Raw genomic sequence first — 56,660 nt, 5'->3', positions numbered from 1 at the left:
TACATGGTGGACCAGGCGTTGCGCCACCTCCTGGATCACCTCGTCGCCGACGCCGTGCCCGAAGTAGTCGTTGATGCGCTTGAAGTGGTCCAGGTCCACGAACAGCACCGCGCCGAAGCCCCCCGCGCGCTGCGCCTGCGCGAGCGCCTGGCTCAGACGGTCTTCGAGCAGGAAGCGGTTGGGCAGCCCGGTCAATTGATCGTGATAGGCCAGGTGCTCAATCTCCGCCTCGGCACGCTTGCGCTCCGTGATGTCGCGCGAAATACCGAAGGTGCCGATGATGCGCCCCGACGCGTCCCGCAGCGGCCCCTTGGTGGCGATGAAGGTCGCCTCGCCGCGCGTGGTCTGTACCGTTTCCTCGATGTTCTCGATCCGCCCCGTCTCGATCAGGCGGCAGTTGGTCTGCATCAGCCTCTGCGCCTGCTCGGGCGGGAAGATCGCGCGGTCGTCGCGGCCGATCACCTGATGGGCGGGCCGGCCGACGAACTCGCTGGCGGCGCGGTTGAACAGCAGGTAGCGCCCGTCCAGATCCTTGGCGAAGATGGCGTCGTTGGAGCTGTCGGCGATGTTCTTCAGCAGCAGCAGGGTCTCCAGCTGCTCGTTGATCGCGGCGCTGTATTTCTTCCAGTGCCGGTCGAGCAGGAATAGCAGCAGCAGCGAGGTCACCAGCACAAAGGCCCAGCCCTTGTACTGGCTGATCTGCACGATGCGCTGCGGGTTGCGGGTGAACAACAGGACCGCCTCGTCCGACAGCAGGATCCACAGCGCGGCGAAGCCCGCATAGGACAGCACGATGCGGAATACGCTGCTCCACTTGGTGCGCTGCAATTTCGCCAGTCCCACGGCCCTGCCCTGTCTCCTGCTGTTCGGCCCTGCGGGCCGGTTCTGCCTCCACCGGATCCCCGGAGTGTCGTTCATCGGCGTGCGCTAAGCGCCGGAATCCCGGCGCGCCCAGGGACAAATCCGTGATGCAACTGGCGCCCGCCCCCTGGCTTGAGGGGGGGCGTGCCTGCGGGCAGGGCCGCATGGCCGGCCGGCGGCCGGGCTGCTAGCCTTGCCGCCGATGAATGCCGCCGGCCCACTCTCTCCCGCCCCACCGTCCGCCGCCCCGCTACCGCGCACCGGCACGGCCAGCGTCGCCTATGTGCTGAGCCTGATCGACGTCGGCCAGCAGGCCGGGCTCGCACGCGAGCGCTGGCTGGCCGACGCGGGCCTGTCCGGCGCGGACCTGCGCGATCCGCTGGGCCGCCTGCCCATCCCGTCCCTGGAGCGGCTGCTGGAGGTCGCCCAGCGGCTCAGCGGCGACGCCTACTTCGGGCTGCGCTTCGGCATGGCGGTGCGGCCGTCCAGCTTCAGCGGGCTGGGCTATGTGGCCATGACCTGCGAGCGGCTGCGCGACGCCATCGAGCTGACCACCCGCTTCGGCCGCCTGGTGCTGGACCACGAGTACAGCCAGAGCCGCTTCGAGGAGGACGGCCGGCAGGCCCGCCTGATCGACGCGCCGCTGGGCGGCACGCCAGGCGCCGGCGTCGCGCTGACCGAGGCCATCCTGGCCGGCTGGCTGGCCTTCGGGCGCTGGATCACCTGCACCCGCTGCGCGCCGGCCGAGGTGCATCTGCGCCATGCCGAACGGCCCGGCGACCGCGCCGCGTACGAAGCCTTCTTCGAATGCCCGGCCCGCTTCGGCATGCCGGTGCACGGGCTGGTGTTCCCGCGCGACTACCTGGAACTGCCGGTGCGCGACGCCGACCCGGCGCTGCACCACACCCTGCTGCAGGAGGCCCAGCGCCAGCTGGACCGTAGCTTCGCCGGCCTGTCACTGCCGCACCGCGTGCGCGCGCTGATGCTGGAACTGTTGCCCTCGGGCCAGCTGACGCTGGAGGCGGTGGCGCAGCGGCTGCATCTGTCGCCGCGCGCGCTGCAGCGCCAGCTCGCCGATGCCGGCTGCGGCTTCAAGCCCCTGCTGGAACAGCTGCGCCGCGAGCGCAGCCTGCTGCTGGTGCGCCAGGGCGGGCTGAGCCTGACCGAGATCGCGCTGCTGCTGGGCTACCGCGAGTCCAGCAGCTTCAGCCACGCCTTCCGAGCCTGGCATGGCGAGGCGCCGCAGCGCCTGCGCGCTGGCGTCGGCGCACAAACGCCTGGCGTGGCGGAACAAGCGGCCGCCGGCCTCTAGGCCTACAGTCGAGCCACCGCCCCCCGTACCGATCCCGTCCATGCTCAATCCCATCGTCCTGGCCGTCCCCGTCTTCCTGCTGATGATCGTGCTCGAATGGATGCTGGGCCGCGCGCGCGGGCAGACGCTGTACCGCGCCGCGGACACCGTGTCCAGCCTGGGCAATGGCATCGCCAGCCAGCTCACCGGCATGTTCACCAAGCTGTTCATGCTGGGCATCTACACCTGGATCTGGCAGCGCGCGGCGCTGTTCGAGCTGAGCGCGTCCAGTCCCTGGGTCTGGCTGGCGGCACTGCTGATCTACGACTTTTGCTACTACTGGAACCACCGGCTGGGCCACACGGTCGCGGTGCTGTGGGCGGCGCACGCGGTGCACCACAGCAGCGAGGAGTACAACCTCTCCACCGCGCTGCGCCAGACCAGCACCGGCTTCCTCTTCAGCTGGATCTTCTACCTGCCGATGGCGCTGCTGGGCTTCCCGCCGCTGGTCTATGTGGTGGTGGGGCTGATTGACCTGCTCTACCAGTTCTGGGTGCACACGCGCGCGGTCGGGCGGCTGGGCTGGTTCGACCGCTGGTTCTGTTCGCCGTCCAACCATCGCGTGCACCATGGCCAGAACGATTACTGCCTGGACCGCAACTACGGCGGCATCCTGATGGTCTGGGACCGCCTGTTCGGCACCTTCGTCGAGGAGCGCGAGGGCGAACCCATCGTCTACGGCGTGCTGGGCCAGCTCAAGAGCTGGAGCCCCTGGCAGGCCAATCTGCGCGGCTACCAGCAGATCTGGTCCGACCTGCGGCTGGCCGACAACTGGGGGGACCGGCTGAGCATCTGGTTCCGCCACCCGAGTTGGCGGCCCGCCGCCGCGCAGCGGCTGGCGCCCAAGCCCGCGGTGGATCTGACCCGTTTCCAGCCCTATGCGCCGCCGCTGCGGCCAGGGCTGGAGCGCCATGGCCTGGAACAGCTGGCCGTGCTGCTGAGCCTGGGCGTGGCGCTGCTGGCGCTGCAGCCCTTCCTGGCGGGCGCCGCGCTGGTGCTGGGGGCGGTCGCGGTGCTGGCCGCGCTGGTCGTGCTGTCGCGCCTGCTGGAGGGGCGCGCCGGCGACGATGGCGGCGAGGAACAGCTGCGCCTGGCGCTGGGCCTGCTCGCCGGCCTCGCGCTGGCGGCGCTGGAAACCCTGCCCGGCCTGGCGGCGGACGCGCCCGGCTGGGCGGCGCCGCTGGCACGCGCGATGGGCGTGCTGCTGGCGCTGGGTTCGCTGTGGGGATGGCTGAGGCTGGCCGGCGCGCTGCGCCGGCCCGGCGCCCTTACTTGATGGGCTTGAAGCGCACGCGCTTGGGACGCGCGCCTTCCTCGCCCAGGCGCTTCTTCTTGTCGGCTTCGTACTCGTGGAAGTTGCCGTCGAAGAAGTGCCACTGCGAATCGCCCTCGCAGGCGAGGATGTGGGTGCAGATGCGGTCCAGGAACCAGCGGTCGTGCGAGATCACCATCGCGCTGCCGCCGAACTCCAGCAGCGCCTCTTCCAGCGCGCGCAGGGTTTCGACGTCCAGATCGTTGGACGGTTCGTCCAGCATCAGCACGTTGCCGCCCTGAGCCAGGGTCTTGGCCAGGTGCAGACGGCCGCGTTCGCCGCCGGAGAGCTGGCCCACCATCTTCTGCTGGTCGTTGCCCTTGAAGTTGAAGCGGCCGATGTAGGCGCGACTGGGCATCACGAACTTGCCGACGACGATGTTGTCCAGGCCGCCCGAGACGTCTTCCCACACCGTCTTGTTGGCGTCCAGGCTCTGGCGGCTCTGGTCGACGAAGGCCAGCTTGGCCGTCTTGCCGATCTTGACCGTGCCCGAGTCCGGCTGCTCCACGCCCTGGATCATGCGGAACAGCGTCGACTTGCCGGCGCCGTTGGGGCCGATGATGCCGACGATGGCGCCCGGGGGCACCTTGAACGACAGGTTGTCGATCAGCACGCGATCGCCGAAGGACTTGGTGACGTTCTCGAACTCGATCACCTCATTGCCCAGCCGCTCGGCCACGGGAATGAAGATCTCGTTCGTCTCGTTGCGCTTCTGGTATTCGACGTCAGACAGTTCCTCGAAGCGGGCCAGACGCGCCTTGCTCTTGGCCTGGCGGCCCTTGGCGTTGGAACGCACCCACTTCAGCTCTTCCTTCATGGCCTTGGCGCGGGCGTCCTCGGACTTCTGCTCCTGCTCCAGGCGGCGCTCCTTCTGATCCAGCCAGTCGGAGTAGTTGCCCTTCCAGGGAATGCCGTGGCCGCGGTCCAGTTCCAGAATCCACTCGGCGGCGTTGTCCAGGAAGTAGCGGTCGTGGGTGATTGCCACCACGGTGCCGGGGAAGCGCTGCAGGAACTGCTCCAGCCACTCGACCGACTCGGCGTCCAGGTGGTTGGTGGGTTCGTCCAGCAGCAGCATGTCGGGCTTGGACAGCAGCAGGCGGCACAGCGCCACACGGCGCTTCTCGCCGCCGGACAGCACGCCGATGTTGGCGTCCCAGGGCGGCAGGTTCAGCGCGTCGGCGGCCAGCTCCAGTTGCAGGTCGGTGTTCTCGGAGCCGGCCGCGGCGATGATGGCTTCCAGCTCGCCCTGCTCGGCGGCCAACGCGTCGAAGTCCGCGTCCGGCTCGGCATAGGCGGCATAGACCTCGTCCAGGCGCTTCTTCGCTGCCAGCACGCCGCCGATGCCCTCCTCCACCGCCTCGCGCACGGTCTGGTTGGGATCCAGCTTGGGCTCCTGCTCCAGATAGCCGATCTTGATGCCCGGCATCGGGATCGCTTCGCCCTCGATCTCCTTGTCCACGCCGGCCATGATCTTCAGCAGCGTCGACTTGCCCGAGCCGTTCAGGCCCAGCACGCCGATCTTGGCCCCGGGGAAGAAGGACAGCGAGATGTCCTTCAGGATGTGCCGTTTGGGAGGAACCGTCTTGTTCACACGGTTCATCGAAAAGACGTATTGCGCCATGAGGTCGTCCGCTTGGGGGTTTGTTCGAAAAGGGCTGCCACGGAGGCGGGCCAGACGGCCGCCGCCAGACCGGATCACGAAACCTGCGGGTTCCGCCGCGGATCCGGCACCGGGCAAAGGCGCTATTGTCGCAGCTTGTCGCGTCGCCGGCTCAAGGCCCGTGCGGGCGACGGCCAGATCTCCGTCACGGCCCGCCACGCCACGTGGGCACCGCGCCACCCCTACACTGGCGCGGGAACATCATTGGAGGGTGCATGAACCGCAAGTACTTCGGGGCTCTGAGCCAGGCCCTGGCCGGCGCCGGCCTGCTCGCCCTGGCGCTGAGCCTGGCCACCACCGCGTCGGCCCAGACCCTGCGCTGGTCCAGCCAGGGCGATATGCAGACGGCCGATCCGCATTCGCAGAACGAGACCCTGACCAACAACCTCAATGCCCAGGTCTACGAGCGACTGGTCGGCCGCGACAAGCAGCTCAACCTCGTGCCGGCGCTGGCCACCGAATGGACCCAGGTGCGCCCGCTGCTGTGGCGGCTCAAGCTGCGCCCCGGCGTGAAGTTCCACGACGGCACGCCCTTCACCGCCGACGACGTGGTGTTCTCCATCCAGCGCGCCAAGGAGCCGAGCTCGCAGATCGCGGTCTATGCCGCTGCCGTCGGCACGCCGCGCAAGGTCGACGATCTGACCGTGGAATTCCAGCTCGAGAAGGTCAACCCGATCTTCCTGCAGCATCTGGACACGATTTACATCATGAGCCGCAAGTGGGCCGAGCAGCACAAGGTGAGCCGGCCACAGAACTTCAAGGACAAGGAAGAGACCTACGCCGCCACCCATGCCAACGGCACCGGCCCCTACCTGCTGGCCAGCCGCGAGCCGGGCATACGCACGGTGTTCAAGCGCAACCCGAACTGGTGGGGCAAGTTCGAGGGCAATGTCCAGGAGTCGGTGTTCACCCCCATCGGCAATGACGCGACGCGGCTGGCCGCGCTGGTTTCGGGCGAGCTGGACTTCGTCCTCGACCCCGCGCCGCGCGACGTGCCCCGGCTGCGCAACACCGCCGGCATCAAGGTGATCGAAGGGCCGGAAAACCGGCTCGTCTTCATCGGCATGGACCAGGCACGCGACAAGCTGCTCTACGGCAAGGTGGCCGGCGACCGCAATCCCTTCAAGGACCTGCGCGTGCGCAAGGCGCTCTACCAGGCCATCGACATCCAGGCCATCAAGGCCAAGCTGATGAACGGCCTGTCCGTGCCCACCGGCGGCCTGACCTCCAACCCCGCCGCCGTGTTCAACGACGCGCAGATCGAGGCGCGCTTCCCGCACGACCTCGCCGCCGCGCGCAAGCTGATGGCCGAGGCCGGCTATGCCGATGGCTTCGAGGTCACGCTGGACTGCCCCAACAACCGCTACATCAACGACGAGGAAATCTGCCTGGCGCTGGCCTCGATGTGGGCGCAGCTGAAGGTCAAGGTGCGCGTCAATGCGATGCCGCGCGTGCTGCTCTTCCCCAAGCTGGAGAAGCTGGACACCAGCCTCTACATGTACGGCTGGGGCGGCTCCATCATCGACGCCGAGACCATCATGACCCCGGTCTTCCGCAATCGCGGCGACAAGGGCGTGGGCTACTACAACTACGGCAACTGGAAGAACGACAAGTTTGACCAGCTCGCCGCGGCGTCGAGCGTGGAGCCCGACCCCAAGAAGCGCGAGGAGCTGATCCTCGCCGCGATGCGCGAATTCAAGGCCGGTATCCACGTGCTGCCGCTGCACCGCCAGATGATTCCCTGGGCGGCGCGGCAGAACGTGACCGTGGTGCACCGGCCCGACAACTGGCTCTATCTGCCCTGGGCCAGCGTGCAGGGCAAGTGATCGCGCCCCCCCGGCGGGGGCTTTCAGTCCACCGAGGCGATCAACGCGACGCGGCGGTTCTGCGCGCGCCCGGCCTCGGTCTCGTTGTCCGCGATCGGCTTGGCTGGCCCATGGCCGACCACGGCGAGCCGCTCGCGCGGCCAGCCAGCGGCCAGCAGCACCTGCGCCACCGAGGTGGCTCGGCGCAGCGACAACTGGCGGTTGTAGGCGGCGTCGCCGGTCGAATCGGTGTGGCCTTCCACGCGCAGCGAGCTCACGCCCACCTCGCGCAGCTTGAGCGCCACGCCCACCAGGCGGCTCTGCTGGGCGCGCTGCAGGCGGTCGGAGTCGAACTCGAAGGTCAGCCGGTCGGCCAGATTCAGTTCCCAATCCTCGCCGCGGGCGACAAAGCCCAGCGCCTGCAGCTCGCGCACCTGGACCTCGGACCAGCGCGCCGGTGGTGACACCGGCGGCGGCACGCCCGGCCCGGCGCAGCCGGCCAGGCTCAGGGCCAGCGCCAGGCCCACCCCCAGAAGGCCATGGCGGCGCACTGCGTCGGGTGGCGCGCTTTGCGGGGACGATGGGGAGGAGGTCGTACTCACAAGAAACTCCTGGATGGGGCGTTGGCCGCCCGCTTCTGCCGGTACATGGCCTGGTCCGCGCTGCGCAGCAGTGCCTCGGCGCTGGCGGCCTGGTCCGGATAAACGGCCACGCCCACGCTGATGCCCGGGGTCACGGTGACGCCCTGGCGCAGTTGCAGCGGCTGCGCCACAGCGTCGCGCAACTGCTGGGCCAGGCGCAGCGCGTCGCCGGTCTGGCGCAGCGAGCGCATCAGCACGACGAACTCGTCGCCGCCCAGCCGCGCGACCAGATCCTGCTCGCGCACCGCGGCGCGCAGGCGCTGGGCCAGCGCCACCAGCACCTGATCGCCGGCCTCGTGGCCGTACTGGTCGTTGATGGCCTTGAAGCGGTCGGCGTCGACGAACAGCAGCGCCACGCGGCTGCCGTCGTGCTGGGCCTGCTGGACGGCCAACTCCAGGCAGTCCTCGAAATAGGCCCGCGTGGCCGCGCCGGTCAGCCCGTCCTCGCGGATGCGCGTGGACAGGCGCTCATGCGCGGTTTTCAGCTCGTCGTGTTGCTGCAGCAGCTCCGACTGGTGGGCCTGCACCTCGTCCAGCAGCGCGTCGAAGTCGGCGCTGAGCTGGTCCAGCTCATGCAGCCCGGCCCGTGGCGCGCGCCGGCCCAGTGCGCGCAGCTCGCGGACGCGGCGCGTGTGGGCGGCCAGCGCCTGCAGCGGTGCCACCAGCTGTCGGGACAGTCGGCGCGAGGCCTGCAGCACCGCCAGGCCGGTCAGCGCCATGCCGGTGAGCACGCCGGCCAGCGACCAGCCGATCAGCTGCAGCACCTCGCTGGCGTCGGCGCGCAGCCGCAGCTCGCCCAGCTGCCGCCCCTGGGCGACCACCGGGACCGCGGCCGACACCGGCCACCAGCGGGTCAGCCGGCGCTCCAGCAGGCTCATCGAAACGTCGCGGCTGTACCGGGCGAAGGGCCGCATCGCCGTCGCGCCGGACGCGTCGCTGCCCAGCAGGCTGACGCTGGCCTCGGCCACCGGCTCCTGCGCCAGAAAGTCCTTGAGCAGCTGCTGCGTGGCCGGCGCGTCCTGGAAGACGACCGCCGCCTCCATCGAGTAAGCCAGCGAGCGCGCCTGCAGCTCCAGGCTGCGCTGCGCCGACACCCGCAGCAGCAGCGCCGCCCCCAGCGTCATGACCAGGCCGGCCGAGGCCACGGCCAGCAGCGCGATGCGCAGCTGCGTCTTGCGCAGCAGGCCCAGCACGCCCTGCGCGGGCGCCTGCTCCGGCGGCAGGGCCGCCACCATGCGCGGCCTCATGAACGCCGCTCCTGCGCCGGGCGCGCCAGGCGCAGCACCTGTGGATGGACGCGCAGCCCGCTGCGCGAGACCGAATCCAGGTTGACCTCGAAGCGCGTGCCTTCGGCCGTGGTCCGCAGGCAGAACATGCCACCATCGGAACAGAACTCCGGCCCGCGGCCCAGCGTCAGCACCGGGTGCGCGCCGAGCCGGCGCAGCGCCAGCCGCTGCGCCTCGACGCTCCAGCCCTCGAAATACACGGCGTCGCATTCGGCCGGTGGCATCGCGTCGGGTTCAATCAACTGCACGGAGAGCGCACGGCCGTCGCGCGCCGGCGCCTGCAGCAGCTGGCGCTGGATGTCCGTCGCCTCCGCCGCGCCGCGGCTGACGCAGACCCTGAGGCCCCGGCTCGCGCCAGGCCAGGCCGTGTAGCCCAGAATGCCCTGCAGGATGGCGCCGGTGCCCAGTGGCGACTGCACCAGCATCAGCCCGCCCGCCCGCACCGCGGGCTGCAGCGCCAGGGCCAGAAACGCCAGCAGCAGGCCACGGCACAGCCGGGCCGCGCGCATGCGCCCGGTCCTGCGTCCCAGCTCGCGCCGACGGGCGCGCGCCATCATCAACCGCATCCCAACCACAGATTTCTCGTCTCGCCCACGGCCCACCCTGGCCCATGGATGCAGGCAGTGTACGCATTTGCCCGCGCGGGCGGTCGCGCCCGGTCCCCGGGTTGCAGGGGCTGCCTCGCGCCGCCACCGCGGCATCCGTCACGAAGCCGCGCCCCGGTGCGCTAGAATGCACGCATCGCCACGAGCCACAGTCTTGCCGTGGCGAATTTTTTTGAGCCCTCGCTCTCACTGCAGCCTAGAGACTGGTGTCCGAAACACCCGCCACCCCAGCGGGCCCAGGGCGCGGCTGCAAGCACCTACGCAGCTCTTGCCAGCTGAATCCGCAGCCTATGAGTTTTGATGCACTGGGACTGTCCCAGCCCATCCTGCGCGCCATTGCCGACGCGGGATACACCGAACCCACCCCCATCCAACGCCAGGCCATCCCCATGGTCCTGCAGGGCGGCGACCTGATGGCCGGCGCCCAGACCGGCACCGGTAAAACGGCCGGCTTCACCCTCCCGGTGCTGCAACGCCTCAGCGCCGCCAAGCCGCTGCGCGACGCGCGCGGCCGCATCGCGATCCGCGCGCTGGTGCTGACGCCGACGCGCGAGCTCGCCGCCCAGGTCGAGGAAAGCGTGCGCACCTACGGCAAATACCTGCCGCTCACCTCCATGGTGATGTTCGGCGGCGTGGGCATGCAGCCGCAGATCGACAAGCTCAAGAAGGGCGTGGACATCCTCGTGGCCACCCCGGGCCGCCTGCTCGACCACGCGCAGCAGGGCACGCTGGACCTGTCGCAGGTGCAGATCCTGGTGCTGGACGAAGCCGACCGCATGCTGGACATGGGCTTCATCCACGACATCAAGAAGGTGCTGGCGCTGCTGCCCAAGCAGAAGCAGAGCCTGCTCTTCTCCGCCACCTTCAGCGACGAGATCAAGGCGCTGGCCGACCGCCTGCTGAACCAGCCGGGCCTGATCGAGGTCGCGCGCCGCAACGCCACCGCCGACACCGTGGCGCAGAAAGTCCACCCGGTGGACCGCGACCGCAAGAAGGAGCTGCTGGCCCACCTGATCCAGCGTCAGAACTGGCACCAGGTGCTGGTGTTCACGCGCATGAAGCATGGCGCGAACCGCCTCGCCGAGTTCCTGAACAAGCAGGACATCACCGCGATGGCCATCCACGGCAACAAGAGCCAGGGGGCGCGCACCAAGGCGCTGTCGGAGTTCAAGAGCGGCGAGCTGCAGGTGCTGGTGGCCACCGACATCGCGGCGCGCGGCATCGACATCGACCAGCTGCCGCACGTCGTGAACTACGAGCTGCCCAACGTGCCCGAGGACTATGTGCACCGCATCGGCCGCACCGGCCGCGCCGGCGCCCAGGGCGAGGCGATCTCGCTGGTCTGCGTCGACGAGGAAGGCTTCCTGCGCGACATCCAGAAGCTGATCAAGCGCGAGATCCCGCGCGAGGTCGTGCCCGGCTATGAGCCCGACCCCAACGCCAAGCCCGAGCCCATTGTGATGGGCCGCATGGTGCTCAACGGCGGCCTGGGCGGCGGCCGCGGCAGGAGCTCGGGCGGCGGCCAGGGTCGTGGCGGCCAGGGTGGCCGCGATGGCCAGCGTGGCGCGCCGCGCGACGGCGGACGTCCCTCGGCGGGCCAGCCCTCGGGCCGCGGCGGCCAGGGCGGACGCCCCGCGCAAGCCGCCAAGGCGCCGGCCCCGCAAGGCGGACGGCCCGCCGGCCAGGGCGGTGGCCGCCCCGCGCCCGCGGCGCCGCGCGCCGCCGCGCCGGCCCCCGCCTCCCCCTCGCGGCCGCGCAACGGCGGCTCCGCCCTCACCCGCCCCAAGTCCTGAGACTCGCGCCGGCCCGTCAGGGCCGACGCCCGTCCCGCCCGGCCCTGACTTGACGCAAGTCAGGGCCCTCGCGCCTGTGATGCAATCCCGCTGAATGCACTACGGACAGGGTGGACATGAAGATTCAGTTTCTGGGCGCCGCGGACACCGTCACCGGCTCGCGCCATCTGGTCAGCAGCGACGACGGTCGCCAACTCCTGCTGGACTGTGGCCTGTTCCAGGGCTACAAGGCCCTGCGCGAACGCAACTGGGCGCCGTTCCCGGTGCCGGCGGCCTCGCTCGACGCGGTGCTGCTGTCGCATGCGCATCTGGACCACAGCGGCTACCTGCCCGCCCTGGTGAGCCAAGGCTTCAAGGGCCCCATCGTGACCAGCGCCGCCACCCGCGACCTCTGCGAGGTGCTGCTGATGGACAGCGCCCATCTGCAGGAAGAAGACGCCCGCCGCGCCAACCGCCAGGGCAGCAGCCGCCACGACAAGGCGCTGCCGCTGTACACCCGCCGCGACGTGGACAAGACCCTGCGGCAGTTCGTCGTCCCGCGTGACGGCCGCTGGCGCATGGGCGAGACCGAGGCACAGTTCAGCCCCGTGGGCCACCTGCTGGGCGCCTGCGCGATCACGCTGCGCTCGGGCGGGCGCAGCCTGGTGTTCTCCGGCGACCTGGGTCGGCAGCACGACCTGCTGATGCCGCCGCCACAGCGCTTGGCCGAGGCCGACGTGCTGCTGATCGAATCCACCTACGGCAACCGCAACCACCCGGCCGAAGACGTGCAGCAACGCCTGGCGCAGCTGCTGCGCGAGACGCTGGCGCGCGGCGGCAGCCTGCTGCTGCCCAGCTTCGCGGTCGGCCGCGCCCAGGCCCTGCTGTTGCTGCTGCAGCGCCTGCGGCGCAGCGGCGAACTGCCGATGAGCGTGCCCATCCTGCTGGACAGCCCCATGGCCCGCGAGGCCACCGCCATCCTGCAGCAGCACCGCCGTCTGCTCTCCATCAGCGCCGCCGAGGCCGCGACGCTGTGCGACGAGGTGCGCCTGATCAGCAAGCCGGCCGACTCGCTGCGCAACGCCCGGCTGGCCGCCAAGCGCCCCTGCGTCGTGATCTCGGCCAGCGGCATGGCCACCGGCGGACGCGTGCTCAACTACATCGAGACCCTGGCCCCCGAGGCGCGCCACCACATCGTCTTCCCCGGCTTCCAGGTCGGCGGCAGCCGCGGCGCCAAGATGGTGGCGGGCGAACGCGAGGTCAAGCTGCATGGGCGCTACATCCCGGTCAACGCCCAGGTCAGCCATTTGCAGAGCATCTCCGGCCATGCTGACCAGCATGAGCTGATGCAGTGGATGCGCGGCTTCCAACGCGCGCCGCAGCAGGTCTTTGTCGTGCACGGCGAACCGGCTGCGTCCGATGCGCTGCGCAGCCGCATCCAGGACGAACTGGGCTGGGCGGTGCGCGTGCCGCAGCAGGGCGAGACGGTCGCGCTCTGACATGCTGAGGCTGTTCGGAGAGGCCGCGCCCCAGCCATCCTTGCTGCTGGGCCTGCTGGTGGCGCTGGGCACCGGGCTGCTGGTGGGGCTGGAGCGCGAGCGGCGCAAAGGCCGCGGCCCCCAGCGCGAGGCGGCGGGCGTGCGCAGCTTCGCGGTGGTGTCGGTGCTGGGCGCGCTGGCCCAGGGCCTGGCGCAGCCGGGCCTCGTGGCGGGCGGCCTGCTGGCGGTCGCCGTGCTGGCGGCGCTGGCCTACTGGCGCCAGAGCGCGCGGGATCCCGGGCTCACCACCGAGGCGGCGCTGCTGCTGAGCTACCTGATCGGCGCGCTGGCCATCCCCCACCCCGAGCTGGCCGCCGGCGCCGGCGTCGCGCTGACCATGCTGCTGGCCGCGCGCCAGCGCCTGCATCGCTTCGCGACGCGTCTGCTCAGCGAGCAGGAGCTGCACGACGGTCTGCTGCTGGCCGCGCTGGCGCTGATCGTGCTGCCGCTGATGCCACGCGACCCCCTGCCCTGGCTGGCCGGGCTGAAGCCGCACACGCTGCTGGGCCTGGTGATGCTGCTGCTGGCGCTGCAGGCGGCCGGCCATGTCGCGCTGCGCCTGCTGGGCGAGCGCGCCGGCCTGGCGCTGGGCGGCTTCTTCTCGGGCCTGGTGTCCAGCACCGCGACGGTCGCCGCCATGGGCAGCCGCTACCGCGACCAGCCCGGGCTGCTGGCCGGCTGCGCCGGCGCCGCGGTGATGTCCACCGCGGCGACCTGGGCGCAGGCCCTGGTGCTGGTGGCCAGCCTGTCGCCGGCCAGCGTGGCCAGCGTCGCGCCGGCCTGCGTGCTGGGCACGCTGGTGGCCGGCGTCGCCGCCTTCGCGCTCACCCGCACGGCCGGCCAGGACACCGGCCGCGACCATGCCTGGGGGCGACACAACGGCGGGCCGCTGCGCCTGCGTGAAGCCCTGATCGTCGCCGTGCTGCTGACCGGCGTGGCGGCGGTGGCGGGCTGGGCGCAGCAGCGCTTCGGCAGCGGCGGGCTGCTGATCTCGGTGGCGATTGCGGCGCTGGCAGACTCCCATGCCCCCATCGCGTCGCTGGCGGCGCTGGCGGCCAGGGCCACCATCGACCACCAGACGCTGCTGCAGGGCCTGCTGCTGGCCATCGCCTGCAACAGCCTGGTGCGCATCAGCGTCGCGGGGCTGTCCGGCGGCCGCCCCTATCTGCTGCGCGTGGGCGGCGCGCTGGGGCTGCAGCTGGCGGCCGTGGCACTGCTCACCCTGGTGATCCTCCCCCCTGTCCGATGAAAACCTCTCCCATCGTCCCGGCGCGCGTCGACTTCACCGACGCCGCCGCCCCGCAGGCTCCCGAGTTCGGCGATGTCTACCATGCGCGCGCCGGCGCCTTCGCGCAGGCCCGCCATGTCTTCCTGGGCGGCAACGCCCTGCCCGCGCGCTGGCAAGGGCGCGAGCGCTTCGTGGTGCTGGAGACCGGCTTCGGCCTGGGCAACAACTTCCTCGCCACCTGGCAGGCCTGGCGCGAGGACGCGCGGCGCTGCGAGCGCCTGGTCTTCATCAGCATCGAAAAACACCCGCTGCGCCGGGAGGACCTGCGCCGCGCCCATGCCGCGTCGTCGGCGCCCGAGCTGGCCGCGCAGCTGCTGCGCCAATGGCCCGCGCTGACGCCCAATCTGCACCTGCTGGACTTCGAGGCCGGCCGCGTGCGGCTGCTGCTCGCGCTGGGCGATGCGCGCGACTGGCTGCCCGAGCTGCAGGCACGGGTCGACGCCTTCTACCTGGATGGCTTCGCGCCGGCCCTCAACCCCGAGATCTGGGATGCGGCGCCCCTGAAGCAGCTGGGCCGCCTCGCCGCCCCGGGCGCCACCGCGGCGACTTGGAGCGTGGCGCGCGGCGTGCGCGACGCGCTCGCCGGGGCCGGCTTCGAGGTCGAGAAGGCGCCAGGCTTCGCCGCCAAGGGGCAGATGAGCGTGGCCCGCTACCGGCCGCCGCACAAGCCGGCCGGCCCGGCCGGGCGCGAGCCGCTGGCCGGCGACGGCGAACGCTCCGCGCTGATCGTCGGCGCCGGGATCGCCGGGGCCGCCTGCGCGCGCGCCCTGGCTCGCCAGGGCTGGCAGAGCACCGTGCTGGAAGCCCTGCCGGGCGTGGGCCAGGCCGGGTCGGGCAACCCGGGCGGGCTGTTCCATGGCAGCTTCCACCCGCAGGATGGTCTGCACGCCCGCTTCAGCCGCGCCGCCGCGCTGGCCACCGAGCGCGAGCTGCGCCAGCTCGACGAGCCACTGCCCTGGCTGCAATGGGGCCTGCTGCGCCTGGAACGCGAGCCGGAACCGCTGGAGCGCATGCGCGCGCAGCTGCTGGCCTCGGGGCTGCCGCCGGAGTATCTGCAGGTGCTGTCGCCCGAGGAGGCGCGGGCCCACGCCGGCCTGCGCGTCGACGCGCCGGCCTGGTACTACCCGGGCGGTGGCGCGCTGCGACCGGCCGCGCTCGCTCAGGCCTGGCTGCGGCAGGCCGGCGCCACATTGCTCACCGAGCGCCCGGTCCAGTCGCTCAAGCCCGAAGGCGGGCGCTGGCAGCTGCTGGATGCCGACGGCCGGCCGCTGGCGGAAGCCGCCACGGTGATCCTGGCCGCCGGCCAGCGCAACGCCGCGCTGGCCGCGCCCTGGATGGCGGGCGGCGAACTGCCCTGGGTGGCGCAGCGCGGCCAGCTCAGCCTGCTGGCCGCCGATGCCGCCGCCTGGCTGCCCCGCCCGGCCTGCCCCATGGCAGGCCAGGGCTATGCGCTGGCGGGCCCCTCCGGCGAACTCTTCTTCGGCGCCACGGCCCAGCCCCACGACCTGGACGCCGCGGCGCGCGAAGCCGACCACCGCGAGAACCTGCAGCGGCTGCTGCGCCTGCTGGCGCTGCAACCCGCGCCGGACGCCGCCGCGATGGAGGCCGCCCTGCTGCCCACGCTGGGCGCCCGCGTCGGCTGGCGCAGCCTGGTGCCGGACCGGCTGCCGCTGGTCGGCGGGCTGGCCGCCGCGGTGCCGCGCCTGCGCGCCGAGCAGCCGCGCTTCTGGCCGCGCCACCCGGGCCTGCTGCTGTGCGGCGGCCTGGCCTCGCGCGGCGTCACCTGGGCCCTGCTGGCCGGCGAACTGGCCGCCGCCCAGCTCAGCGGCGCCCCGCTGCCGCTGGAAGCCAGCCTGGTCGACGCGCTGGACCCCTGCCGTTTCGCCGCCAGGGCGACCCGCCACGCATCGGCCTCTTGAGCGACTGGCGAACACGGCGAGCGCTGTGCGCTTCAGTCGAGCCGCATTCCGGTCGATATCCCTCTGGATGAGCGACCCGCGTGCGATGCGCGGGCCGCTTGGTCGCGCTCATTTGAAGGGAGAGACGATGAACACGATTCTGTCCGGCCGCAGCATTGGCCAGAAGCTGGGGCTGATGTTGGCCTTGGTGCTGCTGATCGCCATGGTGGGCGCCGGCATGGGTTACCTGGCCCTGTCGCGGGTCGCCAGCGAGACCGAGGTGATGTTCCAGCAGGACCTGGCCGCCGAGCGCACCGCGTCGGACTGGTTCCGCAACATCACCAACGGCGTGAACCGCACCAGCGCGATCGCCGTCAGCGCCGACCCGAGCCTCGCCGATTTCTTCACCGCGACGGCCGCCGAATCGACCCGCCAGTCCACCGAGCTGCAGAAGAAGCTGGACGGCTACATGGTGACGCCCGAGGAGCGGGCCCTGTTCGAGACCCTCTCCAATGCCCGCAAGGACTACCTGAGCACCCGCGACGCGGTCAGCGCCGCGAAGAAGCGCGGCGAGGCCGAGGAGGCCCGGCGCATCTTCGACCAGCAGTTCCAGCCCGCCGCCGCGCGTTTCCAGGAGGCCATTCAGAAGATCGTGCAGCACAAGCGCGACCTGCTGGACGCCGCCGCGACCCACGTGGATGAGAGCAACCGCAGCGCCCGCAACGTCCTGCTGCTGTGCGCCACCATCGCGCTGGCGCTGGGCGTGGCGCTGGCCGTCGCGCTGACGCGCAGCATCACCCAGCCGCTGAGTGGCGCGGTCGCGGTGGCCGATGCCATCGGCCGCTTCGACCTCAGCCACCCGGTGCCGCAAGGCGGCGGCGACGAGACCGGCCAGTTGCTGACGGCGCTGCGCGGCATGCAGGACCAGCTGCTCGGCCTGATCGGCGAGGTGCGGCATTCCGCCGAGAGCATCGGCACGGCCAGCGCCGAAATCGCGATCGGCAACCAGGACCTGTCGGGCCGCACCGAGCAGACCGCGTCCAACCTGCAACAGGTCGCCGCGTCCGTGATGCAGCTGACCGGCACGGTGAGCCAGACGGCCGAATCGGCGCGCACCGCCAACCAGCTGTCCGCGTCCGCGGCCGAAACCGCCAACCGCGGCGGCGCGGTGATGGGCCAGATGGTGTCGACGATGGACGAGATCAGCACCAGCTCGCGCAAGATCGGCGACATCATCGGCGTGATCGACGGCATCGCCTTCCAGACCAACATCCTGGCGCTGAACGCCGCGGTGGAAGCCGCCCGTGCCGGCGAACAGGGCCGCGGCTTCGCCGTCGTGGCCGGCGAGGTGCGGCTGCTGGCGCAGCGCAGCGCCGAAGCCGCGCGCGAGATCAAGACCCTGATCAACAGCAGCGTCGAGCGCGTGGACACCGGTTCGCGCCTGGTCAAGGACGCCGGTGACTCCATGCGCGAGATCGTGCAGAGCGTGCAGCGCGTCGCCGACATCATCGGCGAGATCAATGCCGCCGCGCGCGAGCAGAACGATGGCATCCAGCAGATCAACGCTGCCGTCGGCCAGCTCGACCAGATGACGCAGCAGAACGCCGCGCTGGTGGAGGAATCGGCCGCGGCCGCGGAAAGCCTGAAGCAGCAGTCGCAGAAGCTCGCTGAGGCGGTGGCGGTGTTCCGGTTGCGCTGAGCCCGCGCGGCGGACGGGCCGCGTCGGGGAATGGTTTGATCTATGACATTCTTCACGGATTCGCAAGAGGCGCTGCCCTGACAGGGAAATCCGATGCGCAGGGATGGGGCGATTAACGCACACTGAACTACGCGCCGCGGACCGCCCGCCAGGGTGGCACTGCGGGCGTCAGCTCATTCGTCGGAGCCCCGCAATGAAGAAGAACGCCGCCGCCCGCCCCCTGTTCGCCGTCTGCGTGCTGGGGGTCCTGACCGCCGGCAGCCCGGCCGCCCATGCCGATCCAGCGCAGGCCAAGGCCCGGGCCCTGGGACATATCGAACGCTTCGTCGGCCGCAGCCTGCATGGCGCGGACCAGAGCTACGAAATGCGCGATCTCGTCGTCGACCCCGACGGCACCGAGCACGCGCGCTTCGACCGCCGCTTCAAGGGCCTGCGCGTGATCGGCGGGGACCTGGTGGTGAGCACCAATGCCCAGGGCGGGCTGCGCGACATGCACCTGACCCTGCGGCGCGAACCGCGCGTCGCCGACAAGCCCGCCTTCACGCCCGCGCAGGCGCGCCAGACGGCGCTGTCCGCCACCGCCGGCGCTGGCCTCAGCGCCCGGCCGGAGCTGGTGGTCTACGCACGCGGCGACTTGCCGCGCCTGGCCTGGGATGTCTTCCTCAGCGGCAGCGACGCCAATGGGGCCGACGTCGAACAACACCTGATCCTGGACGCCCAGACCGGCACGCGGCTGGACGGCTGGAGCGACCTCCACACCGCGTCGGCGGCCGGCACCGGCAGGAGCCTGTACAGCGGCAACGTGGCGCTGACGACCAACAGCGTGAGCAGCGGCTACGAGCTGCGCGATCCGTCGCGCGGCAGCACCTACACGATCAACCTGAAGAACCGCACCAGTGGTGGCAGCATCTTCACCGACGCCGACAACCTCTGGGGCAACAACACGAGCTCGGACACCGCCACGGCCGCGGTCGACGCCCAGTACGGCACGGCCGTGACCTGGGACTACTACAAGAACGTGCACGGCCGCAGCGGCATCGCCAACGACGGCAAGGGCGCCTACAACCGCGTGCACTACGGCCGCAACTATGCCAACGCCTACTGGTCCGACAGCTGCTTCTGCATGACCTATGGCGACGGCGACGGCGTCAACCTGCGCCCGCTGGTCTCGCTGGACGTGTCCGGCCACGAGATGACGCATGGCGTGACCAGCCGTACCGCCAATCTCACCTACTCCGGCGAGTCCGGCGGCCTGAACGAGGCCACCTCGGACATCTTCGGCACCATGGTCGAGTTCTATGCCGCCACGCCCGCCGATCCGGGCGACTACCTGATCGGCGAGAAGGTCATGATCAAGGCCGCCTTCCTGCGCAGCATGGTCAAGCCCAGCAGCGACGGCTATTCATCGGACTGCTGGTACTCGGGCGTCGGCAGCCTGGACGTGCACTACAGCTCGGGCGTGGCCAACCATCTGTTCTTCCTGCTCGCCGAAGGCAGCAACAGCAGCTATGGCAGCAGCCCGACCTGCCGCGCCGGCGACACGCGCGTGGCCACCGGCAGCGCGCTGCTGACCGGCATTGGCCGCGAAGCCGCCGCCAAGATCTGGTACCGCGCGCTGACGACCAAGATGACCTCCAACACCAACTACGCCGGCGCCCGCGCCGCGACCATTGCCGCCGCCAGCGAACTCTATGGCGCCGGCAGCACGCAGGCCGCGGCCGTGGCGGCGGCCTGGAGCGCGGTGAACGTCAACTGAGGTCAGGGCCCCGGGGTCGGGGACGCTCAGAACTTGAGCGTCTTCACGCCCTGCGCCGTGCCCAGCAGGCAGACCTGGGCCTTGTTGCGCGCGAACACGCCCACGGTGACCACGCCGGGCCATTGGTTGACCTCGGCCTCGAAGGCCGCCGGCTCGGTGATCTGCAGGCCGCGCACGTCCAGGATCTGGCAGCCGTTGTCGGTCACCACGCCCTCGCGCAGGCGCGCGTCGCCGCCCATCGCGGCAAAACGGCGCGCGATTTGCGCGGCGGCCATCGGGATCACCTCCACCGGCAGCGGAAAGCGGCCCAGCACGCTGACCAGCTTGCTTTCGTCGGCGATGCAGACGAAGGTCTGGGCCAGGTCGGCGACGATCTTCTCGCGCGTCAGCGCCGCGCCGCCGCCCTTGATCATGTGGCCGCGGTGGTCGATCTCGTCGGCACCGTCGATGTAGACCTGCAGCGACGGCACCTCGGCGGCCTCCAGCACCGCAATGCCCAGGGCCTTCATGCGCTCGGTGCTGCGCACCGAGCTGGACACGGCGCCGGCGATCTTCAGGCCGCTGGCGGCCAGCGCGTCGATGAACTTGTCCACCGTGGAGCCGGTGCCCACGCCCACCACGGTGCCGGGGGTCACGTATTGCAGGGCGGCCTGGCCCACCAGGGCCTTCAGTTCGTCTTGGGTCATGGGAGTGCGCGTCAGCAAGAGATGGCGCGCATTATCCCCGCCCCTGCCCGCCGCCGAGGGCCACGGCCCGCTCAGGCCGGCACGAAGCGGCCGTGGAAGCCCAGCGGGATCCAGTACGGCAGCCAGGCGCGCGCCAGCGGGCCGTCGGCCAGGTGCTCGGCATCGAAGACGCTGACGAAGCTGCGCTGGCGCTTCACGTCGTAGCCGCTGCCCAGCAGCCAGCCCTCGCCTTCCCGCGTGCTGCCGGGACGCGGCACGAGCAGATGTTCCTCCAGCATCACCTCCTCGTCGTAGACGAAGCGCTGGCGCGTGCCCTGCTCCAGGTCCAGGCGCATGAGCGCGTCGAAGCCCCAGCGCAGCGGGTCGCGGACCCGGGTCGGGCAGAACAGATAGCGATGGCGCTGCGCCACCACGCGCGGATCGACCACGGGGAACTCCACCGGTTCGTCGCGCGCCGTCAGCACGGGTTCGCCGCCCTTCAGCGGCAGGCGCAGAAAGCGCAGCGTGGACGGCGTGCCGCGGACCTGTTCGCCACCCATCAGCGCGCCGATGCGCTGCGTGAACTCGGGCAGCGGCGGTGCCTCCACATAGTCCAGCACGATCTCGTCGGCGCTCTCCCAGGCATTGCCGAAGTGAAAGACCAGCGCGGCCGGCAGTTCGAACCAGCGCGGCGTCAGCGTGGCCTTGTCCAGCACCAGCACGCGGGTGGCGTCCTGCGCCCGCCAGCGCATCGCGGCGGACAGGCTGCCGCCCTGCTGCAGGGTCTCGCGGTCCAGCGCGATGGGTGCCAGCAGGAAGATCAGGTGCTGCTGCGACACCGCGAAGTCGTGCACCATGGCCGCCATGCGCAGCGTCATCACGCGGTGGCGCAGCAACTCGCCCTGCGGCGACAGGTGGTAGATGGCGAGCCGATCGGCCGTGCTGCCGAAGTTCCAGACCTCGCCACTGGGTTCGATCTTGGGATGGGCGGAGAAGGGCATGCCCGCCAGTTCCGGCGCCCACGCCCGCGCGCCGCGCGTCGCCAGCGTGTCAGCATCCAGCTCGTAGGCGCTGCCGCCTTCCCACAGCGCATGCAGCCGGCTGGCCAGCGGCAGCACGCTGGTGTTGGCCGTGTTCAGGCTGTCGGCGCCGGTGATGGGGCGCTGCGGCGCGATGGCCGTGCCCAGCGTGGGCAGCAGGAAGCGACCGGCCTGCTGCTCGGCCTTGAACTTGGGCGTCTGCACGAAGCGGGCGCGGTGGCTGGCCCGCCCCGGCTCGAAGCGCCAGGCATGCACCAGGCCGTCGCCATCGAACCAGTGGCGGTAGCGCTGCCCGTCGCGCTGCATCAGGCCCGGGCCGTTGCGGTAAAGCACGCCTTGCAGCGCGCGTGGCCAGCGGCCCTCGATGCGCAACTGCGCGGCCTCGCGGTCCTGGCCGTCCCAGCCGCGCAGCGGCAGCAGCTCCGGCGCCCCGGCCAGACCCTGCTCGAAAGCGGCGCTGGACAGCGGCGCCGAGGCGGCCGCGGCCTGCGTCATGGGCAGCGCCGCCTGCGCCAGATGGGCGGCCTGGGCCAGGCTGTGCAGCGGCAAGCCCAGGGCCGGCAGCGCCAGTGCGGAACCGAGAAGAGAACGTCGTTGCATGGTCGGACCTCCGCGCTCAGGGCAGTTGGATGGCATGCTGGGTGGTGCCGGCCGGCAGCTGCGCCTGGCTGAACGGCGGCGGCCCGAACGCGCCCTGGGCCTGGTTGGAGAAGGCAAAGGGCTCCAGCGGCATGCCCATGGGGTTGCGGTCCATGCGGCCGTTGCCATTGCGGTCGTGGAACAGGCTCACCGCCAGCGGGACGTCGTCCGGCAGCCCGTCGATGCGCAGCTGCAGGCGCCCATCAAGGGCCGTGTCCGCCTTGACCTTGGCGAGTGCCGCCGGTGCTTTCAGCCACTGCTCGGCGCCGGCATAGACGGCCACCAGCACCTCGCCCTCGGTCGAGGAAAGCCCGCTGACTTCGAGCCGGAGTTCGGCCGCCCGCGCGGCGGCGAAGCAGCTGGCCAGGCCCAGGGCCAGCGCGGGCCAGAGAGGGGAAAGACGACGCATTGGAGTGCTCCCGTTCGATGTGATGGGAGCGACTCTAGGCAGGCGGCCGCGACGCCTCCACGCGGACGCGACCGACGACCGCCGCGCGGCGCGAAATGCCGCCCGCGGGCGTCAGCGGAGGGCGGCGCGCCTCAGGCGCCGGCCTTGGCGCGGCGCGCGCGCACCGCGGCGGCCAGGTCGCGCAGCAGCGGCTCGGTCTGGCTCCAGCCCAGGCAGGCGTCGGTGATGGAGACGCCGGGCTTCAGGTCGGCCTTGCACTGGCCGGGCAGCAGGTCCTGGCGGCCCGGCTGCAGGTGCGATTCGATCATCACGCCAGTGATGCGATCGTCGCCCGCGGCGATCTGCGCCGCGACATCCTGGCCGACCTGGATCTGGCGCTCGTACTGCTTGGACGAGTTGGCATGCGAAAAGTCGATCATCAGCTGCTGACGCAGCCCGGCGCCCTTGAGCACCTCGGCCGCGGCCTGCACGGACGCGGCGTCGTAGTTGGGCGTCTTGCCGCCGCGCAGGATCAGGTGGCAGTCGTCGTTGCCACGCGTCTCGAAGATCGCGGCCAGGCCCATCTTGGTCATGCCCATGAAGGCATGGCTGGCGCGCGCGGCCAGCACCGCGTCGGCGGCGATCTTCACCGCGCCGTCGGTGCCGTTCTTGAAGCCCACCGGGCAAGACAGGCCGGACGCCAGCTGGCGGTGGCTCTGGCTTTCGGTGGTGCGCGCGCCGATCGCGCCCCAGGCGATCAGGTCGGCGATGTACTGGGGTGACAGCAGGTCCAGGAACTCGGTGCCGGCCGGCAGCCCCAGCGCGGTGACGTCCAGCAGCAGCTTGCGCGCCAGGCGCAGGCCTTCGTTCATGTGGAAGCTGCCGTCCAGGCGCGGGTCGTTGATGTAGCCCTTCCAGCCCACCGTGGTGCGCGGCTTCTCGAAATACACGCGCATCACCAGCAGCAGATCGTCCTGCAGTTCGTCGCGCAAGGTCTTGAGCAGCCGGGCGTAGTCCATCGCCTGGTCGTGGTCGTGGATGGAGCACGGTCCCACCACGCACAGCAGCCGGTCGTCGCGGCCGTGCAGCACGTCGCCGATCTGCTGGCGCGCCTGTTCCACCACGGTCAGTCCGGCGTCCGACACCGGCAGCTCGTCCAGCAGCAGCGCCGGCGAGATCAGCGGACGCACGGCGTCGATGCGCGTGTCGTCGGTGCGGGTGTCGTCGCGGGTGGCGTCGGAGCGGCCGACCTCGCGGTCTTGTTGGGGGTGATCCAGGGTCTTCATCGTGGGCGCGGGGCGGGTACAACCGGACGGGCCATTATGGCCCGGGGGCCGGATGCGACAATCCCCGCGCCATGATTCCATACCCGCTCGCCCGTCCTTTCCTGTTCGGCATGGACCCCGAACACGCGCATGAACTGACCCTGTCGGCCATCGCGCGCTTCCAGAACACGCCGCTGCAATGCCTGTGGGCGCAGACGCGGGTGCAGGACCCGGTGCAGATCGCCGGCCTGCGCTTCCCCAACCGCCTGGGCCTGGCGGCCGGGCTGGACAAGAACGGCCGCTGCATCGACGGGCTGGGCGCCATGGGCTTCGGCTTCATCGAGGTGGGCACGGTCACGCCCAAGGGCCAGCCGGGCAACGACAAGCCGCGCATGTTCCGCCTGCCGGCCCGAAACGCGCTGATCAACCGGCTGGGCTTCAACAACGAAGGCCTGGACAGCTTCATCGCCAACGTGAAGCGGGCGCAGAGCTTCCGCGCCGCCGGCGGCCTGGTGGGGCTGAACATCGGCAAGAACGCGGCGACGCCGATCGAGAACGCGGCGGACGACTACCTGATCGGCCTGGCCGGCGTGTTCCCGCATGCCGACTACATCACCGTCAACATCTCCAGCCCCAACACCAAGAACCTGCGCGCGCTGCAGAGCGACGAGGCGCTCGACGCCCTGCTCGGCGCGCTGCAGTCGCGCAAGGCGCAGCTGGAAGCCGACGGCGGCCGCAAGGTGCCGATGTTCGTGAAGATCGCGCCGGACCTGGACGAAGCCCAGGTCCAGGTGATCGCGCAGACCCTGCGCAAGAACGGCATCGACGGCGTGATCGCGACCAACACGACGATCGCGCGCGACGCCGTGAAGGGCTTGCCGCATGCCGACGAGGCCGGCGGCCTGTCCGGCGCGCCGGTGCTGGAAGCGAGCAACCGCGTGATCCGGCTGCTGCGCGCCGAGCTGGGCGCGGGCTACCCCATCGTCGGCGTGGGCGGCGTGCTCGGCGCGGCCGACGCGCTGTCCAAGCTGGAGGCCGGCGCCGACCTGGTCCAGCTCTACACCGGGCTGATCTACCGCGGCCCCGCGCTGGTGCCCGAGTGCGCCAAGGCGCTGGCCACGCGCGGCCGCAGCGCCTGAACGAACGCCCTCCCCGGCCAACAAACCAGCCAGGTCAACCGACCAACGAAACGGGGCGCACCCGGCGCCCCGTCGTTCTGCTGCGCGGCCGGCGGGCCGGCGCGCTCAGCGGGTCGGCCTCACTTCCTGGCCTTCTCCTCGACCACGCAATCCACGTAGTAGCGCGTCGTGCCGTCCTCGCGCTTCTCGCCGACCAGGCCGTGCACGTCGGTGGCGAAGCCGGGGAACTTGGCGTCGAAGGCGCGCGTGAACTTCAGGTAGTCCACGATCCGCTTGTTGAAGCGCTCGCCCGGAATCAGCAGCGGGATGCCCGGCGGATAGGGCGTCAGCAGCGCGGTCGTGACGCGGCCTTCCAGCTTGTCGATCTCGACGCGCTCGGTCTTGCGGTGCGCGATGTAGGCGTAGGCATCGCTGGGCTTCATCGCCGGCTCCAGGTCCGACAGATAGACCTCGGTGGTCAGGCGCGCGATGTCGCCCTCGGCATAGGCCTCGTGGATGCTCTGGCACAGGTCGCGCAGCCCCATGCGCTCATAGCGCGGATGGGCGGCGACGAACTCCGGCATGATGCGCCACAGCGGCGCGTTCTTGTCGTAGTCGTCCTTGAACTGCTGCAGCGCGGTCAGCAGCGTGTTCCAACGGCCCTTGGTGATGCCGATGGTGAACATGATGAAGAAGGAATACAGCCCAGTCTTCTCCACCACCACGCCATGCTCGACCAGGAACTTGGTCACGATGCTGGCCGGGATGCCGGTCTTGGCGAATTTGCCGCTCATGTCCAGGCCCGGCGTGATCACGGTGGACTTGATCGGGTCCAGCATGTTGAAGCCGGCCGCGATGGGGCCGAAACCGTGCCACTTCTCGTTGGCCTTGAGCATCCAGTCGGCGGCCTTGCCCACGCCTTCGCTGGCCAGCTTCTCCGGACCCCAGACCTTGAACCACCAGTCCTTGCCGTAGTCCTTCTCGACCTTGCGCATCGCACGGCGGAAGTCCAGCGCCTCGGACAGCGACTCCTCCACCAGCGCGGTGCCGCCGGGCGGCTCCATCATCGCGGCGGCGACGTCGCAGCTGGCGATGATGGAGTACTGCGGGCTGGTGCTGGTGTGCATCAGGTAGGCCTCGTTGAAGAGGTGGCGGTCCAGCTTCACGTTCTGCGAATCCTGGACCAGCACCTGCGAGGCCTGCGACAACCCAGCCAGCAGCTTGTGCGTGGACTGCGTGGCATAGACCATGGCCGTCTTGGGGCGCGGGCGGTTCTTGCCCATCGCGTGGTAGCTGCCGTAGAACGGGTGGAAGGCCGCGTGCGGCAGCCAGGCCTCGTCGAAATGCAGCGTGTCGATCCAGCCGTCCAGCTTCTGCTTGATGGTCTCGGTGTTGTAGAGCACGCCGTCGTAGGTGCTCTGCGTCAGCGTCATGATGCGCGGCTTGACCTTCTTGGGGTCCACGCCCTTGAGCAGCGGGTTCTTCGCGATCTTCTTGCGGATGGTCTCCGGTTCGAACTCGCTCTCGGGGATGGGGCCGATGATGCCGTAGTGGTTGCGCGTGGGCGTCATGAAGACCGGCACCGCGCCGGTCATGATGATGCTGTGCAGGATGCTCTTGTGGCAGTTGCGGTCCACCACCACCACATCGCCCGGCGCCACCGTGTGGTGCCAGACCATCTTGTTCGACGTCGACGTACCGTTGGTGACGAAGAAGCAGTGGTCGGCGTTGAAGATGCGCGCCGCGTTCTTCTCCGACGCGGCCACCGGGCCCGTGTGGTCCAGCAGCTGGCCCAGTTCCTCGACCGCGTTGCAGACGTCGGCGCGCAGCATGTTCTCGCCGAAGAACTGGTGGAACATCTGCCCCACCGGGCTCTTCAGGAAGGCGACGCCGCCGGAATGCCCCGGGCAGTGCCAGGAATACGAGCCGTCCTGCGCATAGTCCATCAGCGCCTTGAAGAACGGCGGCGCCAGGCCGTCCAGGTAGCTGCGCGCCTCGCGGATGATGTGCCGGGCGACGAACTCCGGCGTGTCTTCGAACATGTGGATGAAGCCATGCAGCTCGCGCAGCACATCGTTGGGCAGGTGCTGCGAGGTGCGCGTCTCGCCGTAGACATAGATCGGGATGTCCGCGTTCTTGAAGCGGATCTCCTCGATGAACTTGCGCAGGTTCAGCACCGCCGGGTCCAGCTCGGGGCCGGGGGTGAACTCCTCGTCGTCGATGGACAGGATGAAGGCGCTCGCGCGGCTTTGTTGCTGGGCGAACTGGGAGAGATCGCCGTAGCTGGTCACACCCAGCACCTCGAAGCCTTCTTTCTGGATGGCGTCGGCCAAGGCGCGTATGCCCAGACCCGAGGTGTTCTCGGAGCGATAGTCCTCGTCGATGATGACGATGGGGAAGCGAAAGCGCGGCGTCATAGGGCCTCCGGGAAACCCGTCAAGGGGACAAAAATGAAAGCGGCGAAGTGTAGGGCCAAGCCGATGACATGCGCGCCCGTTCTTCGTGTTCATCGGGGTTTGTCGCGGAAAGGGGACGTCCGCCGGCCACGGCTGGGCGACTGTCGCCTGAGCGCCCGTCCGGCACGCCGCGCGCCCCTGACTTCCCCGTGTTCCGTCCCGCGGTGGCAACGCGCCGCTACACTGCCCCGAAACACTTCAAAACACCGCCCGCGGGCGGGCGACAGGAGGACGCGATGGACTGGAGCGCCGCCACCGGCTGGTGGGTGATCTGCGGGATTCTGGTGGGCCTGGAGCTGAGCACCGGCACCTTCTACCTGCTGATGCTGGCGCTGGGCGCCGCCGCCGGCGCTCTGGGCGCCCATGCCGGCCTGTCGATGACCGCGCAGCTCGCGCTGGCCGCGGTGCTGGGCGGCGCGGCCGTGGCGCTGTGGCACCGCCGCCAGCTCCAGCGACCCAGCACGCCCGCCGAGGCCAACCCCGATGTCAACCTGGACGTTGGCCAGACCCTGGACGTGCCGGCCTGGCGCGACGACGGCTCCGCCGAGGTCCGCTACCGCGGCGCCGCCTGGCAGGCGCGCTATGCCGGCCAGGGCCTGCCCCATCCGGGCCGCCACGTGATCCGCGCCATCCACGGCAGCGTGCTGCTGCTCGAAGCGGCCTGATGTCCCCGGGTTCGCCGCCGGCGAACCTCTTCCGTTTGTCCGCACTGTTCTACGAAGGAATCCGACCATGGAAATCGTTGCGCTGGCCCTGCTCGTCGTGGCCATCGTCTTCATCATGCAGGCCATCAAGGTCGTGCCTCAGCAGAACGCCTGGGTGGTGGAGCGACTGGGCAAATACCACGCCACCCTGACCCCGGGCCTGAACATCCTCGTGCCCTTCGTCGACCGGCTGGCCTACAAGCACTCGCTGAAGGAGATCCCGCTAGACGTGCCCAGCCAGGTCTGCATCACCAAGGACAACACCCAGCTGACCGTGGACGGCATCCTGTACTTCCAGGTCACCGACCCGATGCGGGCCAGCTACGGCTCGAGCAACTACATCGTCGCGATCACCCAGCTGGCGCAGACCACGCTGCGCTCGGTGATCGGCCGCATGGAGCTGGACCGCACCTTCGAAGAACGCGACGCGATCAACAGCGCAGTGGTGCAGGCGCTGGATGAGGCGGCGCTGAACTGGGGCGTGAAGGTGCTGCGCTACGAGATCAAGGACCTGACCCCGCCGGCCGAGATCCTGCGCTCCATGCAGGCGCAGATCACCGCCGAGCGCGAAAAGCGCGCGCTGATCGCCGCCTCGGAAGGCCGGCGCCAGGAACAGATCAACATCGCCACCGGCGAACGCGAAGCCGCCATCGCGCGCTCCGAGGGCGAGAAGCAGGCCGAGATCAACAAGGCGCTGGGCGAGGCCGCGGCCATCACCGCGGTGGCCGACGCCACCGCCGACGCGATCCGCAAGATCGCCGCCTCCATCGAGCAGCCCGGCGGCGCCCAGGCGGTGCAGCTCAAAGTCGCCGAGAAGGCGGTGGACGCCTACGCCCAGCTGGCTCAGAAGAACAACACCATGATCGTGCCCGGCAACATGACCGAGGTCTCCGGCCTGATCGGCACCGCGATGGCGCTGATGAAGAACTCGCCGCAGAAATCCTGACAGCCGCAAAAAATGCGCTATGATGGCGGGCTTCGGAGAGATGGATGAGTGGTTTAAGTCGCACGCCTGGAAAGCGTGTGTGGGTTAACAGCCCACCGCGGGTTCGAATCCCGCTCTCTCCGCCAGAACATTGAAGGCGGCAAGCCAAGGCCCCAAAGCCCCAAACCCCCAGTCGATCAAGGACTGACGGATTTGGGGCTTTTGCATTGGCGCGTGAAAAAGGCGACTCCCCCCGAACGACAAGCCCGCTGGCGCCGCCGAAATTTCGAATCGCCCTCGGCGCTGCGCGGCGGCCGGGCGGGGTCAGGTCTTGCCGGACCGTGATCCATTTGGCGCCGGGGATGGGGGCGTGTCGGCTTCTCTCCGGCCGGGGTGGGAATCCTTCCTACACTGGGCAACAGACCTTGCCTTCCCCCTCGAACAACGCATGAGATCCCTGGCCGTCGCCCTTGTCACCCTGTCCCTGCTCCCCGCAGCCGTCCACGCAGCCCCAACGATCAAGCCCGTCGCTCAAGGCGTCCCCGGCAACTCGGTGTTCCGGGGCGACGAGTATTGCGAGTCCATCTACATTCGCAAGGCCGGCGGCAGCTGGGCCGTCGTGCAGGGCTCCGATGAAAGCCTCAAGGACGAGGGCGTCGAAAAGCTGCGCGCTTGCCTGGGCTATCAAGGCCGGCAGCCCGCCGGGGGCGCGGTGATCGACGCGGTGGTCTTCTCGCTGGAGACCCGCGACACCTGCGCGACCGAGACCCGCTGCGAGGTCAACGCCAACAACAAGCTGGCCACCGGCTGCCACCCGATCTTTCTGAAGGAGTTCTACAAGTCCTCCAGCCCGCGCTCGGCCGGCTACTTCAGCTGCAACTCCGCCTTCGTGAACCGCAGGATGCTGGGTGGCCTGGACTTCGAAGCGCCGATCAAGACCGAGGCGCTGGCCGCGGCGCTGGAGTCGGACGCGATCAAGGCCGCGGCCAGCGCCATCGTCCAATCCCGCCACGACAAGCTGCTGGCGCGCGCCCTGCAAAGCGACCCGGCAGGCTGCGGCAACTGCTCGGCCGAGCGCTCCGCGATCCGCTTCGTGTTCGACTACTTCCTGGCGCAGACCTCCACGGCCGATCTGGAGAAGGCGGCGGTCAACTACTTGGCCATGTCCGGCGAACGCCAGGTGCCGGCCTGGATCCAGTCCCGTTTGAGCGCGGACAGCGCCGACCGGGCGGCCAGCCAGGCCGAGCAGGCCTGGCACCGCCGGTACACCCAGCAGGCGCAGCAGCTGCTCGCGCCCGACGCCACGCAGAAGAGCCTGAAGGCCTTCATCAGCCAGTACGGATCGCCGTCACCCACGAACTGGGCGAAGGTGGACTTCGACCAGCTGGTCCCCCAGGCGCAGCAGCGCCTGGACAAGCTGATCGCCCAGGAGGAAGCCAACGCGAAGGAGCGTGCCCGCGCGCAGGCCGAGGCCGACCGCAAGCAGGCCGAGATCGACGAGCGCAACCGCCAGGCCGAACTCAAGCGCGTCGCCGAATGGCGCAAGACCTTGCAACTCGGCTCGGACACCTTCTGCGGTCCGGTGATCGAAGTCCGCGGCCCCATGATCAAGATCGCCGTGCGCGTGCAGCTGCCCGGCTTCGGCAACGAGGCTTGGCTGAAGACCCATGAGGTCTATCCGGCCAACTACGGTTGCCGCAACGTCAACGGCCGCCTTTCGCCGAACTGAGCGGGGCGGGACCGCCGTAGCTGCCCCACAAAGACGCCGCGCCACGCGGCGTTTTTCATGTCCGCCTCGCCCTCCCTTCTCGCGCCTTGACCCGGCGCCATTGGCCTCATCATGATGGCGGGCATGCGCGTCCACTTCGCTCCGCCACCCGAGGACCTGGCCCCCTACGTCCACTGCTTCTGGGGATGGCAGGCCTCCGGTGCCGAGCCCATGGCCCTGCCCCTGCTGCTGCCTGGCACGGGCGCCGAGCTTCATCTCCTTCACGGGTCCCCCTTCCGCCTGGACGACGGCACGGCCCTGCCCCCGGCCTATCTGCTGTGCCTGAGGCAGGCCCGGCTGCCGCTGGCCGCGGCCCGGGACGTCGGCTTCGTCGCCGTGCGGCTGCGCATCGGACAGGTGCATCGTCTGCTCGCGCCGCCACCGTCGGCGCTGCTGGACCAGGTCCTGCCGCTGGACGAAGGCTGGGGCCGGGCCGGCCGGACGCTGGCCGCCCGCGTGCGGGACGCGGCGGGCTGGGACGCGCGACTGACCCTGCTGATCGACTTCCTGCGCCGGCAGATCGGCGTAGGGACCGAGGACGCGCTGGTGGCCGAGGGTATGGCGCGGCTCTACCGCGAGCGCGGACGGCAGACGATAGACGGCCTCGCGTCCGGCCTGGGCATGGGCCGGCGCCAGCTTGAAAAACGCTGGCGCCGCTATTGCGGCCAGACACCGGCCGAGACACGCGGCGCGATCCGCTTCCAGCACACGATGAAGCAGATCCTGCTGCGGCCCGACGAGGCGCCGCTGGCCCTGGCGCTGGACCACGGCTATTACGACCAGGCCCACTGGATCCACGACTTTCGCCGCCGCCTCGGCCAGGCGCCCGCCCGTCAGCTGGCCGCGCTGCGGGGCCGGCCGCATTTTTACAATCCCGCCGGCCCTTGAATGCGCAGACTGGCGTCTCCCTGATCACGAAGGAGTCCACGCCATGCTTGCCCTGCTGGTGGAGCTACAAGCCCTGCCCGACCAACGCGAATCGCTGGTCCTGTGCCTGACGGAGCTGACCCGGAAGGCCGCCGAAGAGCCCGGCATCCACGCCTATGCCGCCCAGGTCTGCGAGGAGGATGCAAACCGCTTCTTCCTGTACGAGGTCTACCAGGACCGCCAGGCCTGGGAAGCGCACCTGGCGCATCCGCCGGCCAAGGCCCTGCTGAACCAACTACCGGCCCTGCTCGCCCAGCCACCGCGCCTGCTGTTCGGCGAGCGCTGGGCCAGCTTCGTCCGCCCGGAGCCGGCCCGCGCCACGACCCGCCGCTGAAGCCGCGGCCGCCTGCGGCTCACCCCAGCTGTGGCCGGGCTGGGGCCGCCTGGAAGCGCAGCCCCAGCACCAGCGGCACCGCGATCGCGTAGATGAGCAGCACCGAAAGCCAGATCGCGCCCGGCCACTGCGCCCGCAGCACGAAGTACAGCGACGAGAACACCAACGGCGCGAGCACCGAGGCCAGGCTGACGACCGACGCCAGCACGCCCTGGAACTGACCCTGGTTGTCCTCGTCCACCAGGCGCGTCGCCAGCGCCTGCAGGGCCGGCGCGCCGATGCCGGCCAGCGCGAACACCGGCATGATCGCGAACACCACCCAGGTGCTGCGCGCGAACGCCATCACGACCAGCGCGACACAGGCCCCCGCGATGCCCGCGAGCACGGCGCCGCGCTCCCCCAGCAGCCGCACCGCCGGGCCCGGCAGCAGCGCCTGCGCCAGCGTCTGGCACACGCCATAAGCGCCCAGCGACAGGCCCACCCACAGCCCATTCCAATGGAAGCTGTCCTGCCCCCACAGGGCCCAGCAAGTGCCGTACACCTCGCCGATGGCGCTGAACACGAAGAAGACCAGCGTCACCGGCATCAGCCCCTTCATCGAGAACACCCAGCGCAGCGGACGCAGCGGATTGAGCGCCGCGAGGTCGATGCGCCCGGCACCGGGTGCGCGCGACTCCGGCAGTGCCCAGGCAGCGAAGAGCAGATTGCCCAGGTTCAGCGCCGCCGCGACGATGAAAGGCAGCCTCAGCCCGAAGTCGCCCAGCAGCCCGCCCAGCACCGGCCCCACGATGAAGCCCATGCCGAAGACCGCGTTGAACAGGCCGAAGCGCCGCGCCCGCTGCTCTGGCGCGGAGACGTCCGTGATGTAGGCCGTCGCGACCGCCATGTTGGCGCTGCTCAGCCCGGCGATCGCGCGTCCCAGCAGCAGCATCCAGAGCTGCGGCGCGAAGGCCATCACCAGGTAGTTGATCGCCGCGCCGGCCAGCGAGAACAGCAGCACCGGCCGGCGGCCGAGCCGGTCGCTCAGCGCGCCCAGCACCGGCGAAAAGACGAACTGCATCGCCGCGTACAGCGCGCTCATCACGCCGATGTAGGGCGCGACATTGCCGGCCTGCGTCACCTCCTCCAGCAGGCGGGGCAGGATGGGAAAGACCAGGCCGATGCCGACGGCGTCGAGGCCGATGGCAAGAAAAATGGCGGCAAGGGCGGGATTCATCGCGGGGGCTCCGGGTCCTGGGACCCGCGGCGCGGCGCGCCGGTGGCGCGCGGGCAAGTCCAACAATATCAAGTACAAATATGTACTAAGTACATAAATGTACCATGTCGGCATGTCCGAGCCCACCGACCGCCGCTCCCGCAAGCGCCTGGCCACGCGCCAGGGCATCTCCAACATCGCCACCCGCCTCTTCCTGGAGCGGGGCTTCGACCAGGTGACGGTGGACGAGATCGCCCAGGCGGCCGATGTGGGCCGCATGACGGTGTTCAACCATTTCCCGCGCAAGGAAGACCTGTTCTTCGACCGCGACGCAGAAGGCCGCGAGCTGTTGCGCGACACCCTGGCGCGGCGCGACCCCGGCGTCGCGCCGGTCGAATGCCTGCGCCTGCTGGCGCATCGCCTGGCCTCGGAGCACAGCCCCTACCTGCGCTTCTCCGAGCAGAGCCAGGGCTTCATCGCGACGATCGAGCGCAGCGAGGCGCTCAAGGCGCGGGCCCGCGCGATACGGGACGAGATCGCGCAACTGGTCGCGCAAGGCCTGGCCGCCACCGTGGGGCGCGAGCCGGACGATCCCGACGCCCATCTGGCCGCCAATCTGCTGCTGGCGACCTGGGCCACCGCCCTCGTCCAGGCGCACCGCGCCTTCCGCCAGACCCACAGCGCGAAGAAAGCCCGGGCCGTCTTCCTGGCGCTGGTCGACAAGGGCAGCCAGGGCCTGCGCGCGGCGATGGCGGGCACACCCTACGTCTGAGCGCTCCTTCGCTGCGCCAGGCGCGTCAGGCCAACGGCGCCACCCGGCAGCCCGGGATCACCTCGTACCAGCGCGAGGGCTGCACGCCCAGCTGGCGCTGGACCAGCGCCGCCACCGAGGCCGGCAGGCGGCCGGACAGCGCCAGCAAGGCCCGCGCCACCGGGCGTCCAAGCCCGCGGCCCGGCTGCGGCTCCACGCGCAGCGACAGCGGATTGAGGCAGGCCTCGCGCCCACCCCATTGGCCGTCTTCCGGCGCGCCCCAGCCCTGGGTCTGAGGGTCGCGCATCACCCAGGCGCGCGCGACGCGGCCGGCGGCCAGGTCATGGTCCAGCTGTTCCAGCGAGCGCAGCGGCGGGCGCTGCGGGTTCACCTGGCCCAGCATGCGCGCGTACTGGTCGGCGCGGAAGGCACCGGTGGGCGCGTAGATCTGGCGCTGCGGCTGCGCGTCGGCCAGTTGCACGGCGGCGCGCGAGTTGGCCGTGAAGGCATGCAGCGAAGCTTGCTGCAGCGAGGCCAGCAGCAGACCCACCAGTGCCGCCAGCGCGAACAGCGCGCAGGCCAGGCCGCGGCCCAGGCTGGCCAGCCACAGCCCGCCCAGCATGGCCAGCGGCGCGGCGAACAGCAAAATGTAGTTGTTCTGCCGGATCGGCAGCGCCGACAGGATGAGCACGAAACCCAGCGCCCACAGCAGCACCAGGCGCTGGCCCAGGCGGTCCGTGGCCGCGGCCGTGCGGCCGCGCAGCAGCTGCACCAGCCCCGCCAGCGCCAGCCAGCCCAGCAGGCCCACGTGGCGCAGGTCCACGAACAGCGCCTTCAGGTAGAACCAGGGGCTGGTGCTCTCGACGATGCGCCCGACGCTGTTGCGCCCGCTGTGCACCAGGTGCAGCGGATCGCCCTGGGCCCAGGCCATCAGCGCCATGTTGCCAAGCACCATCGCCAGCACGCCCAGCACCAGCCAGGCCCAGCGCCAGTGGAAGCGGCGGTTCAGCAGCCCGTAGCCCACCAGCATCAGCCCGGCGACATAGAGCCCGGCATCCTTGAGCCAGTAGCAGGCCCCCAGCGCCAGCCCGGCGCCCAGGTAGTCCAGCGCCCGCCCTTGCGGGGATTCGGCGCGCAGCAGACACCACATCGCCAGACCCAGGCACAGCGACAGCGGCGGGTCCGCCATCAGCCGGGTCGCGAAGTGCGCGTGCACCGGCATCACCGCCAGCAGCAGCATCGCCCACAGCCCCACGCGCGCGCCCCACAGCCGCGCGGCGATCAGGTAGACCAGCAGCAGCTCGCCCAGCGAGGCCAGGGCGCCCCAGGCCAGCGCGCTCCACTCCGACACACCGAACAGCGCCATGAAGGCCGCGACAGGCAGGTTGACGCCATAGCGCAGCGCGCCGATGTAGTCGGTATGCGGCCATTCGCCGCTGAGCACGCCCATGGCGCCGGACAGGTAGGTCACCTCGTCCGAGCCCATGAAGCCGGCCAGCACCGCCCAGCGCACCAGCGCCGCGAAGGCCAGCGCGGCCAGCACCCAGGGCCAGGCCGGGCGCGCGTCGCTCGGGCCGGGAGCCTGGCCCGGCAGGGTCGCGGCGCGGCTCATCGGCGCAGCACGTCCAGCATCTGCTGGATCACGCCGGCCTGGTGCTCCTCCAGCCCCAGCCACATGGGCAGGCGCACCAGGCGCTCGCTGTGCGTGTCGGTCACCGACATGTCGCCCACGCTGCGCCCCACGCGCTCGCCATAGGGCGCGCTGTGCAGCGGCACGTAGTGGAAGACGCAGCCGATGCCACGCTCGCGCATCTCGGCGATGAAGCGGGTGCGGTGCTCCAGGTCGCGCAGCAGCACGTAGTACATGTGGGCGTTGTGGGCGCAGTCCTGCGGCACGACGGGGCGGCGCAGCAGGCCGTCGCGCTCCGCCTGTTCCAGGAAGCGGTGGTAGGTGTCCCACAGCGCGAGCCGGCGCTGCGTGATGCTGTCGGCCTCCTCGGTCTGCGCGAGCAGGAAGGCCGAGATCAGCTCGCTGGGCAGGTAGGACGAGCCGAGGTCGGTCCAGGTGTATTTGTCGACCTGGCCGCGGAAGAACTTGCTGCGGTTGGTGCCCTTCTCGCGGATGATCTCAGCACGCTCGATGAAGCGCGCGTCGTTGATCAGCAGCGCCCCGCCCTCGCCCGAGATGATGTTCTTGGTCTCATGGAAAGACAGCGCCGCCATGTGGCCCACGCTGCCCAGCGGACGCCCGTTGTAGCTGGACATCAGGGCCTGCGCGGCATCCTCGATGACCAGCAGGTTGTGGCGCTGCGCGATGTCCATGATCTCGTTCATCTCGCAGGACACGCCGGCGTAGTGCACGACCACGATGGCCTTGGTCCGCGGCGTGATCGCGGCCTCGATCTTGCGCTCGTCGATGTTGAGCGTGTCGGGTCGTATGTCGACGAACACCGGCACCGCGCCGCGCAGCACGAAGGCGTTGGCGGTGGACACGAAGGTGTAGGACGGCAGGATGACCTCGTCGCCTGGGCCGATGTCGGCCAGGATCGCGGCCATCTCCAGCGCGCCGGTGCAGGAATGGGTCAGCAGCGCGCGGCGCGCGCCGGTGCGCGCCTCCAGCCAGCGCGCGCAGCGCTTGGTGAACTCGCCATCGCCGGCCAGGTGGCCCTTGGCATGGGCCTGGGCGATGTACCAAAGCTCCTTGCCGGTCATGTAGGGCTTGTTAAAGGGGATCGTGCCCATGGAGTTTCCTTTGCTTCAAGACCCTGGCCGGGCATCCGGCCACGACGGTGTAGGGGGGGACGTCGCGCGTGACCACGCTGGCGGCCGCGACGACCGCGCCCTCGCCGATGGTCACGCCCGGCAGGATGGTGCTGCCCGCGCCGACCCAGACATGGTTGCCGATCTCGACGCTGGCCGAGGTGTCGGGCAGGTCCAGCTCGCGGTAGTCATGCCCGGCGCTGAGCACGCGCACGCGCGGCCCCAGCGCGACATGGTCGCCGACGCGGATGCGCGCGCTGCCATCCATCATCGAGCCGTAGAACTCGCAGCCGCGGTTGATCGAGGTCGCCGCGCCGATGCTGATCTTCCACGGGTAGCGGAAGTAGCACTGGTAGTCGATCATGCTGCCCGGCCCCAGCCGCGCCAGCAGCAGGCGGTAGAGCGGGTGGCGCAGCAGCGGCGGCAGCAGCTCCAGCAGCAGGCGCAGCAGGTTTTCCGCATAGGCATAGGCGCCGAACAGCAGGCGCTTCAGCGTGGGCGACATCGGGCTCACAAGGCCTCCCCGCCGCGCGGCGCCGGCGCGAACACCCAGAACTTCTGTCCGACGAAGAAGAACAGCGGCATGCCCAGCACCAGGCCCAGCATCACCGCCTGGTGCGGCCAGCCCAGCCCGCCCACCAGCAGCCGCATCAGCGCCAGGTTGAGCCCGTAGCCCACCAGGTACAGCAGCACATAGCGCCTAAACGCCGGCCCGCCTCGCCCGCCGTGCTCGAAGGTCCAGCGTTTGTTGAAGACAAAGGTCTGCAGCACGCCCACCGCATAGAGCAGCGACATCGCCAGCACCGGCGCCAGGCCCATCGCCGTCAGCACCAGGTAGAGCAGATAGCCCAGCGCATTTGCCGCCAGGCCCACGATGCCGTAGCGCAGCAGCTGGCGCAGCGTCCGGCGGGCCGCGCTCACGGCGCCTCCTGCGGCGCCGCGGGCGCGGCGGACTCGCGCCAGCCCCAGATGTACTGCGGCGCGTCCGGCCCGACGCAGAACAACAGGTCCAGGATGCTGACGCCGTGTTCGAAAGGGGGATGAGGCTGCTCGTAGACCGGATAGCCGCTGTAGTCCTTCCAGCTCAGGCGCATGCCGGCGCGCTCGAAGACCGCCGGGTCGATGTAGTCCTTGGCCGCCGGGCCGGAGATGTAGTGACTGCAGCCCAGCTGCTGCAGCAGCCCCATCAGCCGCTCCAGGCGCACGCCCTCGCTGCGGTAGTGGCGCGAGTCGTCGAAGCGGGTCTGGATGCCCAGCAGCTCGCCGGCGATGCGGCGGATCAGGTGCTGGTTGAGCTCCGACAGGCTCTCCCACACGCGGCCGCGGTAGATCTCCTCGAAGAAATCGCGGTAATGGCGGAAGAAGGGCTGCTTGCCATAGGCCTGGCGCAGACTGTCCCAGTGCGAGGCCTGCCAGCGCGCGTCGCTCATGCGCACCTCGCAGACCAGGCGGTTCAGGTCCGTGCCCACCGGCACGCTGAGCCAGCGCGGGCCCTGGGCGGTCTTGATGCGGTTGCGGTTGCGCCAGTCGTTCTTGGTGAACTGGACGTCGTCGTAGAAGCAGAACAGCTCGGCATCCCGGATCAGGTCGAAGTAGCCCTTCCACGGGATGTAATTGGACTGGAGAACGACGACCCGGGTCACCGGCTGCTCCTCGTTGGGCGGATCGCGCTCATGCGCCCGCGTCCGTCCGCGCCGCGCGCGCCTGGGCGTCGGCCTGCAGATAGCGCGCCTCCAGCTCCAGCATGTCTTTCTTGCGGCCGCGGATGCGCCGCGCCGGCACGCCGAAATAGACGCCCCAGGGCTCGGTGGACTTGGTCACCATGCTGCAGGAGCCCACCGACGAGCCCTCGCCCATGATCACGCCGGGGAAGACCACCGACTGCGTGCCGACGATCACATGGCGGCCCAGTTCGACGCGGGCGCGGGTGATCTTGCGGTATTCCATCGGCACGGTGGGGTTGGTCAGCGCGCCGCCGCCGTAGTCGTCGGACTGCGCGAACACGGTGACGCCGAAGGCCAGCCCCGAGAAGTCGTCCATGCCGATGCCCTCGCGCCCGCCGATGACGCGGCAGCCATGGGCGATGTGGACATTGCGCCCCAGCGACACATTGCCGGAGAGGATGCAGAAATCGTCGACGATGCTGTAGTCGCCCAGCGCGATGTATTCCGGCACGTAGAGCCGGGCCGTGCGCGCGACCTGCACCTGCCGCCCCAAGTGCTTGAAGCCCATGGCCTCCAGCTCGTGGCGCTCGTAGTAGCGGGGATCGCTCATCGTGTCTCCTTGTCGGGGGTGGCGGCGGGCAGATGGGCATGCAGCCCGCGCAGGTCGTCCAGCGCGGTCCAGGCGTCGTGCTCCGGATGGAGCTCGCGCCAGCGCCGCCGGTCGAAATTGAAGAAGGCGCCCGGCCGCGTCAGCTGGAAGGCATGGCGGTAGCCGGCGCACAGCGCGCCGTGGATGTCGCGGTGCAGGTTGTCGCCCACCATCACCAGCGCCTCGGGCGGCAGCGCCAGCGCGTCGGCGGCGGCGCGGAAGGCGGCCGGCTCCGGCTTGCGGCAGCCCAGCTCGGCCGTCAGCAGCACGGCGTCCAGCAGCGCGGGCAGCCCGCTGACCCGCAGCTTCTGGCGCTGCGAGGCGGCCGGGTTGTCGGTCAGCAGCGCGAGCCGGTAGCCGGCGCGGCGCAGCTGCTCCAGCACGCCGAGCACCTCGGGATAGAGGACGGCCTGCGCCGGCAGCGCCGCGCGGTAGGCCTCGATCAGCGCGTCGCGCAGCGCCGCGTCCCAGCCGTGGCGGGCGCAGAGGCGGTCGAACAGGTCGGCGCGCTGGCCCTCCTCGATGAGCGCCCAGCCGTCGGCAAGGAACTGCGGCTGCGGCGGCAGGCGGTCCGCCAGCGCGGCCCAGCACAGGCGCAGCTTGTCCAGCATCCAGGCCTTCTGGTCCAGCAGCGTGTCGTCCAGGTCCAGCACCACGCCGCGCACCCCGTCCAGCGCCAGCCGCGGCACCGCCTGCTGGCGGAACAGCTGGGTGCTGCGCCACAGCGGCGCGGCCGGGCGGGCGGGCGGTGCCTCGGGCCGCGGCGGCGCGAGCAGGAACTCCAGCGGGTTCAGCCCGGCGCAGACGCTCAGCGCCATCGAGGTGCCCACGCGCGGGTTGAAGTCGGTGACCGCGACGCCGCCCTCCCAGCGCAGCAGCTGCAGGTTCAGCGGGCCGCAGGCTCCCTCCACCGCCAGCCCCTGGACCACCGCGCGCGCGGCGGCCTCGACCTCGGCCGGCGCGCCCGGCTCGCAGACCACCGCGTAGCCGCCCACGGTGCGCAGCCGGCGGCGCAGCGCCAGCGGCGAGACGGCGCCGTCGGGCCGCACCGCGACGTCCACCGAGAACTCCTCGAAGTCCTGCAGCAGCGGCTGCCAGACATAGGCCTCGGGCGTCTCGACGCGGTCCTGCCCGCGCCGGTGGCGCAGCAGCTCGCGGCCGCCCCAGGTGGCGCGCCCCTTGCCGATCAGCCACGGTGGCGCGCCCTCGGCCTCGGGGTGCTCGTAGAAGGGCAGCGCCGGATGGCCCTCGTCGGCCAGCCAGCGGTAGAAGTCCAGCTTGTCGCGTCCCAGCCGCAGCGCCCGTCCGGACGAGACCAGCACCGTGACGCCCAGCGCCCGCAGCTCGCCGCGCAGCCGCTCCACCGTCTCCAGCTCGTGGCCGGTGGCCGCCATCAGCAGCTCGACGCCCTGCTCCCGGCACAGCCGCAGCAGAAAGTCCTCGAAGGCCTCGCGCTCGCTCAGCGGTGGCGCCACCACATAGAGATCGGCCAGATGGCGGGTGACGTTGTCGGCCCAGGCATCGGCGACGATCAGGCGCAGGCCCGGCAGCGTCTGCAGGCCCTGGATCAGCGCCAGCCCCTGGTAGCCACCGGCGCACAGCAGCAGCAGGCTGCGCGCCTTCAACGCGAGGCCTCCAGCAGGAAGGCGTTGGAGACCGCCGGCAGCGGGTCCGCCACCTGCTGCAACGCCGCCCAGACCTGGGGCGACAGCCCCAGCCGCGCCAGCTGCCCCGTCGTGAAGGGTTTGAGCAGCAGCCCCTGCTCGCGCTCGACGCGCAGGCCGGCCGCCTCGACCTGGGCGCGCAGCAGCGGCAGGTCGTAGTAGCGCTGGTGGCCCAGCGCGCGGTCGGCATCGCTGAGCGCGTAGACGTCGTCCAGCAGCCCCGCGGCCTGGCCGATCAGGCGGTGCAGCGAACGCGCATTGGGCACCGCGATGAAGACCCGCCCGCCGGGCCGCAGAAAACCGTGGATGCGCCGCAGCAGCAGCTCGGGGTCGTCCACATGCTCCAGCACGAAGCCCGCCTCGACCAGGTCATAGGGCTGGGCCGGGCTGAACTGCTCGAAGAAGGCCTCCACCAGCTCCAGCCCCGGCGGCAGCGGCTGGTGCTCGTCACGAAAGCGCTGCAGGATGGCCGGCGCCGCGTCCACCAGCGTGTAGCGCCGCAGGCCCTGCGGCCCCAGCGTGGGCAGGATGGCCTGTGCCACCGCCTGGTGGCCAATGCCCAGGCTCAGCACGCTGCGCAGGCCCTGCGCGCGGATCACCGCGGCGATCTGCTCGCCATAGGCGCGGTGCACGATCAGGTTCTCCTCGTAGTACGCGAAGCCCGGCTGGTAGGCCTGGGCATGCGCATCCAGAGGAGTGGGCGAGGTCATGCTCAGCCGCGCCCGTGGATGTCGCGGACGATGTAGGTGGGCCGGCCCTGGACCTGGCTGAACACCTTGCCCAGGTAGATGCCGATCAGCCCCAGGCCGGTCGTCGTCACGCCCAGGCTCAGCGCGGTCAGCGCCATCATGGAGGTGAAGCCCAGCAGCGCGTCGTCGAAGAGGAACTTGCGCAGCACCAGATAGGCCACGTAGAGCAGGCTCAGCCCGGTGATGCTGAGCCCCGCGGTGAAGAGCCACATCAGCGGCTGGGCCGAGAACGAGGCCACCGCGTTGATCAGCAGGCTGAGCTTGCGCGACAGCGTGTAGGTGCTGCGCCCCTCGCGCTGGCGCTTCTTCACCACGACACCGATCTGGGTGTAGCCGGCCCAGGACATCATGCCGGCGAGGAAGAGGTTGCGGTCGCCCAGGCGCAGCAGCGCCTGCACATAGCGCTGCGTCATCACCCGCTCGGTCGCGACGTTCTCGGGGATGCGCGTCTCGCTGAGCAGGTTGAAGCCTTTGTAGAACAGCCCGCCGGTCCACTTCTCGAACAGCCCGCCCTTGCGCGCCTCCTGGTAGCCGTAGACCATGTCCGCGCCGGTCTCGCTGAGCTTGGCGTCCAGCTCGGCCAGCACCGAGGGCGGCACCTCCAGGTCGCAGTCGATCAGGAAGACGCGCTCGCCGCGCGCGGTGGCCAGCCCGGCCTGCATCGCCGCGTGATGGCCGAAGTTGCGCGACAGGTCCACCACCACCAGCTGCGGGATCTGCGCGCGCGCCGCCAGCGCGACCTGCAGCGAATCGTCCGGCGAGCCATCGTTGACCAGCACGATTTCGTAGTCCTCGCAGCCGATCGCGCGCAGCGCCTGCACGCACTGCGGCAGGAAGTCGGGCAGGAAGGCGGCCGATCGGTACATCGTGGAGACGATGCTGTAGCGCGGCGCGCGCGGTGCCGGCGCCGCCATGGCGCCGGCCAGCGGGAGTTCGGGCGCCAGCGGGCTCACACCAGCACCTCCACCACCGGCGCATGGCCCAGGAAGGCCTGCGGGCTGGCACTGGGGCCGTAGGCACCGGACTGGAAGACCACCAGCAGGTCGCCCTCGCGCGCGGCCGGCAGCTCCATGCGCTCGGCCAGCAGGTCCAGCGGCGTGCACAGCGGGCCCACGGCGCTGAGCGTCTCGCGCGGCGCGTCGAGCCGGTTGCCGATGGTCACCGGGTAGTTCTTGCGGATCACCTGGCCGAAGTTGCCGGAGGCCGACAGGTGGTGGTTCAGCCCGCCATCGCAGACCAGGAAGACCTGGCCGCGCGACAGCTTGCGGTCCAGCACGCGGGTCACATAGACGCCGGCCTCGCCGACGAAGTAGCGGCCCAGCTCCAGCACCAGCCGGGCCTCGGGCATCTCGGCGCGCGCGCGCTGCTGCAGCGCGGCCAGGTTGTCGGCGATGGGCGCCAGGTCCAGCCGCGTCTCGCCGGGGAAATAGGGAATGCCGAAGCCGCCACCCAGGTTCAGGAAGCGCACCGGCAGGCCCGCCTCGCCGGCCAGGCGCAGCGCCAACTCATAGGACTTCTGCTGCGCCTCGCAGATCGCCTCGGCGCGCAGGTTCTGCGAGCCGGCGAACAGGTGGAAGCCCTCGAACTGCAGCTCCAACGCGCGGATCTGCTCGAAGGCCTGCGGCAGCTGCTCGACGTCGATGCCGAACTGCTTCGGGCCGCCGCCCATCTTCATGCCCGAGCCCTTGAGCTCGAAGTCCGGGTTGACGCGCAGCGCGACCCGGCCGGGCAGCCCCAGCTCGCGGCTCAGGCCGGCCAGCAGCGTGAGCTCGCGCAGCGATTCCACATTGACCAGCACGCCCGCGGCCACGGCCTGGCGCAGCTCGGCCGCGCGCTTGCCGGGGCCGGCGAAGCTGATCTCGTGCGGATCGGCGCCGGCGTCCAGCGCCACCTTCAGCTCGCCGGCCGAAGCCACATCGATGCCATCCACCAGGCCGGCCATCAGCCCCACCACCGCGGGCATGGGGTTGGCCTTCATCGCGTAGTGCAGCTCGATGCCTTGCGGCAGCGTCTGGCGCAGCTGCTGCACGCGCGCGCGGATCTGGCCGCGGTCATAGGCATAGAACGGCGTCTGGCCCACCCGCTCGGCGAGCAGGCTCAGGCGCTGGCCGCCCAGCACCAGCTCGCCGCCGTCGCGGGCGAACTGGTCCATCGGGGCATGCTGGGGAGGCGTCTTGGCCGTGGGAGTGTTCATACCGTCTCAGTGATTCGTCGTGGTGCCCGCCGCCACCCATTCGGTGGCGAGCAGCTTGCGGTCGATCTTGCCGTTGGGGTTGCGCGGCAGCGGGCCCGGGCGGGCCTGCACGCCGCCGGGCACCATGTAGGCCGGCATGCGCGCGCGGCACTGCACCAGCAGGGCCTCGGTGTCCAGGACATCGCTGCCCTCGGGCGGCGTCGCGATGACCTGGATGGCCTGGCCCAGGCGCTCGTCGTCGACGCCGAAGGCCGCGCACTCGCCCACCAGCCGGGTGGCGTAGAGGATCTCCTCCACCTCGGTCGGGCTGACGCGGTAGCCCGAGGTCTTGATCATCTCGTCGCGCCGGCCGATGAAGTACAGAAAGCCCTCCTCGTCCATGCGCACCGTGTCGCCCGAGAACACCGCGTACTCGGGCAGCTGCAGCCCCTCGGGCCGCGACAGCGCCTGCGGCGGCAGCAGCTTGTAGCGCTCGGCGGTCTTCTCCGGGTCGCCCCAGTAGCCCTGCCCCACCAGCGGCCCGCGATGCACCAGCTCGCCCGGTTCGCCGGGCGCGCAGGGGCTGCCGTCCTCGCGCAGCACCAGGATCTCGGCGTTCGGGATGGCCTTGCCGATCGAATCGGGCCGGCGGTCCACCTCCGCGGGCGGCAGGTAGGTGGAGCGGAAGGCCTCGGTCAGCCCGTACATCAGGAAGGGCTGGCTGCGCGGCAGGCGCTCGCGCAGCAGGTTCAGGGTCTCGCGCGGCATGCGGCCGCCGGTGTTGGCGAAGTAGCGCAAATGCCCCTGGATGGACGCCGGCCACTCCAGCGCGGTCAACTGGATGTACAGCGGCGGCACCGCGGTCAGCCCGGTGATCTCGTGCTGGGCCAAGGCCTTGAGCACATCGCGCGGCATCAGGTAGTTCAGCAGCACGACCGAGGCGCCGCTGTGGAAAGCGGTGGTGAGCTGGCTGAAGCCGGCGTCGAAGGACAGCGGCAGCGCGGCCAGCAGCCGGTCCTGCGCCTGGTTGCCCAGGTAGCTGGCCACGCTCTTCGCGCCCGCCACCATGTTGCGATGCGACAGCATCACGCCCTTGGGCCGGCCGGTGCTGCCGGAGGTGTAGAGGATGGACAGCAGGTCGGTCTCGATCACGCGGTGGCCGGCGCGCGGCTGGGCCCGCAGCAGCTCGCCCCAGTCGTGCAGCGCGCAGCCCGGCAGCGGCGCGGCATCGCCCGCGCCGCTGGTCAGCACCACATGCCGCAGCGCCGGGCAGTCCGGCAGGGTCTCGGCGAGCAGACGGTAGCGCTCCGGCGAGGTCACCAGCACGCGCACGCCGCAGTCGCGCAGCACATAGCCCACCTGCTCGGGCTTGAGCAGCGGGTTCAGTGGCACGAAGACCGCGCCGGCCGCCGGCGTGCCGAAGCTGGCCACCACGGTCTCGACGCGCTTTTCCAGATAGATCGCGACGCGCTCGCCGCGCGCCAGGCCCAGGTCCACCAGACCGGACGCGAAGCCCAGCAGCTGCTGCGCCAGCGCGTCGTAGCTGAGGCTGTCCTTGCCCTGCACCAGGGCGGTCGCGCCGGCGTCCCGGTCGGCGGAGCGCAGCACCAGTTCGTGCAACAGGACGCTGTCGGAATTCGTGCGCGCGGTGGGCGGCATGCGGAGGGCCTCGTTGGGTTGCTGGATGAGGAATCGTCACGGGCGGCCGGGGCTTGAGCCGCCGCCCGTGAAAACCCGGGGATTGTGGCCGCATTGTGGCCGCGCCACCCCCTCTCCCGGCCCCCTGGGCGCCCCCTCGGGTTGAGGGGGGCAGCGCGCGGCGGCCGGTCCGCGGCCTCTGGGTAAGATGCCGCGTTTGCGCAACAGCGCGCGGTAGCTGACCATGGACATCGAGAAGAAAGTACGCGAATTGCTGGATGAGGTGCTGAGCCTGGACGGGCGCAGCGCCGCCTTCGACCGCGACACCCCCCTGCTGGGCGCCATTCCCGAGCTGGACTCGATGGCGGTGGTGAGCCTGATCACGGGGCTGGAGGAGCGCTTCGGCGTGGTGGTGGACGACGACGAGATCGACGGCGCCACCTTCGCCACGCTGGGCTCCCTGGTGGACTTCGTGCAGGGCAAGCTGGCGGGCTGAGCCCGCGATCCGGCATGGCGCAGACCTTTTTCCTGCCCGCGCCGGATGGCCATGGCCAGCGCCTGTGCGTCCACCATGCGCCGGCCGGGCCGGTGACGGGCGCGGTGCTCTACCTGCACCCGCTGGCCGAAGAAATGAACAAGTCGCGCCGCATGGCGGCGCTGACCGCCCGCGCGCTGGCCGGGCGCGGCCTCGCCTGCCTGCAGATCGATTTGAAGGGCTGCGGCGACAGCAGCGCCGAGTTCGGCGAGGCCGGCTGGGACGACTGGCTGGCCGACGCTGCGCTGGCGCTGGACTGGCTGCGCCAGCGCCATCCGGGCGCGCCGCTGTGGCTGTGGGGATTGCGCGCCGGCGCGCTGCTGGTCTGCGACCTGGCCCGCCGCGACGTCGAAGCCGCCGGGCCGGACCCGCTGAACCTGCTGCTGTGGCAGCCCCCGGCGCAAGGCGCGCTGCTGCTGCAGCAGTTCCTGCGCCTGCGCCTGGCCGCCGAGCTGGCCGCCGAGCCGTCGGGCCATGCCGGCAAGGGCCTGATGAACGAGATGAAGCAGCGCCTGGCCGCGGGCGAATGCGTCGAGGTGGCCGGCTACGAGCTGAGCCCCGCGCTGGCCCACGGCCTGGGCGCGGCGCGCCTGAGCCCGCCGCCGGCGCGGCTGGACCGCGTCATTTGGCTGGAGCTGGCGGGCGCGCAGAGCGATGCGCAGGGCGACACGCCCGACGAGGCGCTGCTGCCCGCCACCCAGATGGCGCTGCAGGCCTGGCAGGCTCAGGGACTGGCGGTGCAGGCGCGCGCGCTGAACGGCCCGGCCTTCTGGCAAACCACCGAGATCGAACTCGCGCCGGCGCTGCTGGAGGCCACGCTGCAGACCCTGACGGCCGGGCGAGCCGCGGAGGCTTGGGCATGACGGCGCCCGCCTGGACCGAGCGCGTGCTGCCCCTGGTCTGCCAGGGCGAGGCGCTCACCGCCATCGCCTGCGAGCCGGCCGCCGCCGCGCGCCGGGATCTGGGCGTGCTGATCGTCGTCGGCGGCCCGCAGTACCGCGCCGGCAGCCACCGCCAGTTCGTGCAGCTGGCGCGGGCGCTGGCGGCGGCGGGCCATCCCTGCCTGCGCTTCGACGTTCGAGGCATGGGCGACAGCGAGGGCGAGCCACGGGGCTTCGAGGCCCAGGGCGAGGACATCGCCGCGGCGCTGCAGACCTGGCGCGACCACGGCGGCCCGCAGGACATCGTGCTCTGGGGCCTGTGCGACGGCGCGTCGGCGGCCCTGCTCTTCCTGCTGCAGCATCCCGAGCATGCCGTGGCCGGGCTGTGCCTGCTCAACCCCTGGGTGCGCACCGAGCACAGCCAGGTCAGCACCCAGGTCCGGCACTACTACCTGCAGCGCCTGCGCGAAAAGGCGTTCTGGCTCAAGCTGCTGCGCGGCGGCGTGGGCCTGGGCGCGCTGCGCGAGGCCGCCGCCAAGCTGATGCAGGTGCTGGGCCAGCGCCGCCGCGCGGCCGCCAGCACGGCCGCCGGCGCCGGCCCGCAGCTGGCCGCCCTGCCCTACCAGGAGCGCATGGCCCATGCGGCCGCCGGCTTCGCGGGCCCCGTGCTGCTGGTGCTCAGCGGCCGGGACTACACCGCGCGCGAGTTCGACGACAGCGCGCGCGCGCACCCGCTGTGGCAGCGCGCGCTGGCGCGCGACGGCGTGCAGCGGCTGGCGCTGGACGAGGCCGACCACACCTTCTCGCGCCGCGCCGACAGCCTGGCGCTGGAGCGGGCCTGCGTGGACTGGCTGGACCACGCCTTCGCCCGCAGGAGCGCGACGCGATGAGCGCGGCGGCCCCCGCCTCGTCGCGGCTGCGCGAGGGCGCGATCCAGGCGCTCTACATCGCGCACCGGCTGATGGGCAAGCTCAGCGGCGGCCATGCCCGCATCGTGCCCTACAGCTTCGTCGCGCAGCCGCTGGCCGCGCAGGCCTACCCGGCCTTGCGCCCCGACCCGCAGCAGGTGGTGCGCCGCGTCGGCCCGGAGGACCCGCTGGTGCGCGAGTTCCCGCGCCCGCCGGAGGTCATCGCGCGGCGCTTCGCGGCCGGCCATGAGTGCCATGTGATCACGGTCAAGGGCGAGTTCGCCGGCTACATCTGGATCGCCAAGGGCCATTACCTCGAGGACGAGATCCGCTGCGACTACCGGCTCGCCGCGCCGCGGCGCTGCGTCTGGGACTACGACGTCTACGTCGTGCCGCGCTACCGCCTGGGCCGCACCATGGGCCGGCTCTGGAGCGCGGTCGCGCAGGGGCTGCGCGACGAGGGCCATGCCTGGACCCTGAGCCGCATCTCCATGTTCAACGAGGCCTCGCTGAAGTCGCACGGCCGGCTGGGCGCGCGCCGGCTGGGCTGGGCGCTGTTCCTGCGCCTGGGGCCGCTGCAGTTCGCGCTGCTGGGCCGCCGCCCCCATGTGGGCTGGCGCGCGGTGCCGGTGCTGGACTTCGCGCTGCCGGACGACGGACCGTGAACGCCGCCGTCGCTCCGTCCGGCCTGCACGGCGCCGAGCGCGCCCGGCTGGAGCTGCTGCGCCACCCCGACGAGTTCGACGCCGCGGTGCGCGCGCTGCTCGCCGCCGCGGAGCAGCGCTGCCCGCAGTTCGGCGAGGGCTGGTACCGGGTCTTGCTGGCCACCGTGCTGCGCGACCCGCGCCAGGTCCTGTTCGCCGTGCTGCGGCGCGGCGACGAGGTGCGCGCCGTGCTGCCGCTGCTGCACGAGGGCGGCGCGCGCTGGAGCGCGCTGGGCAACTACTACACCTATCTCTATGCGCCGGCGCTGGCCGCGGACTGCGGCACGGGCGAGCTCGCGGCGCTGTTCGCGGCGCTGCGCCGGCGCGTGCCGATGGCGCGCATCGGCCTGGCCCCGCTGGACCGCGAGGCACCCGGCTATGCGCGCCTGGGCGAGGCGCTGCGGTGCGCCGGGCTGCGGCCCTACCCCTTCCTGTGCTTCGGCAACTGGTACGAACCGGTGGCGGGGCGCTGGTCCGAGTACCTGGCGGCGCGCAGCGCCAACTTCCGCAGTGCGCTGCGGCGCAACCTGAAGCGCTTCGAATCGGCCGGTGGGCGCATCACGCTGCACCGCGACCCCGCGTCGGCCGAGCCGGCGCTGCAGGCCTACATGGCGGTCTATGCGCGCAGCTGGAAGAAGCCCGAGCCCTACCCCGACTTCATCCCCGCGCTGGTGCGCCACAGCGCCGCGCGCGGCCTGCTGCGCATGGGCGTGGCCTGGGTCGGCGAACAGCCGGTGGCGGCGCAGATCTGGCTGGTCCAGGGCCGCAAGGCCGACATCTACAAGCTCGCCTATGACGAGGCCTACAAAGACATCGCGCCGGGCGTGGCGCTCACCGCGCGGCTGTTCGAGCAGGCCATCGACGAGGACGGCGTCACCGAGGTGGACTACCTGATCGGCGACGACGACTACAAGAAGCGCTGGATGCAGCAGCGCCGCGAGCGCTGGGGCTGGATGGCCTACAACCCGCGCCACCCGGCCGGGCTGCTGGGCTGGCTGAAGGAGGCGCTGTGGCGGCGCCTGAAGCCGCTGTGGGCGGCGCGCGCGGAGGCGGGCTCGTGAGCGCGGCCCCGCAGCGCCTGCGGCGCCGGCTGGGCTGGGCCCTGGCCGCCTATGTCTTTTTCATCGTCTACGGTTCGCTGGTGCCGCTGGAGTACCGCGACGCCAGCTTCGAGGCCGCCTGGGCGCGCTTCACGCAGGCGCAGCTGCTGGACCTGGGCATCGAATCGCGCGCCGACTGGATCGCCAACGGCGTGCTCTATGTGCCGCTGGGCCTGCTGGGCGCGCTGCTGCTGCGCGCGCGCGGCGCGTCGGCGCTGGCGGCGGCGCTGACCACCGGGGTCTTGGGCACCCTGCTGGCGCTGGGCGTGGAATTCACCCAGACCTTCTTCCCGCCCCGCACCGTGTCGCTGAACGACCCGCTGGCCGAGGTCGTGGGCACCCTGCTGGGCCTGGGGCTGGGGCTGCAGTACGGGCCGCGGCTGCTGCAGCTGTGGCGCGACGCGGCGCTGCGCCGCGACCCCTGGTTCGCCGCGCTGGGGCTGGGGTATGCGCTGGGCTTTGTCGCGCTCAGCCTTTTTCCCTATGACCTGCTGCTGAGCGTTGGCGAATGGCAGGCCAAGCTCGCGTCGCCGAGTTGGAGCTGGTGGCTGGTGCATCGCGACGAGGGCCTGGTGGTGCAGGGCCTGCGGCTGGGCGTGGAGACCCTGCTGAGCCTGCCGCTGGGCCTGGCGCTGGCCTGGCGCCATCGCCACACGCGCGGCGGGTTGCCGGTGGGCGCGGCCATGCGCCAGGGCGCGCTGCTGGGCCTGTTCATCGAGGGCGCGCAGCTGTTCATGGCCTCGGGCGTCAGCCAGGGCCTGTCGGTGCTGACGCGCGCGCTGGGCATGGGCGCCGGCGCCTGGCTGTGGCAGCGCCGCGCCGAGTGGACGCCGGCGCGCCTGCGCGCGCTGCTGTTGCGCTGGCGCTGGGCGCTGGCCCTGCCCTATGCCGGCGCGCTGATGCTGGCGCACCGCTGGCTGGGCCATGGCTGGCAAGGGCTGGATCACGCGCAGCAGCAGCTCGCCGAGCTGCGCTGGCTGCCGCTGTACTACCACTACTACACGACCGAGATGCAGGCGCTGTACAGCCTGGCCAGCACCTGCATCTTCTTCGCGCCGCTGGCCCTCTACGGCTGGGCGGCGCGCTGGTCGGGCGCGCGTTGCGCGATCACCGCCGCGCTGCTGAGCCTGGTGATGGAGAGCGGCCGGCTGCTGCTCGCGCCCACCCATCCGGACCCCAGCAATCTGTGGATCGCGGCCGTCAGCGCCGCCGTGCTGCTGGCGCTGCTGCGCCAGCTGGAGGCGCTGATCGAGCGGCCCGACGACGGCACGCCGCCACCTTCTGCTGCGGCCGCGGCGGCCGCCAACCCCGCGGCGCCTCAGCGCCACCGCCACCGTCGGCATGCCGCCGCGGCGGTGCCTGGCGCCGGACCGGGCGCGCGCCTGCTGGCGCTCGCGCTGGCGCTGTTCGCGCTGTGGGGGCTGGCGCAGTTCCCACTGCAGCCCGTGCTGCTGGGCCTGCTGCTGTTGCTGTGCGCCTGGGCCGCCGCGTGGCGCCCGCTGCTGGCGCTGGGCGCGGCGGCGGCGGCGCTGCCGGTGCTGGACCTCGCGCCCTGGAGCGGCCGCTGGTTCCTGGACGAATACGACCTGCTGATGGCCACGTTGCTGGCGGTGGCCTGGTGGCGCGCGCCGGCCCCGGCACGCCCCGACCGTGCCTGGCGCGCCTGCGCCGCCGCGCTGGTGCTGGCGCTGGGGCTGTCCTGCGCCGTCGCGCTGTGGCCCTGGAGCACGCCGGACGCCAACAGCTGGAACAGCTATCTGAGCCCCTACAACGCGCTGCGCATCGGCAAGGGCGCGCTGTGGGCCCTCTTGTGGTGGCCGCTGCTGGCGCGCTGGCAGGCGGCGGGCCAGGCGCCCGCGCGCGACTGGGCCGGCGGCGCGCTGCTGGGCCTGGCGCTGACGCTGCCGGTGCTGGTCTGGGAGCGCGCGCTGTTCGGCGGCGTCGCGCAGCTGGGCGGCGAGTACCGCGTCACTGGCCTGGTTTCGGCCATGCACGTGGGCGGCGCCTACATCGAATGCAGCCTGGTGGTGGCGCTGCTCTTCGCCGCCGACCTCGCGCTGCAGGCCCGCTCGCGGCTGCTGCGCGCGCTGTGCCTGCTGCTGCTGCTGGCCGGCGGCTATGGGCTGGCCGTGACCTATTCGCGCGCCGGGCTGGCGGCCATGGGCCTGGGCATGCTGGTGCTGCTGGCGGCCAGCCTGTGGCCGGCGTCCATGGCCCCCGCGGCGCCGTCGGCCAGCGGCCGACCGGTGCTGCTGCGCGCGCTGGCCGCGGCGGCGATGCTGGCGGCGCTGCTGCTGCCGGTCTGGCGCGGCGAGTTCGCGCAGCAGCGCCTGTCCAACGTGGAGAGCGACGCGCAGACGCGCGCCGAGCACCGCCAGGCCGCGCTGGACCTGCTGGGCGGCGACGCCGGCGCCTGGCTGACCGGGCTGGGCCTGGGGCGCTTCCCGGCCGCGAATTTCTGGGCCGCCACGCCGCAGCAGCGCAGCGGCAGCTTCGCGCTGATCGACATGCAGGGCTGGCCCGCGCTGCGCCTGGCCGGCGGCCAGACCCTCTACCTCGAGCAGGCCATCGCGCCGCGGCCCGGCGAGGCGCTGCGCCTGACGCTGCAGGCACGCAGCGATCGTCCCGGCACGGTGCTGCGCGCCTCGGTCTGCGAGAAGTGGCTGATCAGCTCGCTGCGCTGCCGCGAGGCCCAGGCGCGGCTGGACGCGCCGCCGGGCCAGTGGCAGAAGCTCAGCCTCAGCTTCGCCGCCGACAGCGGGCCGGCGCCACCCTGGTGGCAGCGCGCGCCGCACAAGCTCGCGCTGAGCACGCCGGCCCCCGGCACGCTGCTGGACCTGGCCACGCTGTCGCTGGACAGCGAGTCCGGCCGGCCGCTGCTGCGCAATGGCGACTTCCAGCAGGGCCTGGACCGCTGGTTCTTCTCGTCGGACCACCACCTGCTGTGGCATGCCAAGAGCCTGCCGGTGACCCTGCTGCTGGAGACCGGCGTGCTGGGCGCGGCGGCCTTCGCGGCGCTGGGCCTGCTGGCGCTGGTGCGCGCCGCCCGGGCCGCGCGCCAGCGCGTGCCCGGCGCCGCGGCGCTGCTGGCCGCGCTGGTGGCCGTCCTCGCGCTGGGCTTGTTCGACACCCTGGTCGACAGCCCGCGCTTCCTCTTCCTGCTGCTCATGCTGTGCGGTCTGGCCGCCAGCCTGCGCGGCGCAGCCCCCTCCCGACCATGAGTTCAGACCCGGCCAAGCCCCGGCTGCAGGAGGTCGACGCGCTGCGCGGCATCGCCGCGCTGGTCGTCGTGCTCTTTCACTTCAGCACGCGCATGCTGGAGCTCTACCCGGAGCTCGCGTCGCCCAGCCTGCGCGTGCCCTGGGGCCACTATGGCGTGAACCTGTTCTTCATCATCAGCGGCTTCGTGATCTTCATGACGCTGGAGCGGGTGCGCCAGCCCATGGACTTCGTCGTCTCGCGCTTCAGCCGGCTCTTCCCGGCCTACTGGCTGTGCCTGTGGCTGACCTTCGCGGTCACGCATCTGCTGGGCCTGCCCGGCAAGACGGTGGGCGTCACCGATGCGTTGATCAACATGAGCATGCTGCACGGGCTGGTGCGCGTGCCCCATGTGGACGGCGTCTACTGGACGCTGGAGGTGGAGTTGCTGTTTTATGTCGGCATGTGGTCGCTGTACCGCATCGGCTGGCTGGGCCGGCTGCACTGGGCGCTGGCGGGGCTGCTGGCGGCGCGCCTGGCCTGGTTCCTCGCGCCCAGGCTGCTGGGCGTGGACTTCTCGTGGACCCTGTCGCGGCTGCTGATCCTGCCCTACATCCCCTGGTTCACGCTGGGCATCGCGGTTTACCTGGGCCTGCCGGCGCGCGCCGCCGCGCAGCGCCGGCGCGCGCTGCCGCTGGCGCTGGCGGCGCTGGCCTCGCTGGCGGTCGAGGACTCGCCCTGGCTGGCCCTGCTGGCGGCGAGCCTGGCGCTGACCGTCTGGTTGGCCGCGAGCGGCCGGCTGGCGCCGCTGCGCCACCCGGTGCTGGTGTGGCTGGGCACCATCTCCTACCCGCTGTACCTGCTGCACGAGAACATCGGCTGGGCCGTGATGCGCCAGCTGCAGGGTCTGGGCCTGCACGCCGATCTGGCCTGGGCGCTGACGCTGGCCGGCGTGCTGGCGCTGGCCCATGCGGTGACGCGCTGGGTGGAACAGCCGGCGATGCGCTGGCTGCGCCAGCGCTACCAGGGCCGGCTGGCCGCGGCGCGGGCATGACCGGGCTTCGCCGCAGGGCACGCCCGACGGGCGGCCGCTGGCGCCTGGCCATTGCGCTGCTGGTGCTGGCCGCGTCGCTGGCCGCGCTGGCCAGCGCGCTACCGCGCGCGCGCCAGGCCTGGGACGACCATCGGCTGGACCGCAGCCTGCGCGAGCGCCTCGCACAGCGCATGCCCGCGCGGGGGCCGACGCTGCCCTGCCGGGAGGCCGGGGCCCCGGCGCCTTTGGTGCTGCTGGTGCTGGGCCAGTCCAACGCGGGCAACCATGGCGAGCCCGTGGCCGGTGGGCCGCAGGCGGTGACCGTCGGGCCCGCCGACGGCTGCCAGCGCGGCGCCGACCCGCTGCCCGGCGCCACCGGGCGAGGCAGCAGCCCCTGGCCCCTGCTCGCGCAGCAGCTGGAGGCCGCGCTGGGGCGGCCGGTGCGCCTGTCCATCCTGGCCGTGGACGCCACGCGCGTGGAGGACTGGACGCGTGCCGGCAGCCCGCTGCGCAGCGCGCTGGCCGAGCAGGCCGCGCTGCTGCACCGCTTGGGCCTGCGGCCCGACCTGGTGTTGTGGCAGCAGGGTGAGGCCGATGCGCGCCAGGGCACGCCGCCGGCGCTCTACCTGGCGCGGCTGCGTGAGCTGGACGCCCAGCTGGCGCGGCTGGGCGTCGACGCGCCGCGCCTGGCGGCGCGCTCCACGGTCTGCCGCAGCGCGCCCGACGCCGGCCTGCAGCAGGCGCTGGCCCAGCTGCAGCGCGAGGCGCCGCGGCGCTGGCCGGCCGGCCCGGACACCGACGCGCGGGTGCCGCTGGCCTGGCGCCACGACGGCTGCCACTGGGGTCGCCAGGCGCTGGCGCCGGTGGCCTCGGCCTGGCGCGACGCGGTGCTCGCGGCATTGGCCCGCTGAGCGCACCGGTGGCCCCGCCGCACCGCCCATGTCGGGGGGCGGCGGCCCTCCGGGCGCCAGACCCCCGCTGCTAAGATCCCGCCCAGATGCGCAGCCTGCGCCCGGTCCCTTTCTGCCGCCGATCCGTCATGCGTCGCCCTGCCATCGCCCTTGCTCTCGCCGCCCTGCTGGCCGGTCTGGTGCCCGCCGAGAGCCGGGCCGCGCCCGAGAACATCACGCCGGGCGAGATGGCCATGCTGCCGCCCTATTGCCCGGACACCATCCCCTACTTTCCCGAAGGCAAGCACGCGGCGCAGCCCGACCAGCAGCATCCGCGCGTGCAGCGCTGGACCAGCATCCTGGGCACCAAACCCTTCAGCTCGCTGCACCACTACTGCTGGGCGCTGATCAACGCCAGCCGCGCGCGCTTCGTCACCGACACCACGCAGCGCAACCACATGCTCAGCACGGCGATCGCCGACTGCATCTACGTGCTCGCCAACTCCGGCCCCGAGATGCTGCTGCGCCCCGAGATCCTGCTGCGCATCGGCGAATACGCCATCCAGCTCGGCCGCTACGACCAGGCCCATGGCGCGCTCTTGGAAGCGCGCCAGCTCAAGCCCGACTACTGGCCCGCCTACGCGCGTTGGGCCGAGGTGCTGGCCAAGATCGGCAAGAAGGCCGAGGCGCGTGAGCTGGTGGCCACCGGCCTGAGCTTCAGCGGCGCGCCGGCGCTGAAGAAGCTGTACCGCGAGCTGGGTGGCGACCCCGACACCGTGCCGCTGGCCGCGCCACCGGCCAGCGCACCGGAGGCCTCGGCTCCCGCCTCCGCCGCTGGCGACGCGAATTGAGCACCGTCCGCCGTTCGCTGGTCTACACGCTGGCCGACAGCTACCTGGGCCTGGCGCTGCAGCTGGCGTCCACCGTCATCCTGTCGCGCCTGCTGACGCCCGAGCAGGTCGGCGTGTTCGCGATCGCCGCCGTGTTCGCGGCGCTGGCCAGCACCTTCCGCGATTTCGGCGTCGCCGAATACCTGATGCAGAAGGATCCGCTGACCGAGGAGCACATCCGCGCGTCGACCACGGTCAACATCGGCGTCTCCTGGACCATGGCGCTGCTGCTGCTGGTCGGCTCGCCCTGGGTGTCGGACTTCTACCGCAACCCCGGCGTCGGCGACGTGATGCGGGTGCAGGCGCTGAACTTCCTGCTCATCCCCTTCGGCGCGGTGACCATGGCGCGCTTCCGCCGTGAGCTGAACTTCCAGCCGCAGTTCGTCGCCGGGCTGCTGTCCAACCTGCTCAGCTTCGCGGTGGCCGTGGGCTGCGCCTGGGCCGGCATGGGGCACATGGCGCTGGCCTGGTCCTCGGTGGCCGGCGTGGCGATCACGGTCGCGGTGGCGCAGTACTACCGCCCCGCCGATTCGCCGCTGATGCCCGGGCTCAAGGGCATCGCCGACGTGCTGCACTTCGGCAAGCATGTCAGCGGCATCTACATCTTCGGCCAGCTGGGACGCGGCGCTCCCGAAATGGTGATCGGCCGCGCCGAGGGCCTGGCCGAGGTGGCGCTGTACAGCCGCGCCAACGGGCTGAACGAGATCTTCCAGCGCCTGGTGATGCGCGCGCTGCTGATGGTCTGCCTGCCCTATTACGCGCAGGCCAAGCGCGCCGGCCAGCCGGTCGGCGAGGCCTACAGCCGCAGCGTGGGCTATCTGACGGCGGTGGGCTGGCCCTTCTTCATCTTCACCGGCTTCGGCGCGTTCGCGGCGATCCGGCTGGTCTATGGCGCGCAGTGGCTGGCCTCGGTGCCGCTGGCCCAGGTGCTGTGCCTGGCCGCCGCGCTGGACCTGGTGCACTGGATGGCCAAGGAAGCGCTGCTGGCCAACGGCCAGGCCTCGCGCGCCAACATGGCGCAGTTCGTGCACCAGGGCATTTACGTCGCCGCGCTGTTCGCGGTCATCCCCTTCGGGCTGATGGGCCTGTGCTGGGCCCTGGTCGGCGCGGCGCTGCTCAACCTGGCCTTCAACCAGTGGCTGCTGCAGCGCAGCCTGGGCCTGCGCCTGGACCAGCTGCTGCAAGCCTGCGCGCCCAGCCTGAAGGTGAGCCTGGCCGGCGCGCTGCTGCCGGCGCTGTGGGTCTTCGCGATGCCCTTGAACGAATCCAACTACCTGCACTACCTGCTGGGCTGCGGCGGCCTGAGCCTGGGGATGTGGCTGCTGGCGCTGCGCAGCTTCCGCCATCCCCTGTGGGCCGAGGTCGCGCAGGCCGCCACCCAGATCCAGCGCCGACTCCGGCCCGCCCCCTGAACCCCCAGCCGCGGACGGCGCCCCGTCCGTCGGCGCCACCGCTGACCACGACACGACATGAACACGATGCTTGGTGCCCTGAGCCAGTCGCAACTGAAAGACCTGGAGGCCGACGATGCGCCCGCGCGCCGGCTGGGCTGGCAGGGCCCGGTCGCGCAGCAGCCC

At 71.3% G+C, this 56,660-nt stretch carries 49 protein-coding genes and 1 tRNA gene (2 of these 50 only partly in view); 28 read left to right on the top strand and 22 right to left on the bottom strand.

The features are described from left to right. Positions 1–843: the start of an EAL domain-containing protein gene (locus tag LZ017_RS12615; protein WP_241397174.1), read on the bottom strand. 1,140 nt of this gene lie to the left of the window's left edge; the window shows 843 of its 1,983 coding nt (coding positions 1–843); the start codon lies at positions 841–843; its stop codon lies beyond the left edge, outside the window. 220 nt (positions 844–1,063) lie between these two features. On the opposite strand from LZ017_RS12615, the gene LZ017_RS12610 reads away from it, so the two are divergent. Further along, complete coding sequence (locus LZ017_RS12610) at positions 1,064–2,173, top strand: AraC family transcriptional regulator (protein WP_241397173.1); 1,110 nt, start codon at positions 1,064–1,066, stop codon at positions 2,171–2,173. Positions 2,174–2,213: 40 nt separating this feature from the next. Beyond that, a complete protein-coding gene (locus LZ017_RS12605) occupies positions 2,214–3,488 on the top strand; it encodes a sterol desaturase family protein (RefSeq protein ID WP_241397172.1) in 1,275 nt (424 codons plus the stop codon). Here LZ017_RS12605 and ettA read toward each other — a convergent pair. Beyond that, on the bottom strand, positions 3,481–5,145 hold the full coding sequence (gene ettA, locus LZ017_RS12600) for an energy-dependent translational throttle protein EttA (protein ID WP_241397171.1): 1,665 nt from the start codon (positions 5,143–5,145) through the stop codon (positions 3,481–3,483). The genes LZ017_RS12605 and ettA overlap by 8 nt on opposite strands. 254 nt (positions 5,146–5,399) lie before the next feature. On the opposite strand from ettA, the gene LZ017_RS12595 reads away from it, so the two are divergent. Continuing rightward, positions 5,400–7,010, top strand: a complete 1,611-nt coding sequence (locus tag LZ017_RS12595) for an ABC transporter substrate-binding protein (protein ID WP_241397170.1) — start codon at positions 5,400–5,402, stop codon at positions 7,008–7,010. Positions 7,011–7,033: 23 nt separating this feature from the next. On the opposite strand, the gene LZ017_RS22270 is transcribed toward LZ017_RS12595, so the two are convergent. Genes LZ017_RS22270 through LZ017_RS12580 form a run of 3 tightly spaced genes read right to left on the bottom strand, consistent with a single transcriptional unit; the run spans position 7,034 to position 9,473 of the window. After that, positions 7,034–7,591 carry an OmpA family protein gene (locus tag LZ017_RS22270; protein ID WP_241397169.1) on the bottom strand — a complete coding sequence of 186 codons (558 nt, stop codon included), beginning with the start codon at positions 7,589–7,591 and terminating at the stop codon, positions 7,034–7,036. Next, complete coding sequence (locus tag LZ017_RS12585) at positions 7,588–8,877, bottom strand: sensor domain-containing diguanylate cyclase (protein ID WP_241397168.1); 1,290 nt, start codon at positions 8,875–8,877, stop codon at positions 7,588–7,590. Before LZ017_RS12585 ends, LZ017_RS22270 begins: the two co-directional genes overlap by 4 nt. Then, entirely contained in the window at positions 8,874–9,473 is a 600-nt protein-coding gene (locus LZ017_RS12580; protein ID WP_277604660.1) for a YfiR family protein, read from the bottom strand. Before LZ017_RS12580 ends, LZ017_RS12585 begins: the two co-directional genes overlap by 4 nt. A gap of 338 nt (positions 9,474–9,811) precedes the next feature. Between LZ017_RS12580 and LZ017_RS12575 the strand changes: the two genes are divergently transcribed. The 6 genes from LZ017_RS12575 to LZ017_RS12550 all read left to right on the top strand — a co-directional run bounded on the left by LZ017_RS12575 (position 9,812) and on the right by LZ017_RS12550 (position 19,472). Then, on the top strand, positions 9,812–11,314 hold the full coding sequence (locus LZ017_RS12575; RefSeq protein ID WP_241397167.1) for a DEAD/DEAH box helicase: 1,503 nt from the start codon (positions 9,812–9,814) through the stop codon (positions 11,312–11,314). Positions 11,315–11,430: 116 nt separating this feature from the next. Continuing rightward, entirely contained in the window at positions 11,431–12,792 is a 1,362-nt protein-coding gene (locus LZ017_RS12570) for an MBL fold metallo-hydrolase RNA specificity domain-containing protein (RefSeq protein ID WP_241397166.1), read from the top strand. A 1-nt stretch (position 12,793) separates the two neighbouring features. After that, on the top strand, positions 12,794–14,080 hold the full coding sequence (locus tag LZ017_RS12565; RefSeq protein ID WP_241397165.1) for a DUF4010 domain-containing protein: 1,287 nt from the start codon (positions 12,794–12,796) through the stop codon (positions 14,078–14,080). Continuing rightward, positions 14,077–16,038, top strand: a complete 1,962-nt coding sequence (gene mnmC / locus LZ017_RS12560; RefSeq protein WP_241397164.1) for an FAD-dependent 5-carboxymethylaminomethyl-2-thiouridine(34) oxidoreductase MnmC — start codon at positions 14,077–14,079, stop codon at positions 16,036–16,038. The genes LZ017_RS12565 and mnmC overlap by 4 nt, the downstream gene beginning before the upstream one ends. Before the next feature lie 127 nt (positions 16,039–16,165). Beyond that, positions 16,166–17,716, top strand: coding sequence for a methyl-accepting chemotaxis protein (locus LZ017_RS12555; RefSeq protein WP_241397163.1), 1,551 nt, complete (start codon positions 16,166–16,168; stop codon positions 17,714–17,716). Positions 17,717–17,909: 193 nt separating this feature from the next. After that, positions 17,910–19,472 carry a M4 family metallopeptidase gene (locus tag LZ017_RS12550; protein ID WP_241397162.1) on the top strand — a complete coding sequence of 521 codons (1,563 nt, stop codon included), beginning with the start codon at positions 17,910–17,912 and terminating at the stop codon, positions 19,470–19,472. Between the two features lie 26 nt (positions 19,473–19,498). Here LZ017_RS12550 and rpiA read toward each other — a convergent pair whose 3' ends face one another. The 4 genes from rpiA to LZ017_RS12530 all read right to left on the bottom strand — a co-directional run bounded on the left by rpiA (position 19,499) and on the right by LZ017_RS12530 (position 23,490). Next, complete coding sequence (gene rpiA / locus LZ017_RS12545) at positions 19,499–20,158, bottom strand: ribose-5-phosphate isomerase RpiA (RefSeq protein WP_241397161.1); 660 nt, start codon at positions 20,156–20,158, stop codon at positions 19,499–19,501. 71 nt (positions 20,159–20,229) lie between these two features. After that, entirely contained in the window at positions 20,230–21,777 is a 1,548-nt protein-coding gene (locus LZ017_RS12540) for a carotenoid oxygenase family protein (protein ID WP_241397160.1), read from the bottom strand. A gap of 16 nt (positions 21,778–21,793) precedes the next feature. Next, the gene (locus LZ017_RS12535; protein ID WP_241397159.1) at positions 21,794–22,225 is read right to left on the bottom strand and encodes a DUF2141 domain-containing protein; all 432 of its coding nucleotides are present in this window, start codon (positions 22,223–22,225) and stop codon (positions 21,794–21,796) included. A gap of 131 nt (positions 22,226–22,356) precedes the next feature. Next, positions 22,357–23,490: a 3-deoxy-7-phosphoheptulonate synthase gene (locus LZ017_RS12530; RefSeq protein WP_241397158.1), complete on the bottom strand. Its 1,134-nt coding sequence runs from the start codon at positions 23,488–23,490 to the stop codon at positions 22,357–22,359. A gap of 71 nt (positions 23,491–23,561) precedes the next feature. Here LZ017_RS12530 and LZ017_RS12525 point away from each other — a divergent pair, with 71 nt between their 5' ends. Next, complete coding sequence (locus tag LZ017_RS12525) at positions 23,562–24,608, top strand: quinone-dependent dihydroorotate dehydrogenase (RefSeq protein ID WP_241397157.1); 1,047 nt, start codon at positions 23,562–23,564, stop codon at positions 24,606–24,608. A gap of 119 nt (positions 24,609–24,727) precedes the next feature. On the opposite strand, the gene LZ017_RS12520 is transcribed toward LZ017_RS12525, so the two are convergent. Then, on the bottom strand, positions 24,728–27,004 hold the full coding sequence (locus LZ017_RS12520; RefSeq protein ID WP_241397156.1) for an arginine/lysine/ornithine decarboxylase: 2,277 nt from the start codon (positions 27,002–27,004) through the stop codon (positions 24,728–24,730). Between the two features lie 275 nt (positions 27,005–27,279). Between LZ017_RS12520 and LZ017_RS12515 the strand changes: the two genes are divergently transcribed. The 6 genes from LZ017_RS12515 to LZ017_RS12490 all read left to right on the top strand — a co-directional run bounded on the left by LZ017_RS12515 (position 27,280) and on the right by LZ017_RS12490 (position 31,701). Continuing rightward, positions 27,280–27,708, top strand: a complete 429-nt coding sequence (locus tag LZ017_RS12515; protein ID WP_241397155.1) for an NfeD family protein — start codon at positions 27,280–27,282, stop codon at positions 27,706–27,708. Positions 27,709–27,775: 67 nt separating this feature from the next. Then, entirely contained in the window at positions 27,776–28,693 is a 918-nt protein-coding gene (locus tag LZ017_RS12510) for an SPFH domain-containing protein (protein ID WP_241397154.1), read from the top strand. Between the two features lie 34 nt (positions 28,694–28,727). Continuing rightward, a tRNA-Ser gene (locus LZ017_RS12505) sits at positions 28,728–28,818 on the top strand. 302 nt (positions 28,819–29,120) lie between these two features. Further along, on the top strand, positions 29,121–30,401 hold the full coding sequence (locus LZ017_RS12500) for a hypothetical protein (RefSeq protein ID WP_241397153.1): 1,281 nt from the start codon (positions 29,121–29,123) through the stop codon (positions 30,399–30,401). A gap of 123 nt (positions 30,402–30,524) precedes the next feature. Then, positions 30,525–31,328, top strand: coding sequence for a helix-turn-helix domain-containing protein (locus LZ017_RS12495; RefSeq protein WP_241397152.1), 804 nt, complete (start codon positions 30,525–30,527; stop codon positions 31,326–31,328). Positions 31,329–31,371: 43 nt separating this feature from the next. Then, positions 31,372–31,701 carry a putative quinol monooxygenase gene (locus tag LZ017_RS12490; protein ID WP_241397151.1) on the top strand — a complete coding sequence of 110 codons (330 nt, stop codon included), beginning with the start codon at positions 31,372–31,374 and terminating at the stop codon, positions 31,699–31,701. A 19-nt stretch (positions 31,702–31,720) separates the two neighbouring features. Here the strand turns inward: LZ017_RS12490 and LZ017_RS12485 are convergent, their stop codons facing one another. After that, positions 31,721–32,917: a TCR/Tet family MFS transporter gene (locus LZ017_RS12485; RefSeq protein ID WP_241397150.1), complete on the bottom strand. Its 1,197-nt coding sequence runs from the start codon at positions 32,915–32,917 to the stop codon at positions 31,721–31,723. Positions 32,918–33,029: 112 nt separating this feature from the next. On the opposite strand from LZ017_RS12485, the gene LZ017_RS12480 reads away from it, so the two are divergent. Beyond that, complete coding sequence (locus tag LZ017_RS12480) at positions 33,030–33,668, top strand: TetR/AcrR family transcriptional regulator (protein ID WP_241397149.1); 639 nt, start codon at positions 33,030–33,032, stop codon at positions 33,666–33,668. Between the two features lie 25 nt (positions 33,669–33,693). On the opposite strand, the gene LZ017_RS12475 is transcribed toward LZ017_RS12480, so the two are convergent. The 11 genes from LZ017_RS12475 to LZ017_RS12425 are packed head-to-tail and all read right to left on the bottom strand — an operon-like array spanning position 33,694 to position 44,965. Continuing rightward, on the bottom strand, positions 33,694–35,259 hold the full coding sequence (locus LZ017_RS12475; RefSeq protein ID WP_241397148.1) for a glycosyltransferase family 39 protein: 1,566 nt from the start codon (positions 35,257–35,259) through the stop codon (positions 33,694–33,696). Next, positions 35,256–36,389 carry a dTDP-4-amino-4,6-dideoxygalactose transaminase gene (rffA, locus tag LZ017_RS12470; protein ID WP_241397147.1) on the bottom strand — a complete coding sequence of 378 codons (1,134 nt, stop codon included), beginning with the start codon at positions 36,387–36,389 and terminating at the stop codon, positions 35,256–35,258. The genes LZ017_RS12475 and rffA overlap by 4 nt, the downstream gene beginning before the upstream one ends. Further along, the gene (locus LZ017_RS22110) at positions 36,370–36,912 is read right to left on the bottom strand and encodes a DapH/DapD/GlmU-related protein (RefSeq protein ID WP_277604679.1); all 543 of its coding nucleotides are present in this window, start codon (positions 36,910–36,912) and stop codon (positions 36,370–36,372) included. Before LZ017_RS22110 ends, rffA begins: the two co-directional genes overlap by 20 nt. Before the next feature lie 5 nt (positions 36,913–36,917). Continuing rightward, on the bottom strand, positions 36,918–37,328 hold the full coding sequence (locus LZ017_RS12460; RefSeq protein ID WP_241397146.1) for a GtrA family protein: 411 nt from the start codon (positions 37,326–37,328) through the stop codon (positions 36,918–36,920). Next, a complete protein-coding gene (locus LZ017_RS12455) occupies positions 37,325–38,050 on the bottom strand; it encodes a WbqC family protein (protein ID WP_241397145.1) in 726 nt (241 codons plus the stop codon). Before LZ017_RS12455 ends, LZ017_RS12460 begins: the two co-directional genes overlap by 4 nt. Before the next feature lie 28 nt (positions 38,051–38,078). Continuing rightward, positions 38,079–38,681 carry an acyltransferase gene (locus LZ017_RS12450; RefSeq protein WP_241397144.1) on the bottom strand — a complete coding sequence of 201 codons (603 nt, stop codon included), beginning with the start codon at positions 38,679–38,681 and terminating at the stop codon, positions 38,079–38,081. After that, a complete protein-coding gene (locus tag LZ017_RS12445) occupies positions 38,678–40,345 on the bottom strand; it encodes an HAD-IA family hydrolase (protein WP_241397143.1) in 1,668 nt (555 codons plus the stop codon). The genes LZ017_RS12450 and LZ017_RS12445 overlap by 4 nt, the downstream gene beginning before the upstream one ends. Next, complete coding sequence (locus tag LZ017_RS12440; protein ID WP_241397142.1) at positions 40,342–41,094, bottom strand: methyltransferase domain-containing protein; 753 nt, start codon at positions 41,092–41,094, stop codon at positions 40,342–40,344. The genes LZ017_RS12445 and LZ017_RS12440 overlap by 4 nt, the downstream gene beginning before the upstream one ends. Positions 41,095–41,096: 2 nt before the next feature. Then, positions 41,097–42,086 (bottom strand): glycosyltransferase family 2 protein, encoded by a 990-nt coding sequence (locus tag LZ017_RS12435; RefSeq protein WP_241397141.1) that lies wholly within the window; start codon positions 42,084–42,086, stop codon positions 41,097–41,099. After that, the gene (locus tag LZ017_RS12430; RefSeq protein ID WP_241397140.1) at positions 42,083–43,327 is read right to left on the bottom strand and encodes a pyridoxal-dependent decarboxylase, exosortase A system-associated; all 1,245 of its coding nucleotides are present in this window, start codon (positions 43,325–43,327) and stop codon (positions 42,083–42,085) included. The genes LZ017_RS12435 and LZ017_RS12430 overlap by 4 nt, the downstream gene beginning before the upstream one ends. Before the next feature lie 6 nt (positions 43,328–43,333). After that, positions 43,334–44,965, bottom strand: coding sequence for an acyl-CoA ligase (AMP-forming), exosortase A system-associated (locus LZ017_RS12425; protein ID WP_241397139.1), 1,632 nt, complete (start codon positions 44,963–44,965; stop codon positions 43,334–43,336). A 223-nt stretch (positions 44,966–45,188) separates the two neighbouring features. Between LZ017_RS12425 and LZ017_RS12420 the strand changes: the two genes are divergently transcribed. The 11 genes from LZ017_RS12420 to LZ017_RS12370 form a co-directional block, all read left to right on the top strand. Continuing rightward, the gene (locus tag LZ017_RS12420) at positions 45,189–45,440 is read left to right on the top strand and encodes an acyl carrier protein (protein WP_241397138.1); all 252 of its coding nucleotides are present in this window, start codon (positions 45,189–45,191) and stop codon (positions 45,438–45,440) included. A gap of 14 nt (positions 45,441–45,454) precedes the next feature. Then, positions 45,455–46,342: a hydrolase 2, exosortase A system-associated gene (locus tag LZ017_RS12415; RefSeq protein WP_241397137.1), complete on the top strand. Its 888-nt coding sequence runs from the start codon at positions 45,455–45,457 to the stop codon at positions 46,340–46,342. Then, positions 46,339–47,250, top strand: a complete 912-nt coding sequence (locus LZ017_RS12410) for a hydrolase 1, exosortase A system-associated (RefSeq protein WP_241397136.1) — start codon at positions 46,339–46,341, stop codon at positions 47,248–47,250. Before LZ017_RS12415 ends, LZ017_RS12410 begins: the two co-directional genes overlap by 4 nt. After that, positions 47,247–47,933 (top strand): hypothetical protein, encoded by a 687-nt coding sequence (locus tag LZ017_RS12405; protein ID WP_241397135.1) that lies wholly within the window; start codon positions 47,247–47,249, stop codon positions 47,931–47,933. Before LZ017_RS12410 ends, LZ017_RS12405 begins: the two co-directional genes overlap by 4 nt. Beyond that, complete coding sequence (locus tag LZ017_RS12400; RefSeq protein WP_241397134.1) at positions 47,930–49,033, top strand: GNAT family N-acetyltransferase; 1,104 nt, start codon at positions 47,930–47,932, stop codon at positions 49,031–49,033. Before LZ017_RS12405 ends, LZ017_RS12400 begins: the two co-directional genes overlap by 4 nt. Beyond that, a complete protein-coding gene (locus LZ017_RS12395) occupies positions 49,030–52,293 on the top strand; it encodes a VanZ family protein (protein ID WP_241397133.1) in 3,264 nt (1,087 codons plus the stop codon). Before LZ017_RS12400 ends, LZ017_RS12395 begins: the two co-directional genes overlap by 4 nt. Continuing rightward, positions 52,290–53,324, top strand: a complete 1,035-nt coding sequence (locus tag LZ017_RS12390) for an acyltransferase (RefSeq protein ID WP_241397132.1) — start codon at positions 52,290–52,292, stop codon at positions 53,322–53,324. Before LZ017_RS12395 ends, LZ017_RS12390 begins: the two co-directional genes overlap by 4 nt. Then, complete coding sequence (locus LZ017_RS12385) at positions 53,321–54,214, top strand: sialate O-acetylesterase (protein ID WP_241397131.1); 894 nt, start codon at positions 53,321–53,323, stop codon at positions 54,212–54,214. Before LZ017_RS12390 ends, LZ017_RS12385 begins: the two co-directional genes overlap by 4 nt. 128 nt (positions 54,215–54,342) lie before the next feature. After that, a complete protein-coding gene (locus tag LZ017_RS12380; RefSeq protein ID WP_241397130.1) occupies positions 54,343–55,044 on the top strand; it encodes a tetratricopeptide repeat protein in 702 nt (233 codons plus the stop codon). Next, positions 55,041–56,495, top strand: a complete 1,455-nt coding sequence (locus tag LZ017_RS12375) for a lipopolysaccharide biosynthesis protein (RefSeq protein WP_241397129.1) — start codon at positions 55,041–55,043, stop codon at positions 56,493–56,495. Before LZ017_RS12380 ends, LZ017_RS12375 begins: the two co-directional genes overlap by 4 nt. 57 nt (positions 56,496–56,552) lie before the next feature. Continuing rightward, positions 56,553–56,660, top strand: the start of a protein-coding gene (locus LZ017_RS12370) for an asparagine synthetase B (protein WP_241397128.1). It continues 1,647 nt past the right edge of the window; 108 of the gene's 1,755 nt are visible here — the first part of the coding sequence; the start codon lies at positions 56,553–56,555; its stop codon lies off the right edge, out of view.

Source organism: Pelomonas sp. CA6 (genome assembly GCF_022549225.1).
Taxonomy (GTDB): domain Bacteria; phylum Pseudomonadota; class Gammaproteobacteria; order Burkholderiales; family Burkholderiaceae_C; genus Roseateles.
Note: the sequence above shows the minus strand (reverse complement) of the source record. Positions and strands in the feature narration are given on the sequence as shown.

Bases quoted from the DNA above. Each gene is read 5' to 3' on its own strand.
- LZ017_RS12410 (WP_241397136.1), top strand. From the start codon at position 46,339: ATGACGGCGCCCGCCTGGACCGAGCGCGTGCTGCCCCTGGTCTGCCAG.
- LZ017_RS12480 (WP_241397149.1), top strand. From the start codon at position 33,030: ATGTCCGAGCCCACCGACCGCCGCTCCCGCAAGCGCCTGGCCACGCGC.
- LZ017_RS12380 (WP_241397130.1), top strand. From the start codon at position 54,343: ATGCGTCGCCCTGCCATCGCCCTTGCTCTCGCCGCCCTGCTGGCCGGT.
- LZ017_RS12385 (WP_241397131.1), top strand. From the start codon at position 53,321: ATGACCGGGCTTCGCCGCAGGGCACGCCCGACGGGCGGCCGCTGGCGC.
- LZ017_RS12610 (WP_241397173.1), top strand. From the start codon at position 1,064: ATGAATGCCGCCGGCCCACTCTCTCCCGCCCCACCGTCCGCCGCCCCG.
- ettA (WP_241397171.1), bottom strand. From the start codon at position 5,145: ATGGCGCAATACGTCTTTTCGATGAACCGTGTGAACAAGACGGTTCCT.
- LZ017_RS12540 (WP_241397160.1), bottom strand. From the start codon at position 21,777: ATGCAACGACGTTCTCTTCTCGGTTCCGCACTGGCGCTGCCGGCCCTG.
- LZ017_RS12500 (WP_241397153.1), top strand. From the start codon at position 29,121: ATGAGATCCCTGGCCGTCGCCCTTGTCACCCTGTCCCTGCTCCCCGCA.
- LZ017_RS12390 (WP_241397132.1), top strand. From the start codon at position 52,290: ATGAGTTCAGACCCGGCCAAGCCCCGGCTGCAGGAGGTCGACGCGCTG.
- LZ017_RS12580 (WP_277604660.1), bottom strand. From the start codon at position 9,473: ATGATGGCGCGCGCCCGTCGGCGCGAGCTGGGACGCAGGACCGGGCGC.
- LZ017_RS12570 (WP_241397166.1), top strand. From the start codon at position 11,431: ATGAAGATTCAGTTTCTGGGCGCCGCGGACACCGTCACCGGCTCGCGC.
- mnmC (WP_241397164.1), top strand. From the start codon at position 14,077: ATGAAAACCTCTCCCATCGTCCCGGCGCGCGTCGACTTCACCGACGCC.
- LZ017_RS12595 (WP_241397170.1), top strand. From the start codon at position 5,400: ATGAACCGCAAGTACTTCGGGGCTCTGAGCCAGGCCCTGGCCGGCGCC.
- LZ017_RS12605 (WP_241397172.1), top strand. From the start codon at position 2,214: ATGCTCAATCCCATCGTCCTGGCCGTCCCCGTCTTCCTGCTGATGATC.
- LZ017_RS12575 (WP_241397167.1), top strand. From the start codon at position 9,812: ATGAGTTTTGATGCACTGGGACTGTCCCAGCCCATCCTGCGCGCCATT.
- LZ017_RS12475 (WP_241397148.1), bottom strand. From the start codon at position 35,259: ATGAGCCGCGCCGCGACCCTGCCGGGCCAGGCTCCCGGCCCGAGCGAC.
- LZ017_RS12485 (WP_241397150.1), bottom strand. From the start codon at position 32,917: ATGAATCCCGCCCTTGCCGCCATTTTTCTTGCCATCGGCCTCGACGCC.
- LZ017_RS12515 (WP_241397155.1), top strand. From the start codon at position 27,280: ATGGACTGGAGCGCCGCCACCGGCTGGTGGGTGATCTGCGGGATTCTG.
- LZ017_RS12550 (WP_241397162.1), top strand. From the start codon at position 17,910: ATGAAGAAGAACGCCGCCGCCCGCCCCCTGTTCGCCGTCTGCGTGCTG.
- LZ017_RS12535 (WP_241397159.1), bottom strand. From the start codon at position 22,225: ATGCGTCGTCTTTCCCCTCTCTGGCCCGCGCTGGCCCTGGGCCTGGCC.
- LZ017_RS12430 (WP_241397140.1), bottom strand. From the start codon at position 43,327: ATGAACACTCCCACGGCCAAGACGCCTCCCCAGCATGCCCCGATGGAC.
- LZ017_RS12415 (WP_241397137.1), top strand. From the start codon at position 45,455: ATGGCGCAGACCTTTTTCCTGCCCGCGCCGGATGGCCATGGCCAGCGC.
- LZ017_RS12585 (WP_241397168.1), bottom strand. From the start codon at position 8,877: ATGAGGCCGCGCATGGTGGCGGCCCTGCCGCCGGAGCAGGCGCCCGCG.
- LZ017_RS12490 (WP_241397151.1), top strand. From the start codon at position 31,372: ATGCTTGCCCTGCTGGTGGAGCTACAAGCCCTGCCCGACCAACGCGAA.
- LZ017_RS12525 (WP_241397157.1), top strand. From the start codon at position 23,562: ATGATTCCATACCCGCTCGCCCGTCCTTTCCTGTTCGGCATGGACCCC.
- LZ017_RS12530 (WP_241397158.1), bottom strand. From the start codon at position 23,490: ATGAAGACCCTGGATCACCCCCAACAAGACCGCGAGGTCGGCCGCTCC.
- LZ017_RS22110 (WP_277604679.1), bottom strand. From the start codon at position 36,912: ATGTCGCCCACGCTGAAGCGCCTGCTGTTCGGCGCCTATGCCTATGCG.
- LZ017_RS12510 (WP_241397154.1), top strand. From the start codon at position 27,776: ATGGAAATCGTTGCGCTGGCCCTGCTCGTCGTGGCCATCGTCTTCATC.
- LZ017_RS12450 (WP_241397144.1), bottom strand. From the start codon at position 38,681: ATGAGCGATCCCCGCTACTACGAGCGCCACGAGCTGGAGGCCATGGGC.
- LZ017_RS12565 (WP_241397165.1), top strand. From the start codon at position 12,794: ATGCTGAGGCTGTTCGGAGAGGCCGCGCCCCAGCCATCCTTGCTGCTG.
- rpiA (WP_241397161.1), bottom strand. From the start codon at position 20,158: ATGACCCAAGACGAACTGAAGGCCCTGGTGGGCCAGGCCGCCCTGCAA.
- LZ017_RS12440 (WP_241397142.1), bottom strand. From the start codon at position 41,094: ATGACCTCGCCCACTCCTCTGGATGCGCATGCCCAGGCCTACCAGCCG.
- LZ017_RS12425 (WP_241397139.1), bottom strand. From the start codon at position 44,965: ATGCCGCCCACCGCGCGCACGAATTCCGACAGCGTCCTGTTGCACGAA.
- LZ017_RS12420 (WP_241397138.1), top strand. From the start codon at position 45,189: ATGGACATCGAGAAGAAAGTACGCGAATTGCTGGATGAGGTGCTGAGC.
- rffA (WP_241397147.1), bottom strand. From the start codon at position 36,389: ATGGGCACGATCCCCTTTAACAAGCCCTACATGACCGGCAAGGAGCTT.
- LZ017_RS12405 (WP_241397135.1), top strand. From the start codon at position 47,247: ATGAGCGCGGCGGCCCCCGCCTCGTCGCGGCTGCGCGAGGGCGCGATC.
- LZ017_RS12520 (WP_241397156.1), bottom strand. From the start codon at position 27,004: ATGACGCCGCGCTTTCGCTTCCCCATCGTCATCATCGACGAGGACTAT.
- LZ017_RS12555 (WP_241397163.1), top strand. From the start codon at position 16,166: ATGAACACGATTCTGTCCGGCCGCAGCATTGGCCAGAAGCTGGGGCTG.
- LZ017_RS12495 (WP_241397152.1), top strand. From the start codon at position 30,525: ATGCGCGTCCACTTCGCTCCGCCACCCGAGGACCTGGCCCCCTACGTC.